Raw genomic sequence first — 57,671 nt, forward strand, 5'->3', positions numbered from 1 at the left:
CGGCCGGTTGTCGTGGTGCCAGCCCCGGAGGACCCGGTAACCGCTATGATCGGGTGACGTTTGGACATGGCGAAAACTTCAGTCGAGGCTGCTCAGCAGTCTGGGTTTCTCGATAACAAAACCCTGAGCATAATCAGCGCCCAGGCCTGTCAGGGTATCCAGCACTGTACGGGTTTCCACCTGAGACGCAATCACCTCACGCTTCATGTAATGCGCCATATCGATCATCGATTTGACCATGGCCCTGTCGGTTTCGCTCTTGTCCAGCTCACGGGTGAAGGCGCTGTCGAGCTTGATCAGGTCCACCGGCAGGCTGCGCAGGAATTGGAATGAGGTTGGCCCGGTGCCGAAGTCTCCCAGGCAGAACCGGCAACCCAGCTCTTTCATTTCCTCAACAAACTCGGAAATACTCTGCAGGTCGTTGATGGCAGAAGCTTCGGTGATTTCGAACCAGAGCCGCTCAATGGGCGCGTCCTTCTGGCTCAGTTTGTCGTAGATGAATTCCATCAGCGACTGATCGTTCAGCGAGTGCCCCGACAGGTTAATGCAGATGCCGCCCATATGGGCCGGGTCCGGCGCCTTGTCTCGCAGCCAGTCCAGCACGTGGCCTACCACCCAGCGGTCTACCGCCTGCATGCGGTCATAGCGCTCCGCCATACGCACGAAATCCTTGCCGGTAATCAGGTTACCGGTGTCGTCATACATACTGATCAGAATTTCATACTGGGGCGACATGATGGTGTCCGCGTGCAGCGGTATCATTTTCTGACATCGCAAAAGCATCCGCTCTTCGTTCAGGTCGCCCAGGCTGGCAACCTTGGCGGCAATCTGGTCCTGTCGCGCCTGGTCGTGTGCATCAAGAGAGTATTCGATGACCTTGCCATGACCGCGTTTTTTCGCGCTTTTCATGGCCTCTTCGGACGCTTTCAGCCAGCGCTCGGCATCTGCCAGCCCAGGCAGCTCGGCGGCCAGGCCGGCACTGGCTGAGAGGTGATAGATGCCGGTATCAAACTTGAATTCGGTTTTCTCGATGGCGTCGACAATACCCCGGGCACCTTCGAGGGCATTCTCCGCCGGTAACATCAGGGCAAACTCGTTACCCGACAGACGGGCCAGGGGCATACCATCACCCACATGACTGCGCAGGATGTCTGCCACCTGCTTCAGGGCCTGGTCACCGGCCTGATAGCCGGCGGTGTCGTTCAGCAGCCGGAACTGTCGCAGGTCCAGCCGCACCAGAGCACGCTCGTCTTCGCGGATAACCAGCTGCTGCTCGAGCATACGCTCGAATTCCCGGCGGCCCAGCAGACCGGTCAGATCATCGTGGGTGGACGCCCAGGAAAGCTGGTCATAGACCTTTTTCACCATTCGATCAATGCTTTCATCCACCAGCGGCCGTTCGTACTGGCTGTCTGGCACAATCACGCCCTTACGCATCTGCTGAGCCAGGGCTTCCAGTTCAAGTTCAACCACTCTCATGCCCTGATGGTTCACAAACACAAACCGGCTAAAGCCACGGGCCACCCAAACCAGGCGGATATACTGGGGATCATCAGGCTTGTCCTGATCCCGCATCCAGTCACCGGTGCGCAACTGCTGGGCGCGGTTTACCCAGCGCTGCAGGCTGCGCTGTTCGCGCTCCGACAGAGTCTTCTCGCTCGTCTCCTTGGACCGCGACAGCGGCATTTCCACCATCTCAACCGGATGGGCCGGGCCACGCACCAGGAACTGCTTGAGTTCGTCACGAATCTGCGACGACGGCATATGGTTGCTGGAGATCGAAGACAGCCCGTCCTGAATCACCCGCAGTAATTCCGGCAGGTTGATATTGCTCTGGGGGTCCTCGGCGAACGTCATCAGCGAATCGATAACCGACAGATAATCCTGCCAGAGTGGGCTTTCTTCCCCCTGCCGTATCCAGGTCAGAGAAAGCAGATCCCGCCAACCGCCGTCCAGCAGGCTCATGACTGCACGGGGTACTGAGCGCCCGCCCAGCTTCTGGTCCAGAACCCGTGTGACTGCCTGCTTGGATTCCGCGACTTTCTGGGCACCTTCGGCTGCGGCGGTTACCCGCTCTACATTGCGGCGGTACACCAGGTTCTGACGGTCGATCAGCATGTCCAGCTCGCCGACAGCGCTGTCGAAAACGCCGGTGTCCTGTTCGAAATCGGCGCTGATGCGCTGAATCAGCTCGTCGATGCGCCGCTGAACCACCGGGTTGATGCGCCCACCTTTGACACCGAGTTGCGCCAGACGATCCATCACGCCGCGCACCGGGCTGTCTCTGTCTTCAAAGAATTCCGGGTCACGCATGACCACCTTCAGCACCGGTACTTCCAGCGCACGCATACGTTCCCGCGCGTATTCGCTCAATTTCGGGCTTTCAACCACGCTGCTGAAAAAACGGTCGACCACATCCACTGTTGCCTGCTGCTCTTCCCCCAGGGCGTGCCTGCCGCTCTCCTTGACCCGCTCGATCACCCTTTCTTTCAGCGTGGTTCCGGCTTCTGCAGGAACGGTTTCCACCTGCATCTGCTGCAGCTGTTTATGAAACTCGCCAGCGGAAAGCTCGCGGGCACCGGGCTCGAAGGCAACCGGCTCCGGGTCGCCCCTGGCGATGCGGCTTGAAGACAAGGTGCCCAGAAGACTTCTCACCGTGGCAAATGCGGTTTGGGCGGCGGACGAATAGCCACGGAATTCAGCAGACGACCGATGCCCCGGAAACCGTTTTCGAAAAGCCGATTCCCTGGGCTGGGCCGCCTGGCCTTCCTGCCCGGCCGCCCGGGCTGACGCCGCCGCCCCTGGGCTGTCGGCCGGCCCGGCGGACGATACGGCTTTGGCCTCCGGTTGTGCTTGAGATTTCGTCTCTGCTTTGGCCTCAGGTTTTAAAGGCGTCTGCTCACTGAGGTATTTGCTCAGATCCAGGTCCGGCAGCACACCGTGACGGATCAGAATATTATTGAGCTCCTGGTACATGGGTTCCAGATTTTTGAGCACGACTCGATCAAACACCCGCAGGCAGATTTTTTCCACGTCGCGGCTTGCTTTCAACTGGCTTAGCCCGGCATGAAAGGCCTCACAGACCAGCGCTGGCCCCAGCGGGTTATGATGTCCGGTAGCGTTGGACACCCCCAGTTTGTCGAGCCGCAGTTTGAGCTGCAGCAGATCCCCGCGGTACTGGGTATCGGCCTTGGTCACCATTACCCGCAGAGTCAGCCAGTCCTCAAACTCGCCCTTGTCAACAACAGAGAGCTCGGCGCCCGGCGCGCCCCGGGGAGCCGGTTTTAGCGGTGATTCCAGGCTTTTTGCCATCTGGTGCCAGATAATCCGCTGGCGAGCTTCAAGCTGACCGGATGCATCCATCAGTTCGTTGGCCTGCTGGTTGTTACCGGCTTTCTGGGCAGCCTCTTTCAGGCTGGAAACCATTTCCACCAGAGCTGTGTCCATTAAGGGCTCAATGAACTGGATAACCGCTTTGGCAGCCTGATGCAGTACAAACTGGATCCGGTCACTGGGGGCTTTCAGTGATACCCGCCCCTGGTCGCGATTGGCACCGACCTGGGCAAGCATGGCGTTGATGGCTTCGGTATTGGGCCGGGTGAAACTGACCCCCATGGCACCGTCGATACGGCGGCGCACGTCCACATGCAACTCATGGAGCTTGCGCCCGTCGGTACTGCGAAAACGGACTCTGAGATCCTTGGCGGATTTGTTCTGAAGCAGTTGATCGAGCTTACGGGAGGTATCGCCAGAATAGCGAACGAACAGTCCTTCCGCGCAGAAGTCTGCAATCTGACAGGGCAGGGTCTGGCCATTGCCCAGATCAAGTTGGGCCGCAAGTTTTATCGGTTTGCGGGTACTCGAACGACGTTCTTTCGGATCCATGAACTACCTGATTATTGGTAACACCGGCGACCCATTTAGGGGTCAGGATTCTAGTCACCGGCCGGCTTCCCTGAACAGGGTTCCATTACTACGTGATCACCGATGACCGCCGACTGTGATAGCGTAATAATGACACCGTTCCCGCTGGTCCAGCCAGCTAAAATAGAACCGCCAGACCTATGAACCAGCTTAGTCAGATCTATCCTTTTACGCTACTTATAGTGACGTGTTTCACAATTTTTTCTGGTTGTTCTTCAATCAGCTACTACCACCAGGCCGCCACCGGCCACCTGTCTCTGATGATGGCGACCGAACCGGTGACAGACTGGCTGGCGGCCCCCGACACCCCCGCACCTCTGAAACAAAAGCTGCAACTTTCGCAGCAGGCGCGCCGGTTCGCCAGAGACCAACTGAAACTCCCGGTCGGCGACGCATTCACCCAGTATACGGAACTTGAGCGGCCGTGGGTTCTTGTCAACCTGGTGGCGGTGCCGGAATTCTCACTGGACCCCAACCAGTGGTGCTATCCGTTCATCGGTTGTCAGGCCTATCGGGGCTACTACGCCATCGAGGATGCCCGGGCCGAGGCCGAAAAATTCGCCAATCAGGGCTACGATATATTCATCGGCGGCGTGACCGCCTATTCCACCCTGGGCTGGTTCGACGACCCGCTTCACACCGGCTTTACACGATTGTCGGACGCCAGAATGGTAGCGCTGATGTTCCATGAACTCGCCCATCAGGTGGTCTATATCCCCGAAGACACCGCCTTCAACGAGAGCTTTGCCACCGCCGTTGAACTCGAAGGCCTGCGACTGTGGCTGGAAAAACAGGGTGACACCACCGGTTTTGAACAGGCACTGCAACGGCTTAACCAGCGCAATCAGACACTGGCTCTGGTCGAACAGATTGCCGAACAACTAAGACAGCTTTACGAGCAGGCTGAACGGCTGACCGACGCTGAAATGCGACAACGCAAAGCAGACCTTTTCAGCCAGCTTCGGGAGGATTATCTGGAGCTTGCTGCAAAGTGGCAAGAGCCGGGGCCCTTCGGCGAGACGCCCGGGGCACTCAACAACGCCAACCTGGCTTTGTTCCGACAGTACAATCAGCATGTTCCGGCCTTCCGGCAGCTGTTCCGGGACTCCGCAAGGCAGTTCGATGACTTCTATCAAGCCGTTGAGACCCTCTCAGCCCTGGGCCCAGAGCAACGGGACCGGCGCCTCAAAGCCCTAAACCAGCGGTTTGACGAAAACCTTTGATTTGCGCTCAACGTTGTAGGACGCAAGCTTGGGCCCCGGCAACTCCTGAACCGAGGATGGCCGGAAACCCCGCTCCCGGAACCAGTGTTCAGTCTGGGTAGTCAGCGCGAACAGACGCTCTATGCCATGGCCACGGGCCAGTTTTTCGATCATCGCCAGGATGTCATCACCGCGCCCGGCACGCCGGTAGGCCTGATCCACCACAAAACAGGACAGCTCACCGGCGCCCTCTTCCGGGTAATGGTGCAGGGCCGCACAACCGACGATGGTGCCGTCCCTTTCTGCCACCACATAGCGGCTGATTTCGGTTTCCAGCATTTCCCGGGAACGGCGTACCAGTATGCCCTGTTCTTCCAGGGGCTGTATCAGGCCCAGGATACCGCCAATGTCTTCGACCCTTGCCTGGCGAATCTGCTCGTAGTTGTCACCGCTGACCAGAGTGCCGGAGCCGTCCCGGGTGAACAGCTCTTCCAGCAGTGCACCGTCCTGCACATAGCTGATGATGTGGGCCCGGCGAACGCCTTTGACACAGGCATCGCAGGCGGCCTTCAAAAGGTCGCCGTCATGGCCTTCCACCTTGCCGGCGGACAGACGCTCGGTCGCCTGCTTGGCGGTCAGCTCACGGATCAGCGAACCGTCGTCTTCCGGCAGGCCCTGATTCTCGGTGAACATGATCAGTTTTTCTGCCTGCAGTGCTACCGCCACCTGGCTGCCCACATCCTCGTAGGACAGATTGAAGGCGTCGCCGGTGGGCGAGTATCCCAGGGGTGGTAGCAGCACTATGTGCCCCAGCTCCAGCAGTTTTTCGATGCCGGCAACGTCGACCCGACGTACCCGGCCGGTATGACCAAAATCGATGCCATCCAGCACACCGACCGGGCGGGCGGTCACGTAATTTCCGCTGCTGACCCTGATGCGCGCGTTGTGCATGGGTGAATTCACCAGCCCCATGGACAGTTGGCTTTCCAGGTGGGCCCGCAGGCCCCCGATGGCTTCAAGCACTGGCAACAGCTGGGATTCGGGCGTTACCCGCAGGCCTCGGTGAAACACCGACTCCGCGCCAATGGCGTCCAGCCGCGTCTGAATCTGCGGGCGGGCGCCGAAGGCCACAACGAGGCGAATGCCCAGGCTGCTCAGCAGGGCAATATCGTGGATGATGTTGATCAGATTGCTGTGGGCAATGGCATCACCGCCGATGGTCAGCACCACCGTGCGTCCCCGGTGGGCGTTGATATAGGGCGATGAATGACGGAAGCCGTGCAACCATTCGTTCGATTTCAAACTCTTCTCCTGCGAGTTTTCGGCCTTTGGAGTATGCCGGGTATTGACCGGACCCTCGTTTTACTTCTGAGCTGCCGTCAGGCGGTTTACAGGCAAAACTCTTGTATCAATCCCTTGAGAATTTTAACCGCCGGATCTAACTGTGACAGCTCCAGAAACTCATCCGGCTGATGCGCCTGGTCAATAGAGCCCGGGCCCATGACCAGGGTTTCCAGGCCGAGCTTCTGTAGCCAGGGGGCTTCGGTGGCGAAAGCCACGGCTTCGGCGGTGTGCCCGGTCAGCTTTTCACAGGCTCGGACCAGCTGGGCGTCGGCCGGGGTTTCAAAGGGCGGCACCCCGTCAAACAGCGGCTCGAATTCCATGGCCAGGCCCCGGCGGTCTGCCACCGGCTTCAGGCTCTGCAGAATGGACTGGCGCAAAGCGTCCATATCCATACCCGGTAATGGCCGCAGATCAAAGTGCAGTTCGCAGCGGGCGCAGATACGGTTGGGGTTGTCACCGCCGTGGATACAGCCCAGATTCATGGTGGGCACCTGCACCCGGAAATTCGGATTGCTGTACTGTTCCTGCCAGCCTTTTCGCAGCGCCAACAGGTGTCCAAGCGCCTCATGCATGCCTTCCATCGCATTGTTGCCCAATGCGGGGTCGGATGAATGCCCGGATTGCCCCTCGAACACAAGGCGCTCCATCATGATGCCTTTGTGCATGCGCACCGGCTTGAGCCCGGTCGGTTCGCCAATAACGGCATAGCGGGCCTTGGGCCGGCCGGCTTCCGCCAGGGCACGGGCGCCGTTCATGGAGCTTTCTTCATCCGCCGTGGCCAAAATGATCAGCGGCTGTTTCAGGTCCTGACCAACGAAAGCTTTTGCTGCTTCGATGGCCAGCGGGAAGAAACCTTTCATGTCGCAGGTGCCAAGACCATACCAGCGGTTATCCCGCTCGGTCAGGCTGAAAGGGTCGCTCTTCCAGCGTTTGTCATCAAAAGGCACGGTATCGGTGTGGCCAGACAGCACCAGGCCGCCGGGCCCGCGGCCGAGGGTGGCAATCATGTTGACCTTGCCGGGCATGCCGGGCACGTCCAGTATTTCCACCTCGAACCCCATGGGCTCAAGCCATTCGGCCAGGGTGCGGACCACCGGTTCATTGCTGTGGTCCCACTCGGGCGAGGCGCTGCTGATGGACGGCTGGGCAATCAGTCGGGTCAGCATGTCCCGGATACCGGGAAGATGTTCTGTGGATCCTGACATTATAAAACGGACCTCCGCCCCTGGACGGAGCCAGGGAAAAACTCAGGGATTCTGGCTGCGGCGCCAGACTTCAAATGTTTCGATCAGGCGGATGGCAATCGGGTAGGCAACCTCACCGCCGCCCACCAGTCGCACAACCTCCATTCGGTCATCATTGATACCCGCCAGACGACCTTCCACCACATTACCATTAGCCAGGGTGACTCTCACTGTCTGGCCGGTCAATTCGGCGGCATTGTCAGTTTCTGCAAGCTGCCAGCCCGCCTGCCCCGGTCCGGCGCCGTCTACAATTGGCTCCATGGCTTCGGTGGGAACGGCCTCCGGCTCAGGATCCGCCGCCGACAGATAAACATCCGGAACCCGTGAACCGTTGTAGGTCACGAAGGGTTCGGCGGCACCCACTGGCACACCCCATAGTGGCTGACCGGGGCTCAGTTCAAGCCCGAGTTCACCGCCTTCGGTCAGCCATTGACGATAAAGCGCAATCAGCTGATCACTGGGGGTGAACCCGCGAGCCGCCAGCGCCATTCTGAACGAGTCCATCACGGTACGGGTCCAGTCCGCCGTTTCCAGGCCGGCCTCCCGTGAACAGTAAGCAGATATCCGCCGCATCAGGCCGCCATCGCGAATGGTGACGGTCATCGGCTGAGTGCTTGAAGTCAAAACCGCTTCCGGATCCAGCGGATTCAGCCGGGCTCCGGGCCAGTCGATTTCAACGCTGCCGGTCTCGATGGTTGTAATCTCAGCGTAAAGCGATTCCGGCTCCTGGCGAATCAGGACTTCCCCTGCGAGCCCCAGCACACCCAGGCGCAACAGGTCACCACTGCCCAGTTGCTGACGGTGATCAGGACCGCATACCGGGGCGAACAGCACCGGAGCCTCGGCTTCATCGGTCGCCGTGACCCAGTTCCTGAACAACGCATCATCCAGCGCCATGGACAGCTTTTCGCCTCGCAGGCGCCACTGGGAAGGCAGAGAGGATGGATCGAGCAACGCATTGACCAGGGCAACCGGTGAGCCGACCTCAAAGCTCAGACGCCCGATCCGCACAGGCTGGGACAGGCGGAAATCCTCATAGTGACCATCGATCAGAGTCAGGGAGCCCTCGAGGCCGGAACGGATACTGCCAGGGTCAATCACCCCGATGTCATCCACCGCCTGGTCAGCCTCAGACAGACGTTGGTCTGCCAGCCACCAGACCCCGCCTTTGAACGCCAGGTAGCCAGCCAGGGCCAGAAAAACCAACAGGGTCAGCAGGCGCTTCATGGTTCAGTCCTTATTCAGCCGGACAGTATCCGGCATCAGTTCCGGGAGATAAGCGTGCCGACACCCTCATCGGTGAAGATTTCCAGCAGGGTGGCATGGGCAACCCGGCCGTCGATAATGTGGGAGGTGCGAACTCCGTGCTCTACCGCGCTCAGGGCACAGCGGATCTTCGGCAGCATGCCGCCATGAATGGTGCCATCTTCAATCAGGGCATTCACCTGTTTGGCGGTCAGCCCGGTGAGCACCTTGTCTTCCTTGCTCTTCAGTCCGGAAACGTTGGTCAACAGGATCAGCTTCTCGGCTTTCATCGCCTCAGCCACCTTGCCAGCCACCAGATCCGCGTTGATGTTGTAGGAGGCGCCATCTGGCCCTACGCCGATGGGCGCGATCACCGGAATCACGTTGCTGCGGGTCAGCATGTCAATGACTTCGACATTCACGCTGGCTACTTCGCCCACATGGCCGATGTCGATAATCTCCGGGCGTTCCACTTCCGGCGAGCGGTCCACCACTTCCAGTTTTCTGGCGCGAATCAGGTTGGCGTCTTTGCCGGTCAGCCCTATCGCGGTGCCACCGTGGGAGTTGATCAGCGAAACTATCTGCTTGTTCACCTGGCCGCCCAGCACCATTTCCACCACGTCCATGGTCTCGCTGTCGGTGACACGCATGCCATTCACGAAACGGGATTTGATGTTCAGCCGCTCCAGCAGTTCACCGATCTGCGGGCCACCACCGTGGACCACAATCGGGTTGATGCCGACCAGCTTCATCAGTACCACGTCCCGGGCAAAGCTGCTTTTCAGCTCGCTGTTTTCCATGGCGTTACCGCCGTATTTGATCACTACCGTCTTGCCGGTAAACCGCTGGATATAAGGCAGGCCCTTGCTGAGTACGGCGGCTACCTGCATTGCTGTTTCACGATCCAAAGCCATTCAAGTTGTCCTGAATAATAAGTTAAACGTGTTCAGAAATCTGCCACCAGGTCTGGTGCTGCCCGGGTCAGTTGCTCCCGAAAGACGGCTTTGATCCGCTCCAGAGCCTCTTCGGTCTCGGCCTCGAAGCGAAGCACCAGAACCGGGGTGGTGTTGGACGCCCGGCAAAGCCCCCAGCCGTCAGAGAATTCCACGCGGATACCGTCAATCGTGCTGACGCTGCCATCCCCGAAGTCGCCTTTCTGCCCCAGCTGTTCGATGATTCCGAATTTGGTCTCATCCGTCACCGCAACGTTCAGCTCCGGAGTGCTGATATCTTCCGGGAACTCCTCAAATACTTCGTTGCTGTCGCGATCTTCAATGCCGAGGATTTCCAGCAGGCGCGCGGCGGCATAAAGGCCGTCATCAAAACCCAGCCAACGTTCACCAAAGAAGATATGACCACTCATTTCACCGGCCAGCAGGGCACCGGTCTCCTTCATCTTGGCCTTCATCAGCGAATGCCCGGTTTTCCACATGATCGGCCGGCCGCCGGCTTCAGTGATGACACCGGCCAGGCGACGGCTGCATTTGACGTCGTAAAGCACGTCTGCACCGGGGTTGCGGGAAACAACGTCACGGGCAAACAGCATCATAAGGCGGTCCGGCCAGATAATCTTGCCGGTGTTGGTGACCACACCCAGACGGTCGCCGTCACCATCGAACGCCAGCCCCAGATCGGCTTTTTCCGACTTCACGGCAGCGATCAGGTCTTTCAGATTTTCCGGTTTACCAGGATCCGGGTGATGGTTGGGGAAGTTGCCGTCCACCTCGCAATACAGCGGCACCACTTCGCAGCCCAGCTCTTCCACCAGCACTGGTGCCAGTTCACCAGCGATGCCATTACCGGCGTCCAGCACCACCTTGAGCGGTGCCGCAACAGCGATATCCCCGACAATACGGTCCAGGTAGGCCCGGCGAACGTCATCCGAGGACTGGCTGCCCTGGCCGCTGACAAAGTCGCCGGTCTGAATTCGCTGGAACAGTCGCTGAATAGCTTCTCCCGACAGGGTTTCGCCGGCCAGCATGATCTTGAGACCGTTGTAATTGGCCGGGTTATGGCTTCCAGTCACCATCACACCGGATCCGGTGCCCAGTTCGTGAGTGGCGAAGTAAAGCACTGGCGTTGGCACTGCCCCGACGTTGATGACATCGCAGCCTGCGGCCATAATGCCGCTGCCGAGCGCGTCCGCCAGCTCAGGACTGGAATGACGGCCGTCATAACCGATACAAAGGCTTTTCACACCGCGCTCGATGGCTTCGCTGCCAACAGAGCGACCAATCACGCGCACAATGTCGGCGGTCAGGGTCTCGCCAACAATGCCGCGGATATCGTAGGCGCGGAAAATGCTGTCCGAGATTTCAACATCCGGCAAGGCCACCTCTTCGACCCTGGGCGAGTCGTCCGGGAAATCGGAACCGCCAAAGCCAAGGACATCGTCATCGCCATCCAGCATGTCGATGTCGAGCATGTCCTTTTCTTCAAACAGCGGCTCATCACCGGGCTCTGACGCGGCCCCGGCCGGAGCCGCCTTCTTTTTCGGCCGGGCTGACTCAGCCTGTTTGGCCACCCGTTTATCAACCATCTGGGCAAGCCTGGACAACACTTCGGCGGTGGACGCAACCGTGTCCCACCTGAATGCTGGTGGTTTGACCCTCTCACCGGCAAATGCCTTGTGGGCCCACTGGATCAGAACTGTTACTTCCTGGCGAATGTTACGCTGGGCTCCGCCAAGCATCACCCAGACCAGTATTGCCGCCAGCAATGCCGGCACAATGACCAGGGCCGCGACGACGATCAGGCTGACCAGCGGCGTTGGCGCCGTTGCTGGAAGGAACCTAAGTTTCCAGTCCGGGTTAAGCAGGTCGCGCTCAACCGCAACTCCTTCGCCACTCATATTGCTGGCATTGCTGGCGATCACCCGTTCTGCCCCGTTCGCTGTCTGGACAATTTCAAACCGCCCGCTCAGCTCGCTGTTCAGGCCGGACAGCAAAGGCTTCAGCCCCGAAGCGTCAAACACCGCCAGTATACTGCCTACCACAGCGTTGCCCGTAGTACGGCGGATGGGCGCTGCCATCTGGAGGTACCAACTGCCATCCCGGGGGAAGGCATCCGGATACAGCGGTCGGCCTGTTTCAGCCCGTCGAGCCAGGTCCAGCCCGGCAAAGCCCAGGGTTGTCTCATCGGACGTGCGGGGGATATTACCGTAGGGGAAAAGGTATACCGCTTCGACATCTGGCAGGGTGGCTGTCAGCGTAGCCATTGCTGCGGGCAGTGACCCTTCACCCTCAAGCGCTTCGCGAACATAGTCCTGAGTGCCTAACCCGGCCACAACGGACTGCAGCAGGGCCAGTTGCTGGTTAACCTGGGCCGCCGCCGTATCAGCAGCGACAGCAGCCTGCATCTGGTGGCGTCGGGACTCGGCCGGCACAAACACCAGAAAATACACCAGCGCCGCGGAAACCACACCGGCCAGGAACACCACCAGGGATTGTTTGAGCGCAACCGAAGTCAGCCTTTTATAGTCAGGGTTAGCTGCCGATTTTCCGGACCTGGCCTTTGTTTTTGCCGGTTTGGCGTCTGCTGTGGAGCCAGCGACTTCGTCATCCGTCTTTTTCTTTTTGCCAAGCTTCATAGTCCATCCTGCTGATACAAGCGTCCGGATTTATTGGTAATCATGAAAATTCTGGCGCGTTCGGGAACCTTCCGATGAGTATAGACCCTTCCCGCTGTTCTGCAGGGTCCAGGCCACTGACTGGAGCCCCTACCAGAGAAAGACCCGGCGACTCAGTGGCTGCCGGTGGAACCGAAACCGCCTTCCCCGCGCTTGCTCTGATCAAAGGCAGACACCACCTCAAACTCCGCCTGCACCACCGGCACCAGAACCAGTTGGGCGATGCGCTCGCCCACTTCCACGGTGAATTCAGTGCTGCCCCGGTTCCAGCAGGACACCATCAGTTCACCCTGATAATCCGAATCGATCAGGCCGACCAGGTTACCAAGCACAATGCCGTGTTTGTGGCCGAGCCCGCTGCGGGGCAGAATCATCGCAGCCAGCGAAGGGTCAGCAATGTGAATCGACAGCCCGGTTTTAATCAGCTCTGTCTGCCCTGGCTTCAGCGTCAGCGGGGCGTCCAGACAGGCCCGCAGGTCCAGGCCCGCAGAGCCCTCAGTGGCGTATTCAGGGAAAGGCACGCTGTGTCCGATCCGGTCATCAAGGATACGGACCTGGAAGGTCTGTCTTGTCATCTGGCTTCCTTGTTCGTCAGTTGGTCAGCAATCAGCGCAATCAGTCGCCGGGACAACCTGGCTTTGGTATCTGGCCCGATATTCTCGCGACCGCCGGCCCAGAACACGGTGACAGCGTTATCCTCACTGTTGAAGCCCAGCCCCGGCACGGACACATCGTTGGCCACGATCATGTCCAGTTTCTTGCGGGACATCTTGTCCAGGGCATAGTGCTCAACGTCGCGGGTTTCGGCCGCGAAGCCCACGGTAAAAGGCGCGTCCTTCCTGGCCGCAATGGTGGCCAGGGTATCGGGATTGCGCACCAGCGCCACATTCATCGCATCACTGGTTTTCTTGATCTTGTCGCCGGCGCAGCTATCCGGGCGATAATCGGCAACCGCCGCAGTTGCGATAAACAGGTCGCACCCCTCGTCAACAGCATGGCCGGATGCCTCCAGCATATCCCTGGCCGTGGTCACAAAACGGCGTTCAACTCCGGCGGGCGCATCCAGCACAACCGGGCCACTGACCAGAACAACCTCTGCCCCTGCTTCCCGGGCGGCCGCTGCCAGGGCATAACCCATCTTGCCGGAACTGTGATTGCTGATATAACGCACCGGGTCGATCGGCTCCCGGGTTGGGCCTGCGGTGATCACCACGCGCTTCCCGGCAAGGGCTTTGCCGGCGCCTTCCGGCTCCGCAAGGATCCGTTCAAACAGGGCTGCAGGCTCCAGCATCCGACCCGGGCCAACGTCGCCACAGGCCTGGGAGCCCTGATCAGGGCCCCAGAGCGTGATCTGCGGGTCTGCTTCCAGGAGGCCGGTATTGCGACGGGTCCGATGGTTGCTCCACATGGCCTGGTTCATCGCAGGCGCCAGTGCGATGGGTGCTTCAGTGGCGCAGCAGAGCGTCGTCAGCAGATCGTCGGCCATGCCGTTAGCGAGCCGCGCCATAAAATCCGCCGACGCCGGCGCCACTACAATCAGGTCTGCCCATTTGGCCAGCTCAATATGGCCCATGCCGGCCTCCGCTTCCGGGTCCAGCAGGGACGTTCGCACCGGCTCACCGCTGAGGGCCTGAAAGGTCAGCGGGGTCATGAAAGCCTCGGCACCGTGGGTCATCACCACCCTCACCTCGCGCCCGGACTTTTTCAGCAGGCGCACGAGCTCCGCGCTCTTGTAGGCTGCGATGCCTCCGGTTACCCCCAGCAGAATTCGATGAGCGGCCATAGCGGCTCCATGTACGTCATATAAATGAAAGGCTTATAAGATAGCACGTCCAGGCGCTTCGGACAGCCTGCGGCACGTGGTAAACTCTCGTGTTAAAGGGTTTCCTAAACCGCACAGGACGTGCAGACCAGACGAAAGGAATCGACCATGCCAAACCCCGATTGGCCAGAGGACGAGCGGCCGCGCGAGCGGCTGCTTTGCCACGGCGCCGGCAGCCTGTCAGACGCAGAACTGCTGGCCATCTTTCTGCGTACAGGCACTGCCGGAATGCCAGTGATGGCACTGGCCAGATACCTGATTGACGAATTTTCCGGATTGCGGGGGCTGATGACTGCTTCCCAGCGACAGTTCTGCGCCGTTAAAGGGCTGGGCAACGCCAAGTACGCCCAGGTGCAGGCCGCCATGGAAATGGCCCGCCGGGTGATGGACGAGCCCCTGCGCCAGGGTGACCCGCTGCGGTCTCCGGAAGACACCCGCCGGTTTCTCAGCAGCCGGCTGGGCACTTACCCGCACGAGGTGTTTTCCGGGCTGTTTCTGGACAACAGGCACCGGGTTATCCGCTATCAGGAACTGTTTCGTGGGACCATCGATGGCGCGGCCGTCTACCCTCGGGAAGTGCTACGCCAGGCGCTGGAGGTCAATGCGGCAGCCGTTATTTTTGCCCACAATCACCCTTCCGGTGTTGCGGAACCCAGTCAGGCCGACGTTTCGCTGACACGCAGGCTCAAGAATGCGCTGGAACTTGTGGATATCAGGGTTCTTGACCATATGGTTGTTGGCCACGGTGAGGTAGTATCCCTGGCTGAACGAGGACTGATGTAAGGTCCGGGCCGCGAAGCCTCGAATACTGGCCAAAATCCCAACAATTTTTTGCGTTAGGCGGGCAGTTCTGGTATAAAAGCGTCCCTTTCTGGCGGCGTCTGGCGAGCAGCGTGCATTTTCGAGCGCAAGTTCTAGCACGAGCAAAACACCAGAAACGCGAACGATCGAATTTAAAACGTATTTTCAGGACCCTAGCTCAGGTCGGAGGCAAGTATGTCCAGAGTCTGTCAGGTTACCGGTAAGCGGCCGGTATCCGGTAACAACGTTTCTCACGCGATGAACCATTCACGTCGTCGTTTCCTGCCCAACCTGCAGAACCATCGTTTCTGGGTTGAGTCTGAGAAGCGTTTCGTAAGGCTGCGCGTATCCACCAAGGGTATGCGTGTAATTGACAAAAAAGGCATTGACGCTGTGCTGGCCGATCTTCGTGCCCGCGGCGAGAAATTCTAAGGAGCCGCATCATGCGCGAAAAAATCAAGCTGGTTTCATCAGCAGGTACTGGTCACTTCTACACGACCAACAAGAACAAGCGTAACACCCCGGAAAAAATCGAGATCAAAAAGTACGATCCGGTTGTCCGTAAGCACGTTGCGTACAAGGAAGCCAAGATCAAGTAAATCTGATCCGGTGACTTTTAAAAAAACCTGGCCGAGCGCCGGGTTTTTTTATGGGCCAGTCACAAGAAAAAGTGTCAGAAAGTGCTGACATAACCTTTGGGCAAGGCAATGTCCATGGCCACCGGAAGATGATCGGACACCGGAAAGCTGACCACTTCCGAGCGGCGGATTTCCAGGCTGGGACTGACCAGAATGTGGTCCAGCGCCCGTTCTGGCCGCCAACTGGGAAAACTGTGGGCGGTGTCTGGCAGCGGTACCAGATTGGCGTGTTTCAATGGCGTGTTGCTGAGCAACTGTTCGGCGTGATTGTTCAGGTCGCCCATAAGCACCACGTGCTGGTAGTCCGCAATCAGATCACGGATAAACCCCAGCTGCTTTTGCTGCGCAGCCTTGCTGAGCGACAGATGAAGCATCACCAGAACCAGCGGGTCATCTTCCGAACCGTAACGGGCCACGATGGCGCCCCGCCCCGGAATCAACCCCGGCAGCTTGTGCTCTTCCACGCCCAGGGGGCGATACCGGCTTAACAGACCGTTGCTGTGCTGGGCAAGCTGCCCAAGATTCCGGTTCAGTTGCTGGTACCAGTAGGGAATTCCTGCCGCCTCGGCCAGATACTGAACCTGATTGATATACCCGCTGCGCAGGCTGCCGCCATCACACTCCTGCAGGGCAACGACATCGTAGTTGCGCAACAGGGCCGCAATGCGGTCGAGGTTTTCAATGCGTTTGCGATGGGGCAGCAGATGCTGCCAACTGCGAGTCAGGTAGTGACGGTAGGACGCAGTGTTGATGCCAACCTGAATATTGAAGGTCAGCAGCCGGATGTGGCGGTGGGGCTCAAAATCCGGCACATGATCGTCACCAGAGCAGCTCCCCCGCACCTGATTGACGGGCTTCAGAATCTGATCCAGCTGCTTCCTGATCCGTCGGTACATATGGGTAGCCACTCTGGCACTGAAGGCGTGTTTATCGCTCCTGCTCAACCAGGTAGTTCACTACATCAAGAACGGCCTCATGGCTGCCCGCCATACTTGCCGTGACCCGGTATTTACCGGCCACCAGCACAGTCGGGGTACCGGTTACGCGGGCACCGCGAATCTTGGATTGAGCCTGCTGCATGCGGGCGTTCACGCCAAAACTGTTGTAGTTCTTGAGGAAGGCCTCACCGTCCACATCGTATTGCGCCACAAAGTCGGCCAGCGCCTCTCCCGAATTGAGCGGGCGACGCTCGCCGGCCAGGGCTTCAAACAGGGCATCGTGAACCTTGTCCAGCTCGCCCATTGCCTCAAGCGCATAAAATGCCCGGGCATGGGGCTCCCAGGACTTGCCAAGCGCCGCCGGTATCTTCACATAGTTGACGTCATCCGGCTTGTTCTCAGCCCAGTTTTCGATCAGCGGCTTGAACTCGTAACAGTGAGGGCAGCCGTACCAGAACACCTCCGCCACCTCGATGCCGGTGTCACTGGCCGTTCTTACCGGCACGTCCAGGGCCACATAGTGGCGCCCCTCTTCATAGGACTGGGCGTTGGCCTGAGCCATAAACACCAGTGTCAGCAACGACAGGGCGAGCGTACGTATCATGCAGGAACTCCAGTTTTTATCAGAATGATTGCAGGGATTATGACTTACCGGTGGCAGAAAGTTCCACCATCCCGTGTTACAGGCTGGTTAGACTCCCGCGCTCGGGCGCCCGGGTAACTGACGGTCGGTCGTGCCCGACGCTGCCATTAGCACTCTTTGTCTACGATATTCCGATGGAGACTGGTTCATGTATTTCTGGAAATTGCGGTTGAAGCTGGAAAGGCTCACATAGCCACATTCATAGGCAATTGACGACACTGACTTTCGGAGGTGAGCGAGCAACTGGCAGGCAAATTCAACTCTCAGTTTGTTCAGGTAATCAACAAAGCCGACGCCGTGGATTCGTTTGAATATCCGGCAGAAATGCGCCGAACTCATATTGGCGATTGCTGCAGCTTTATCAAGGGTTATAAATTCATGGAAATTGTTATTTATGTAATAAATCGCTCTTTCTATGCTTCTGGACTCGAAATTATTATTACAGGCAATAAAATCATCACTATTAAGCGTCTGGCGCTTACCCTCCAGCAGGCAATCAAGGACCGAAAACAGCCCTCCGACAACGGCACAACCCTCCATTTTCTGCAGATCCATCATTGACTCGCCAACTCCGGAGATGACTGAAGGCTCCTTGAATTCGATGCCTAATTTCGCATCTTCCAGAAGCAACTGAAGCTTCCCAAACTCGGTAAGCACTTGAAAAGAATTGACAAGATTGAAATCAGAGAAAAACAGCGAGCAGTGGAACCCCTCCTGCCTTGACCCTTCCGGAGATTCCGTCAGCCAGTAATGCGGGACATTAGGACCTACAAGAAACAGATTTTCATCATCCAGTTCTTTTTCATAATCTCCGATGAAGGCTTTACCCCTAATACGCCTGAAATAGTGAAGCTCAAGTTCGTCATGGCAATGCCACCGCTTATTCACTTTACTTCCGATGCAATCGGAAGCTGCAGTTGAAGCAGCACTTCCGACTGCCATTACTCTTTTACAATTTCCCATGAAATTAAACCATTTTTATATTGTTCGAGTTTTAATCAAGGAAAAATAAATATCAGGTTTCTGTTTTTAAAAATCATAGATAGCAAAATTTCAAAGCGCAATCGCGGCCCTCTCTGGAAATTCTATGATTATCAATTGGATATTGATTTTAATGGGTTTTTGTCGATGATCAGAATGTACTATCACCAATGATCAGCATTATTAATGACTGCAACAAATTCCTAATTTATTTGAATAAATCCCGACAAGCTGCAAAAGTTGAGGCGACAGCAGGTGCAAAAGCAGGACTGAGCCATGAACATTCGATCTCTGGAAACCTTTATCTGGATCGCCAGGCTTGGCAGTTTCCGTGCGGCTGCCAGCCGGGTCTATGCATCCCAGCCTTCGGTCTCCGCGCGAATCGCCGGCCTTGAAGATCAGTTGGGGGTGGAGCTTTTCAACCGGTCGGCCCGTAAGATAACCCTCACAGCCAAGGGTCGGGAGTTTCTGATCTACGCCGAGAAAATGCTGAACCTTCATGGCGAAATGATGCAGGCTGTGGCGAAATCCTCGTCGATCCAGGGCACCATTCGCCTGGGCGTTTCCGAGACCATCGCCCACACCTGGCTGCCGCAGCTGGTTGAGCGGGTCAGCGAGGCCTATCCGGCTATAAACCTGGAACTTGAAATCGATATTTCGATCAACCTGTCGGACAAACTGGTCAACCACGAGATTGATATTGCGTTTCTGATGGGTGGCGTCAACCAGCCCGGGATTATCAACCAGACACTGTGCCGCTACCCGCTGATCTGGGTTGCAAGCCCCAAACTCAATATCGGCGACCAGCCCATGTCCCTGGAAGAACTCTCCAGTTGGCCGATCATCACCTACCCCCGCAAAAGCGAACCCTACATGGTGATCCGTGCCCTGGTTGACCCGATGAATCACTCCACCCGAATTCACTCCAGTTCATCGCTGTCGACCATTATCCGGATGACGGTGGACGGCCTGGGGGTCAGCGCATTACCCGCCGAAATCCTGCAGGCCGAGCTTAGTACCGATGTCCTGCGCCGGTTTGATGTAAACGCCGAACTGCCCGACCTTGCTTTCAGTGCCGCCTTCCGGTCCGGCCCCGGAGGCACGGTGGTGCAGGCCATCGCAGAACTGGCATCTGCCACGGTCGAGGGCCGGGTAAAGGCCGACTGATCCATTTTTTCGATCAGTAGTGATCCTAAGTTTCGAATTGTATTTATCACCTGAGCTGTCTTAAATGAGTTCATGACTCATTTTCAAGGCAGAAACCTGGCAATGTTTGAAACCCTGAACGCCCATTCCGACCCTGAATCCGTGCGCAAAGCAGCCCGGGAGGGGTTCCTGAACGGACCAACGGCCGGTCTGGCCAGCGGCTTTGTGCAGGTCAATCTGGTGATTCTGCCGGAAGCCGATGCCGCCGGCTTTCTCCGGTTCTGCCAGGCCAACCCCAAGCCCTGCCCGCTGCTGGCGGTCAGCGAACCGGGTTCAAGAATCTGCAAGGCGCTGGCCGCTGACCTGGACATTGCCAGGGACGTTCCCGGCTACCGTATTTACCGAAACGGTGTGGTCAGTGAATCGGCGGCTGATGTTGCTGGTGAATGGCGGGATGACCTTGTGACTTTCGCCCTTGGATGCTCATTCACCTTTGAACATGCCCTGATGCAGGCCGGGCTACGGGTCCGCCATATTGAACAGGGCCGCAATGTGCCGATGTATCAGACCTCGGTGCCACTGACCTCAGCCGGAGGTTTCAGCGGCAAGCTGGTCGTTTCCATGCGGCCCTTTGCCGCAGCCGACGCCATACGCGCGATCCAGATCACCACCCGTTATCCCCAGGTGCACGGCGCCCCGGTGCATCTTGGCGATCCATCACTAATTGGCATTTCCGATCTGAACGCACCGGACTACGGTGATTTCGTTTCCGTGGGTGACGATGAAATTCCGGTCTTCTGGGCCTGCGGGGTAACACCGCAACAGGTCCTGGTCGACTCGGGCGTGGAATTCGCCATCACTCACCGACCAGGGCACATGCTGGTTACGGATATTCCGGACAACAGCCTGGCCCTGTTCTGATCCACCCGACGCAACCCAAGAGGAATACCCATGAAAACAAAAATGACGTGTCTTTCCGCCTGCATCATCGGCCTGACGGCCGCCAGCGCACCCGCACTGGCCCAGGACCTGGACAGCACCAGCTTTAACTACGTAGGCAGCTGGAGCAGCCTGTCCCTGTACCAGAATTTCGAAAAGCCGTTCTGGGAGAATCACCTTTCGGAGGCATCCGACGGACGGTTGACCGCCGAAGCCACCACCTTTGACCAGATGGGACTTGGCGGCGGCGAAGTATACCGGCTGATGGCCCGGGACGTTATTGAGATTACCTCAACTGTGGCCGATTACGCCGTCGAGGATGCCCCGGAACTGGAAGGGCTGGACATGCCCATGATCGCGCCTGACGTGGACACCGCCCGCAAAGTCGCAAACGCTTTCCGCCCGGTGCTTGCCGATGCGTTCAGACAGCGCTTCGACGGCGCCCAGCTGCTGGCCATTGCCCCCTACCCCTCGCAGATGGTGTTCTGCAACGCCGAGATTGCTGGCCTCAGTGACCTTAAAGGTATGAAAGTGCGCGCCAGTGGCCGCACAACCGCCGAGTTCCTGCAGGCACTGGGCGCTGAGGGCATTACCCTGAACTTCAGCGAAGTCCCGGGGGCACTGCAACGCGGCGTTATCGACTGCGCGGTTACCGGTTCGCTGTCCGGGTACAGCTCTGGCTGGCATGAAGTGTCCACCCACCTTTACCCGCTGCCCGTTGGTGGCTGGGACCACGTGGTGACCGCGATGAACGGCAAAAAATGGAATTCGCTGTCAGAGCAGACCCAGAACTGGCTAATGACCGAGGTTCGCGAAAACTATGAGACCCCGGTGTGGGAATCCGCTGTCGGTGAGACCAAAGAAGGCATTGCCTGCCTGACCGGCAATGGTGACTGCTCCCGCGGGGAAGCCGGGGACATGGTTCTGGTAAAGGCCACTGAGAATGACTTTACCAACGCGGCCCGCCACCTGGAAGAGACCCTGCTGCCAAACTGGGCCGAGCGAGTTGATCAGAAATGGGTTGACCGCTGGAATGAAACCGTCGGCGAAGTCACCGGACTGAATGCGTCCAAGTAACAGACTTTCAGAAGATAATGGCATTCCTCGGGGCGCTCAAAGCGCCCCGACTGCCAGGAGAACACTATGCTGCTTCATGTAACTTCTTTCCTCGATCGTTTACTCGTGGGCGTGAGAGCCGGCTCACAGTGGTTTGCGCGGGCCGGCGGTGTGCTGATCCTGCTGACGGTCGTGCTGGTGACCATCGAAGTGGCGTCAAGAATGATTGTCGGTCGTTCAGCGGTTCACGCCACGGAGCTGACCGGTTACATCATGGCCATCAGCGCCAGCTGGTCATTTGCCTACACCCTGATGAACAAGGCTCACATCCGCATCGATGCGCTTTATCTGAACTTTCCCATGAAAGTTCGCGGGATGCTCGATCTGGTCGCCCTGCTGTCGCTGGCCATGTTCTCCATTCTGGTAGTCAATGCTGTTTTTGACGTGCTGAGCGACTCATACAGCGGCGGCTCCACCGCCAATACTCCACTCAGTACGCCACTGTGGATACCCCAGTCACTGTGGCTGGTGGGCTTTGTCTGGTTCAGCTTTGCCCTGGGCGTGATGTCCCTGAGGGCCTTTCTCGGGCTGATCAATGGCGAGGCAGACAAGGTTCAGGAACTGGCGGGCACGCCAACCCTGGATGAACAGATTGAAGAAGAAAGCCAGGGAGCACGCTCATGATTCTTACCGCCCTGCTCATCCTGATGGTTTTGCTGTTGCTGAGTGTGCCGGTAGCGGCAACACTGATCGCGCTGGCCTTATTGCTGGCTGAACTCTTTTCTCCTTTCCCGTTGATCAATGCGATGGGAGATGTGCTCTGGTCCGCCTCCGACAAATATCTGCTGATTGCCATTCCCCTGTTCATTCTTCTGGGCGAAATCCTTGTACGCACCGGTATTGCCCGCGGCACCTACCGCTCCCTTGAAAGCTGGATGTCCTGGCTGCCCGGCGGCCTGCTTCACGCCAACATTGGAACGGCAACGCTATTTTCAGCCACCTCGGGATCCAGCGTTGCCACCGCCGCCACCATTGGCACCGTTGCCCTGCCCCAGGGCAAGGAGATGGGCTACGACCCCAAGCTGTTCACCGGCTCGATCGCCGCTGGAGGCACCCTCGGCATCATGATTCCGCCGTCGATCAACCTGATCGTCTATGGTTTTCTGACTGAAACCTCGATCCCGCAGCTGTTTGCTGCCGGGCTGATCCCCGGACTTGTGCTCGCGCTTCTGTTTATCGTGGGCACGGCACTGATCTGCATCTGGAAGCCGGCACTGGGTGGCCCCAGCGTATCGCACAGCTGGAAGGATCGTATTTCCGGCCTCGGGCACCTGGTGCCTGTGCTTACCCTGTTCGGCATCGTGGTCGGTTCCATTTATGCGGGTGTAGCAACACCCACCGAAGCCGCGTCTCTGGGTGTATTGGGGGCCCTGGTGATTGCTGCATTCATGAAAAAGCTGTCGGTAGGCATCATCACCGAAGCACTGGATGGCACCATGAAGACCACCGGCATGATCATGCTGATCATCATCGCCTCCTACTTCCTCAACTTTGTACTGGCATCCTCCGGGGTCACCCGGGAGCTGACGGCTTTCCTGGAAAACGCCGGTCTTGGCCCTTACTCAACCCTGATGCTGGCGATACTGCTATACATCGTTCTGGGATTCTTCATTGAAACCCTGTCGCTGATGGTCATCACCATTCCCATTGTTGCGCCGATTCTTATCGGGCTCGGCTTTGATCAGGTGTGGCTGGGCATCCTCATCATCCTGCTGATCGAAATGGCGCTGATTACGCCACCGGTCGGACTCAACCTCTACGTGGTACAGGGTGTTCGCAAGGGCGGACCCTTCAGTGATGTGATGAAAGGCGCGATGCCTTATGTCGGCATGATGTTCATCATGGCGATCCTGCTGGTGCTGTTCCCGGAGGTGGCCACCTTCCTCCCCGAGCTGCTGAAATAACCCGCCATGCTGACCATTGTGCTCACCAAACTGGTGGCAACGGCGGTGGTGGTCATCGGGGTTTCAGTGGCGGTGAGCAAACTGGGGCCAAGGCTCGGTGGCATCCTCGCCGGGACCCCCATCATCCTTGGCCCCGGTTACTTTTTCCTGCTGCAGGACTGGCCGCCGGAGTTCATAAGGGCGTCGGCGCTGGCAACCCTGCACGCGCTGATTGCCACCCTGATGTTCTGTATCGTGTTCATTCTGACCGCCAAACGCTTGCGACTTTCCGCAAGCCTGGGCCTGGCGACACTGACCTGGGTTCCCTGCGCTTTCGGGTTTTCATTGATACCCGGCGGGATTGTAATCGCCGTTCTGGTTTACGGTCTCGCGCTGCTGGCAGCCGAGGCCATCCGGCACGCCCAGGCTCTGGACCAGCCAAAAGTTGTTGCTGTGTCCGGCTGGTTTGATGTGGTAGTCCGCGGCCTCCTGGCCGGCGTGCTGGTGGCCATTGCCACCACGCTGGCTGCGCGCTCCGGTGCATTGCTTTCCGGCATACTGATCGGTTTTCCCGTGGGCCTGCTTACCATCGGCTGGACTCTCCACGACCGCTACGGTGCCGATGTAGCAAGAGCCACCATCGCCGCTTCCCAGCGAGGAATGCTGAGCCTGGCGGCCTTTGCGGCCGTGACCGCCATTGCGGTAGACCACCTGCCGCCAATGATCACATTTGCCGTCGCCCTGCTGGCCTCATTGATCGTCAGCGGCGCACTGTTCATTATCAGCCAATGGCTGGATCGAGTTGCCCGAAAACAGACATTACGGGCCCAATAAAATGGGAGTCACCATGAAACCTGTAAAGTTGAATGCTGATATCGGCGAAAGCTTCGGCGCCTGGAAGATGGGGCTGGACCATGAAATCATGCCCTACATCGACATGGCCAATATCGCTTGCGGCTTCCATGCATCCGATCCAGACACCATGCGCCAGACGATTCAGTTGGCGGTGCATTACCGGGTGCGCATTGGCGCCCACCCCGCCTACCCTGACCTGGTGGGTTTCGGACGCCGCTCCATGGCCTGCTCCGCCAGCGAGATTGAAAACATGGTGCTATACCAGATTGGCGCCCTGGATGGACTGTGCCGGGCCGAGGGTGCCCGGGTGAGCTACGTCAAACCCCATGGAGCGCTCTATAACGACATGGTAGCCAACCCTGAAATATTTTCCGCCGTGGCCAGGGCGGTCAAGGCTTACAACCCGGACCTGCCACTGATGACTCTGGCGACCCGGGAAACCGCAGGTATTCAGCAACAGGCCAGCGAGCACGGTATTTCCCTCCTGTTTGAGGCATTCGCCGACCGGGCCTACGACCAGGACGGCAAACTGGTCAAGCGCTCCCTGCCCGGTGCCGTGCATCACGACACGGCCCTGATCATCGACCAGGCAACCCGGATCTCTGAAGGTCGGCCACTGACGGCGTCCGACGGCAGCGAATTGTTCCTGCAGGCCGACACCCTGTGCGTTCACGGCGACAACGAGGAATCTATCGCAGCGGTCCGGCGGATACGCGAAGTGCTTGCATCCACAGGACGCACCGTATGAACGTCGGTGTCTTACCAAGGCTCGAACCGGCCGGAATCGACGGTTACATGGTGCGCCTGTTTGACACCATCGACGAAGACAACCTGGCCTGGCTTTCTGCTCTGAGCAGGGACTGTGAAACCGCTTTCGGTCAGGCGCTGGTGGATCTGGTGCCGTCCTACACCACCCTCCTCGTCATCTTTGATCCGCTGCAGATCAGCGCCTGGCAGGCGCGGATCCGGTTATCCGAGTTACTGGCTCGGCTGACGCCCGATCCTGCCCTTGCCGGCGGCAAACTGCACGACGTTGCTACCTGGTACCACCCGGAGGTGGGTCCAGACCTGGCCCGGGTTGCAGAGCTGTCGTCCCTGACCGAGGAGGCAGTTATCAAGGCCCACAGCGAAAGGGAATACCGGGTGTTTGCCCTGGGATTCTCCCCGGGATTCGCGTTCATGGGCCTGCTGGACAGCAGCCTTACCTGTCCACGGCTGGACACGCCTCGCTCCAGGGTGCCCCGGGGCAGTGTGGCCATCGCCGGTCAGCAGACCGCGGTCTATCCAACCGTCACTCCGGGCGGCTGGAATCTGATCGGGCGTACCGCGGCACGTCTGTTTGACCGGGATCGGGACGGCTTCAGCCTGATGAAAGTGGGGGACCGGGTCCGGTTTGTCGCCGTCGACCGCAACACCTTTGAGAGCGAAGGCGGCGACCCGACACCGGTTTCACCCACCACGAAGGAGACTCGTTGATGGCTAATCGCGCAATGGTCGGCTTTCGGGTCATGCGGGCAGGCCCGCTGGCTCTGCTTCAGGATGCTGGCCGGTTTGGCACTCGCCATATCGGGGTGACCCAGGGCGGCCCGGCGGATATGCACGCATGGGCATGGGCCAACCAACTGGCCGGTAATCAATGGGGTACGCCGGTGCTGGAAGTGACCCTTGGCGGCCTGGAACTTGAGGCCGAGCGCGACCTGACCATTGCCGTAACCGGTGCGGATCTGACTGCGCGGCATCAGAACCAGCCACTGCCATTGTGGCGCCGGGTCCGGATTGCTGCAGGCGAGCGGGTGTCGTTTGGCGCCCCGGCTGCTGGTGTTCGCGCCTACCTTGCGGTGTCCGGTGGCTTCAAGGCCGAGCCGGTGCTGGGCAGTGTTGCCTGCGTGGTTCGCGAACAACTGGGTGGATTCGACGGCCATGGCCGGAAACTCGAGGAGGGCGACCAGCTTACCCTCTCCTCAGCGGAAGGCTTTAGCCCTCATGCGGCAGAAGCCGAAGCACCGGTCCCTGAAAAACCGGATTATTCTGCCCCGCTCACTCTGGACCTGCTACCCGGGGCGCAGATTGCAGATTTCACCGGAAAAAGCCTGTTCGATGCTTTTAATGCGAGCTGGCAGGTGGACCAGCGGGCTGACCGCATGGGCGTTCGCCTGAGCGGCCCGGCTCTGCGATGCAATATCACATCCATGGTGTCCGAGGGCATTTCCATGGGGGCCGTACAGGTGCCGCCGGACGGCCAACCTATCGCGTTGCTCAATGACCGCCAGACCATCGGCGGCTACCCGCGCCTTGGCAACCTTACCGCGCTTTCGGCCTCAAGGCTGAGCCAGTGCCAACCCGGACACCAGGTCCGTTTACGCCCGATCGGTTTTGAAGCTGCGCTGCGGGAGCACCGGCAGTTCATGGGCAATTTCTCCTTTCTACCATCCTCAAACAATATTTAAGCAGCAATGATCAATATATGAGACGAATAAATAATTTCAGGGTGTTATTTTAAAAAAGCAAAACCATAAAATTAATATAACAGCTCGCCATATCATGCCTAGGGCATTAACTGCTGTTGTCCTGAAATTAATTAATAGGCTTGAGTATGAAAAACCTTACATTCAAAACAAAAATACTTATCCTCTCCCTGCTTCCACTTCTCACCGTTAGCCTGTTAATCATATATATAGCAAGTTACCAGGCCAATGAACTCGGCAGTAAAAATATCGATAGCTTCTCCAGTACCATATTCGAACTTCGCCGATCAGAAATAAAGCACTATACCGACATCGCCAAAAGTGCCCTGGATTATTATGGTAGCGCCGAATTTGATGACCAGCTTTCCCCGCAGGAGACCGCCAAACAGCTAATGCGGAATGTGAGGTACGGGGAAGACGGCTATTTCTTCGTTTACGACAACTACACAACACTGGTGAATCCGTCCGCCCCTGTCCTGGAGGGCAGAAACCAGAGAACCATGGAGGACCCGAACGGCGTCCGGCTCATTGAAGATCTGTATGAGCAGGCAATGTCCGGCGGAGGTTTTACCAACTACGCGTGGCTGAAACCGTCGCGCGGTCGCGTGGTGGATAAAATCAGCTATGCCGATCAACTCGAAAACTGGGACTGGTGGGTCGGCACCGGGCTTTATGTTGACGACCTGGAGGACTCCATAGCGGCCATTAGGAGCTCGGTGGATGAGAACATCGCAACTACTGTGCAAATAATTTCAAGCCTGGCGTTCGGCGCCGTTGCGCTTGCCGGACTGGTCGGGGCCCGGCTGACTTTGTCCGAAGGCAATCTTGCCGATGCCCGACTGAAAGACCTGTCTCACCGGATAGTGGGGGAGCAGGAGGAAGAGCGCAGAAGGGTCGCTCTTGCGTTGCAGGAAAATATTCTGCGCCCTGTAAACCTTGTCAAGAATCAACTGAAATCCTCCACAGACCATGCCGGAGAGGAATTCCGAACGGCCCTGTCAGCCATCAACAAGACCATTGAAGAGGTTTATCGCATTTCGGGCGAACTGCGCCCTGAGTCACTGGACGAAAAAGGACTGACCGCTGCTATTGAAGAACTCGCGAATCAGGCCTCTTCCGAGAGCGACATCAAATTCTCCTTCATGAAATCTGCGGACTCTGAGCGGCTCGAGCCCGAACTTGAAATAGCCGTCTACCGGATTGCCCAGGAAGCCATAAAGAACGTGATCAATCACTCGAAAGCCGGGAAATCACGGGTAAGACTCCGTCTGGAACGGAGAATGCTGACACTGACGGTCCAGGACAACGGCGTTGGTTTTGATGCCAGAGCATTTGTTCAAAATGGCACCATCATGGGCGCCGGGCTCGTCGATATGCGTGTGCGAGCGGAGTCTCAGGGTGGTCGCCTGACCGTTTTCTCATCCAATGGCACCGGAACCATCGTGAAAGCAGAAATTCCATTTAGCTGAACACAAAAGCCAGAGGCTGGGAGACTGCAACAGTGATTCCTTTCATGTCATGGAAGCGCAAGCTTCAGGTGCTGGTCGTTGTTACATTTCTTGGTCTGCTCCTTCTGACCATTTCCGCCCTGCAGGGCGTGGACGAAGTCACCGACTCCTTCAAGGCCCGAGGTGAAGCCACGGTCTATGAACGAACGTCGCTTGCACTGCTTTTGCAATGGCTAAAGATTGAAAGTGCCAGCGCAGGCCTTCAAGCAAATGAGCTGGAGCAATACCGAGGACAGCTGACAGAACTGATATCGATTTCCACACAACTGGTTCAAATGTCGGGTGAGCTTGAGGGCTCAGCCATAGAGGCATCTGCCGGTAATATTCAGGAACACGCCAAAAATTACAGGTCACTGAGGAATGAGTGGCTGGCTCTGAACCAAAAGCTGGGGCTGAGTAATGATGACGGCCTCAGAGCGCGGTTGGCCGAGATCATCAATGATGACCTGCGTAATATAGGCCTGTCTATCATGGATGATGATATTAATCAGGCCATCGCCGGACTTCAGCAGATGCTGGCCAATCAGGGGAGTGATGCATCCAGTGCTGTATTCGAAGCCATTGACAGCATGCGCGCGCTTGTCGAGAAAATGGGCTGGGAAGACAACAGCATTGGTGAGGCTGTTCTCAACTTCAGTTCAACGATTACTCTCACCAACGAGCTCCTGCAACAGATCAAGGCAATCGAAACCAGGCTGGGCAGAACCGGCGCCAGCCTTGAAGCCGCTATTGAAAACCAGAACCAGAACCTTCATTCAGGCCTGATCGCCGAAACATCCCAGAGGGCCGCAAAAGCTCGTGAAGAGTCCATCTGGCGGGTTGCCGGCACGTCTACTCTGGTCATCACAGTGCTTGTGCTGACACTGATCTGGACATCCCGGACCCTGGTCCGCCGACTGACAGAAATCACCGGGTTATTATCACGGGTTGCAAAGGGCGACCTTAGCCACCGCCTGGAGACCGGCCAAAACCCACATGACGAATTCAATCAACTTGGCAGAGCCGCCAATCACATGATGGACGATGTGTCAGCTGTTATTCGTCAGGTCATTGAGGGAAACCGGGATCTTGACACCCTGCAGGGCGAGCTCCGGAATCTGATGAGCCGGATGACCCTGAACAGCGAACACGTTGAGATGCAGACGGAACAGACCGCATCCGCAGTTCAGGAAATCGCCCAGACCACGACCGACATTTCCAGCCGCACCGCAAACGTCAATCAATCCGCTCACGAGGCTGACGCATCGGCCTTGGCCGGCTCAAGGGTCATCAAAACCAGCGTCGACAACATGCATTCACTGTCACTGAAAATCGGGAAAGCCCACGAACAGGCTTCACTGCTGAGGGAGACTGGCACAAAAGTGAACCGGATTGTCGATGTGATTAACAGTCTTGCTGAACAGACCAATCTGCTGGCTCTGAATGCCGCGATTGAGGCGGCTCGTGCGGGGGAGGCCGGGCGTGGTTTTTCAGTAGTCGCCGAGGAAGTCCGTTCACTTGCCGAGAAAACCGTAGCCGCGACCAGCGGCGTTGCAGAGATCGTGGATTCCCTCAACAGGGAAACCAGGGACATATGCGAGCTTATGGAGCAGGGTCTTGACGAAGCATTGAGAAGCCAGGAAACCGCTGAGCAGGCTGGCGGCGCCATTGACGAAATAACCCGGTCAGTGGGGAAGCTGGCTTCCGAGCTGGATCAAGTCCTGGCATCAGTAAAAGGCATTTCCACGACAACCGAAGACATCGCCCATAAAGTGGAACAGATTCAGGTGTCCGCCATGGAAAGCCGAACCGTTCGGACTCAGCTTGAAAACCATACACTGAACCTGTCCAGCCAGGCCGCCACTTTGACCAACACTTCCAGCCGATTCCAGCTCTAAGCGCCAAGAAGACGGACAACAACCGACCTTTGCCCACCAAATATCAATAAATAGTAAGAGATGATCAAAATATAGTTAGCAGAAAATAATGGCCATCACTATTATTAATCAAAGATAAACAATAAATCCAAAAATAGACTCACTAAAACCAACACAACCGATTTAACGAACAGGCTCAAACCAGGGCGGCATTTTAGAGGAGCGTGGCCTTGCATGGGCCTTTTATACGGCAGTCGCATTTGAAAACCCGAACCATCTCCACATTTTCGTGGCTTGCCGTTTTTTTATTAAAGACTTGCGTCAACCTGACGCATGAAAATATTAAAACTAAATAAATTTATTTTTCTATAAACACCCACGCCATACTCAGGAGGATTTTTACATATATAAAAAATAAGAATCTGAACGCTCAACTCTGACACATCGTCAACACTTTTCGTTTCTGAATAAATTTGGGAGATCAGCACAATGAACAAAAACAGACTGAGAATCGCAATTCAATCCAGCACAGCGCTGGCCGTTTTCGCAATGGCAGGCCAGGCCGTGGCCATTGATCTTGATCCTGCTGACTACGATGCGACCCTTTACGGTTTTGCCCGAGTCGCCGCATCCTACGATCTGGATGAAAACATCTCGTCCGGGGGACAATCGGGCAGTCTCGGCGCCATCAACACCTCTGGCACTGACGGCGCTCAGGGCCACTTCGGTATGGACGCGAACACCAGCCGGCTCGGCGTATCGGTTATGTCCCCTGAAGGCGTAAAAACGGTTGTCGAGTTCGATTTTGATAACAACAACTCGCTGGTGCCGCGTCTTCGTTTGGCCTACGGCGAATACAAAGGTGTCATGATCGGCCAGAACTGGTCCAACTTCCTGAGCTTCCTGGGCAACTCATCGACTCTGGACTTTGACTCACTGCCAGGTACCGGCGGCACGGTAAACCGGGTCCCCCAGATCCGCTACACCACCGGCCCCCTGTCTTTCTCAATTGAAGAGACCTTGGGCAACCTGGTCAACAATGACCTTGGAGGTCCCAGCAGTACCTCCCAGAGCACTCCGGCATTCACCGCAAGACTGCAGGATTCCGCGGGCGGCCTGTCCTACGCGACAGCGGTCATGGCCAAGCAGATCACCGTCGATGACGGAACCACTGACGATTCGGCCATGGGCTATGGCGCCTTCGTTTCGGGCCGCCTTGCGGTAACCGACATGCTGACCCTGAAAGCTGCCATCAACTACACCGACGGCGCGGCCGCCTACATTTACCGCAACGGTAGCAACGGCTTCTTCGGGCTGGACGCCTACACCAAGGACGCGTCGGGCGATCTGGAAACCGTTGAAACCGTTGGCGGAACTCTTGGCGTGGCGATGAATCTCGGCGGTGGCCGTTCGGTCAATCTCGGATATGGCGTGGCGCAACAGGATCTGGACGATGCCGCAGATGCCGGCGCTGGTGTCGGGGGCGACAGCGAGATGAATTCGATGCTGGCAGCCAACTATCAGTGGTCACCCGTGGCGAACGTGAAAATGGGCGTTGAGGTGGCGCATCTGGAGCGCGAGAACCAGGACGGCTCCGACGGCGAAGCCAACCGTGTGATGTTCCTGGCACAATACAACTTCTAAGCGTTCTGGCAACGTCGCCAAAAAAAACCCGCCCCGTGGCTGACTCCTATCGAATGCCGGACTGTTCAGGCAAACGAATGAAAGTCACCCACGGGGCGGGTTTTTAGTTACGGCCGGTTGAGGCCTATCAGTTCAGGCCAGACACGTAACTGGCAACTGCCTTTATTTCCTGATCGGTCAGCTTGGCCGCAACATCCATCATGATGGACGCATTCTGGCCGGCATCACGCTCGCCATCGCGGTATTCCGTTAGCTGCTTGGCCACATACTCGGCGTTCTGACCACTGAGACGGGGATAACCTGCCGCTTCGATACCCGACCCGTTCGGACTGTGGCAGCCCGCACAAGCGGGAACGCCTGACGCCATGTTGCCACCGCGATACAGCGCCCTGCCCTGATCAACCAGCTCCGGATCAGCTTGACCAATTGGCATCGACTGTTCATTAAAGTAGGCAGCAAGATCCTGCAGATCCTGGTCAGAGCTGTTGTCCAGCAGACCCGTCATGGATGCTATCATCCGATCCTGACTCTTGATCAACCTCAGTTGCTGGTGCAGATACTTCTCACCCAACCCGGACAGTTTGGGGTAATTCGCTGCAATGGGCTCGGCACCGCCAGCCCCGTGACAGCCCGCACACACCTGTGCGTTCGCTTCGCCTGCTTCAGGATCTCCTGCCCCGTGCGCCATCGCCGTGAGGCCAACACCGAGAACAACTCCTGCGATCAGTTTCTTCATGCTCGCTCCGCTTCTCTCATCCAAAAGTATTCTTCGTTATGCAGCCGGCAGGCACGGGTCGATTGACACAAACCGGGGCTGATGGCGGCCACCCAAGGCGTTCCGCCAGGAATTGGTGTAGCATTATACATTAATCCCTGACAACTGAAATCCAATAGGAAGCCCGATCTCCGTGACGTCTGACGCGACTGCCAAAAGCCTTTCATTCAATAGCGCCCGTTTCCTGATCAGCGCCTCCCGGCTGGAGGAATGTCCCCCTGATCACGGGGCGGAAGTGGCCTTCGCCGGCCGCTCGAATGCCGGTAAATCCAGCGCCATCAATACCATTACCACCAACGGCAAACTGGCGCGGACCAGTAAGACGCCGGGCCGCACCCGGCTGATCAACTTTTTCTCTCTGAACCGGGAAAACTGTCGCCTGGTCGATCTGCCCGGCTATGGCTATGCAAAGGTTTCCCGGGACATGAAGGACGACTGGCAGAAACACCTGGGCCACTACCTCAACGATCGTCGCTGCCTGCGTGGCCTTGTGCTGGTGATGGACATACGCCACCCCCTGACCGATTTTGACCAAATGATGGTGGAATGGTGCGAGCATAACAACCTGCCGCTGATGATTCTTTGCACAAGAGCCGACAAACTGAAATTCGGCCAGGCCAAAACCGCCATGATGGGCATTGCCAGGAAACTGGAAGATGTTCAGTGCCTGCAGCACCTGGTGATGTTTTCCGCGACGGCCAAAACCGGTCTGGACGAGACGAAAGACGCGCTCACCGCCTGGCTGGAAGAGGAACAGGCAATCCAATAGGAAATCCACAGGAAGAACCGACAAAAAGACGGCCTGCCAAATCGACAGGCCGCGAAACGTCAGGGTTTGCGACGTACTAAAACCTGAGTTACCTCAGTAAGCACTCTCGATAAGTGCCCTCAGGAAGGCGACAATAATGTCCGAATTACCGCCGCCCTATTTCTGCGACAGCACCCTGCCATCAAAGTTCCCCAGGGCGGCAGGCAGCTCCGGGCGGTATTTCTCACGCAGCTGCATGACCTGCTCACGGTATTCAGCGGTCAGGTAAGGAATTTCCAGAGTCAACACCTGGTAGATGCCCTGCTTGAGGTGGGTCAGGTTCAGGCTTCCATGGCCCTCGCTGGCATGAGCGGTTTTCAGATACGCCATCCAGTTGGTAATCACCAGCCAGACATTCAGCGACATGGCAAATCGCAGCTCTTCAGGCTGCGGCTCAATAATGCCTGCGTCGGCAAGCTTCTCGAAAATCCGGCTGATGGCCGCCAGACAACGTTCCGTGAACTCCCGATAGTCGGTACGCAGGCGCAGATCACTGTCCAGCAGGTACTCCAGATCCCGGTGGAAGAAACGGTAACTCCAGAGCCCGTCAAACACTGACTCGAGATAGAAGGTCAGGTCTTCGAGCGTAATCGGACGGTTCTCGGGAATATCCAGGTAGAAGTCCACCAGCTTTTCATATTCCAGAAAAATTTCGTAGATGATGTCTGACTTGTTGCGGAAGTGGTAATACAGATTGCCGGGCGAGATTGCCAGATGCGCCGCAATATGATTTGTGGTTACGTTCCGCTCCCCGCGCTCGTTAAAAAGCTCCAGGCTGGATAGCAGGATCTTGTCTCTGGTCTTCATAGGCTCAACGTTTACATCTGGTGCTGTGGGAGTTGGCTTGACTCACTAGAGTATATACTCTAATAATACCCGACAGTGCAAACCGCTCCCCAAGGAGAGAACAGTTATGGTTGCCACCGTTGTGCAGCTGACCGAGAGCAAGAAACAGATCCAGCAGAACCATCGCATTTTCGACGATCAGAAGAAGGCATTCCGCAACAATCCCATGCCGTCTCTGACCGAGCGACAGGAAAACCTGAAGCGCCTGAAGCGTGTGCTGCTTGCCAATCAGGACCGCCTGCTGGAGGCGATGGACCGAGATTTCAGTTGCCGCTCCCGCGACGAATCCCTGATTGCCGAAGTCATGCCATCGGTGCAGGGAATCAATTACACCCTGAAAAACCTGAATGGCTGGATGAAACCCTCCAAGCGCCACGTATCCATGCTGTTCCAGCCCGCCAGCAATCAGGTGCACTACCAGCCCAAGGGCGTGGTGGGCGTTATTGTGCCCTGGAACTATCCGCTGTACCTGGCGGTGGGCCCTCTGGTTGCGTCGCTGTCGGCGGGCAACCGCACCATGATCAAGATGTCGGAATTCACTCCCCACACCTCGGCCCTGTTCCGTGAACTGATTGAATCCACGTTTCCAGAAGACCTGGTCAGCGTGGTCAACGGTGAGGCAGACGTGGCGGCCGATTTCTCGGCTCTGCCCTTCGATCACCTGCTGTTCACCGGTTCAACCTCTGTGGGCAAGCTGGTGATGAAAGCAGCAGCTGAAAACCTGACACCGGTCACCCTGGAACTGGGCGGCAAATCCCCAGCCATTGTGGCATCCGATGTACCTATGGAAGACGCGGCCCAGCGTATCGGCTTTGGCAAGGCTCTGAACGCCGGCCAGACCTGCGTGGCGCCGGATTACGTGCTCTGCCCCGCGGACCGGGTGGATGCATTTGTGGACGAATTCCGCAAGCAGTTCACCGCCATGTATCCGACCCTGCGGGACAACGATGATTACACCGCCATCATCAACGAACGTCAGTACGATCGCCTGCAGAGCTATCTGGAAGACGCCCGCAGCAAGGGTGCCAATCTGATCGAGATCAACCCGGCCCAGGAAAACCTGAAAGACGGCACCCGCAAAATGCCCATTACCCTGGCGCTCAACACCACGCCGGACATGAAGCTGATGCAGGACGAGATCTTCGGCCCGATCCTGCCAATCATCACCTATGGCAACCTGGACGAGGCCATTCATTACATCAATGACCGCCCTCGACCGCTGGCGCTCTATTACTTCGGTTATGAGAAATCGCAGCAGGATTACGTCACCACTAACACCCACTCTGGCGGCATGTGCATCAACGACGCGCTGATGCACGTTGCCCAGGACGACCTGCCGTTCGGCGGCGTGGGTGATTCGGGCATGGGCCACTATCATGGCAAGGAAGGCTTCCTGACCTTCTCGCACCAGCGGGCGATCTTCAGCAAGCAACGCTTCAACAGCGGCAAGTTCGTGTATGCGCCCCACGGAACGACCGCCCACAAGTTGATCTACAAGATGTTCATCCGATAACAGGCCGCAGGCAGCCCGGCCCGCCATTTTGGTGCGCGGGCAAGGCTGCTATGCTGTCGGTATCCGCTAGCGGATACCCGATTCATGATCGCCTGTCTATCACCACGGATCACCACGGAGCTTGCCAGTGGCAAAAGTCATCTACCCCGGCACCTTTGACCCTATTACCAACGGCCACACTGATCTGATCGAGCGCGCTGGCCGGCTATTCGATGAAGTGGTTGTCGCTATTGCCTATAACCCCAAGAAATCACCGCTACTGACACTCGATGAACGCTGTGAGCTGGTTGCCGCTGCCACGGCTCACCTGCCCAACGTCACGGTGACCGGCTTCAGTAACCTGCTGGCCGAGTTTGTAAAACAGCAGGGGGCATCGGTGATTCTGAGGGGGCTGAGAGCCGTCTCGGACTTCGAATACGAGTTCCAGCTTGCGGACATGAACCGGCGGCTGGCCCCCGAAGTGGAAAGTGTCTTTCTCACCCCTGCCAACCACCTGTCCTACATTTCTTCAACGCTGATACGGGAGATTGCCTCCCTGGGCGGGGACGTGTCGGAATTTGTCGATCCGGTAGTGGAAAAAGCATTAAAGCGAAAGTTCGCAGCCGGTCAGGTCTGAGGGTCCCGGATTCCGGAAACCCCGAAAAACTCAGAACAGCGGCGGCAAGGGCATCACGTTGCCGTTGATGTCCAGCGCCATATCTTCCAGTACGCCACTCAGAATCAGCCTGTCACCGTCCTGCACCACCATGCCCTGCTTGATCAGCGGCGACACCTGCATCGCCAGGGTCGGGTTCTGGTCTACCAGGGCCACCGGCATACTCAGGTCAAAGTTACCGGTCAAGCCCTGCATCACCATCATTGCCTGAGATTTCTCGTCATCAGACAGCTCCGGATGGCTGATCACCAGCTCGCCCTGTATCGGCCCCTGCGGTGTGCTCAGGTCAATCCTGGGGAATCCGAAACTGAAGCCCTCGGCTGCCAGTCCCATCACGGCTCCGCTGATCCGCTGGAAAGACTCCATCTGTTGCTGCATCGCCGCCTGCGGGTCAGCGCCTCCGGCGGATGTCGCCGCCGCCTGCTGCATTTCACCGATAGCGGCGGAGATTTCATCAAGGCTGGCGACATCAAGACCGTCAAAACGGACCTGGATTTCGTGGGGGCCAAACGCCTTGCCGCTGGCCTCAAGCATGTCCAGTCGAATGCTGGAATCACCGTTCATGCGTTTGCCGTCGTCAGTCACGTCGCTTTCACTGGTCATTGTCAGACCATCAAGCCTGACCGCAGGTTGATCCGGCACATCAATCTGCAGGCTTGCCAGGGTCATGTTGGCATCGCCAATCCAGACGTCCCCGGTGAGGAATTCCATCCGTTGGTCCATCTGGAAATCCGACACCGAGATCCGGGCGTCCGGTCCGGTCAGCGTCATGCCCGGCCAGCTCAGCTCCACGTCCAGCTCGGAGCCCGCGGAACCGATATCAGCACGGCCCTCGGCACGGGAAATTGCAAAAGTCTCGCCGCTTTCCTCGTCGGTCACGGCCACCTCGGGCACGATCATTTCCAGGGTCGCCGTGCCCCAGACCCGGGTTTCCAGGGTCAGGCGTGGCTGTTCATCCGGGAAGAACTTCTTGGCGCTTTCGCTCAGTTCCTCAGCGGTGGAAAAGTCCATCAGGCTGCCAGTAATGCCGTGGCTGACGTCCGCCTGGTAGTCAAAGGTGTGTTCTCCAGCGCTGTCCGGGCCTATAAAAGTAACCGAGCCTAGAACGCTTGAATTCATATAGCCCCGGTCGTATTCCCGGGTTTCCAGCCGCAGAAGCGCCTGGGAACTGTTGAATTCCGACTGCACGCCCTGCCATTGCTGTTCGGTGTAATAGCCGACACCCAAGGGCGCTGCGGCTGCCGCTCCCAGCACTACAACGCCGATAACTATCCATTGTGTTTTCAATTTCTATTCCTCTTAAACGCCTTGCTGTCCGTTATTGTGATGTTCCTGTCAGGCGCTCAAGCAGAACCAGTTGAGACGCCAGACGTTCTTCGCCTTCGGCGGGCTGATTCTGAACGTAACTGCCGTCTGACTGCAAGATCCAGGACTGGCAATTGTCCGCCAGGTAGGTATCCAGGTCCTCGCGCAGGCGCGCCGACAGCGCCGGATCCTCGATCGGGAAGGCGGTTTCCACCCGGTTCAGCAGGTTTCGTTCCATGCCGTCAGCACTGGAACAATACACGTCCGGGCGACCGTCATTGCCAAAGTAGTAAACCCGGGTATGTTCGAGAAAACGACCAATGATTGAACGGACCCGGATGTTATCGGACAACCCGGGTACTTCCGGGCGCAGGCAGCAGACCCCGCGAATGATCAGATCAATCTTGACCCCGGCTCTTGACGCCCGGTAAAGCGCCTTGATCAGTTCCCGCTCGGTCAGGGCGTTGAACTTGAAAATAATCCGGCCTTTGGCACCAAGTTCCGCTTCACGATCCACCAGGGCAAGCAGGCGGGTGTGGAGGGTAAAGGGCGAGTGGAACAGCTTCTTGATCTTCAGCGCCTTGCCCATGCCGGTCAGCTGCTGGAACAGCTTGTTGACATCGTCACTGATGGATTCGTCGCAGGTCATGAAGCTGTAGTCGGTGTACAGCCGGGCGTTGCCCGCATGATAGTTACCCGTGCCCAGGTGCACGTAGCGGCGCAGACGCCCTTCTTCCCGGCGCACAATCAGAATCATCTTAGCGTGGCATTTATACCCCACCACACCATAGACCACGATCACTCCGGCTTCCTGCAGGCGGCTGGCCAGTTCCAGGTTTTCCGCTTCGCTGAACCTCGCCCGCAATTCGATAATGGCGGTGACTTCCTTGCCGCGACGGGCGGCGTCCATCAAGGCCTCGACAATCTCCGAATCGGCACCGGTGCGATACAGGGTCTGGCGGATAGCCAGCACCTGGGCATCCTTGGCGGCCTGGCGCAACAGGTCCACCACCGGGCTGAAATTCTCGTAGGGGTGCAGTAACAGAAGCGGGCGCTTGCGAATCGCGTCGAACATCGAGTCCTTGCTGCGGATCACCCGGGGAATCGACGGCGAAAAGTTGGAATAGGTCAGGTCCGGACGATCGACCAGGCCGCCGACCGCCATCAGTCGGGTCAGGTTTACCGGCCCGTGTACCTTGTAGAGGTCCCGATCGGTGAGGCCGAATTCCCGCAGCAGGAAGTGCACCAGCTCTTCCGGGCAGTTGTCCGCCACCTCCAGCCTCACCCCGTCACCGAACCGGCGGCTGAGCAGCTCGCCACGCAGGGCAGAGGCCAGGTCTTCCAGGTCTTCTTCCAGCTCAAGGTCGGCGTTTCGGGTCAGGCGGAACTGATAGCAGCCCTTGACCTCCATGCCCGGGAACAGCTCCTCGGCATGGGCATGAATCATCGACGACAGAAACACCAGGTTTTCGCCACCGCTGCAGACTTCATCAGGCAGACGCACCAGGCGCGGCAGTGAGCGTGGCGCTGGCACTATGGCCATGCCGGTTTCCCGGCCAAAAGCGTCCTTGCCGTCCAGCTCAACAATGAAGTTAAGGCTTTTGTTGACCAGTCGCGGGAACGGGTGGGACGGGTCCAGCCCGATGGGGCTGACCACGGGCAGGATCTCGTCCTCAAAATAATGGCGAACCCAGTCTGCCTGTTCGGCGGTCCACTCCCGACGGCGGACAAAGTGAATATTCTCCCGCTCCATTTCCGGAATCAGCACGTTGTTCAGGATTTCGTACTGCTCATGGATGTATTCATGGGCCACCCGGCTGATCTCGCCAAGTACTTCCTCGGGCATCATGCCGTCAGACCCCAGGGTCTCGCGGCCATACTTGATCTGCTGGCGCAGGCCGGCCACCCGGATTTCAAAGAACTCATCCATGTTGCTGCTGAATATGCAGCAGAACATCAGCCGGTTAAGCAACGGGTGGGTGGTATCCAGCGCCTGCTTCAGCACCCGGTAATTGAACTGGAGCTGGCTCAGTTCGCGGTTGAAATAGTTTTCTGCCGCCGCGACATTGACGTCGTTATCAGGTTCCGGCAGTTCAACCGGAGCGGGCACACTCGGCGACCCTGTATGAGGCTCTACGGCGTTTTCCTGGTTCGCTGATTCCGTTGTCATTAACTGTTACTTCCTTTTTTAGCCCGGGTTTCCGGAAGAGGTTGCACGCAGCAGGCGCGCGGCCCTGACGGCAAAATAGGTCAGGATGGCATCGGCTCCGGCGCGACGCATGGCGGTCAGGCTTTCCATCATCACCGCATCGCCATCAAGCCAGCCGTTTTCCGCGGCGGCCATGTGCATGGCATATTCGCCGCTGACCTGGTAGACAAACGTGGGCACCTGCAGTTCCTGCTTTACCCGGCGCACTATGTCCAGGTACGGCATGCCCGGTTTGATCATCACCATGTCAGCACCTTCGGCGATATCCATTGCAACTTCATGAATGGCCTCATCGCTGTTGGCCGGATCCATCTGGTAGGTGGCCTTGTTACCTTTCCCCAGGTTACCGGCTGAACCCACGGCATCCCGGAAAGGCCCGTAATAACTGGACGCGTACTTGGCAGAATAGGCGAGAATCCGGGTATTCACATGGCCGGCATTTTCCAGCGCCTGCCGGATTGCGCCAACCCGGCCGTCCATCATGTCGGACGGTGCCACAACATCGGCGCCGGCCGCGGCGTGGGACAGGGCCTGGCGAACCAGGGCCTCGATGGTGCCATCGTTCAGCACATAGCCCTGCTCATCTATAATGCCGTCCTGGCCGTGGGTGGTGAACGGGTCCAGGGCCACATCGGTGATAACACCCAGTTCCGGAAAGCCCCGCTTCAGTGCCCTGACGGCCCGCTGGGCCAGCCCCTCCGGATCCCAGGCGCCAGAGCCGGACAGGTCCTTGCGCTCTGCAGGTACCACCGGAAACAGTGCGATGGCGGGAATGCCCAGCGACACCAGCTCTCCGGCCTGCTCCAGCAACAGGTCAATGCTCAGGCGTTCCACACCGGGCATGGACGCCACGGCTTCACGCTGGCCTTCGCCTTCAAGCACAAACACCGGGAAAATCAGGTTATCAACGCTCAGCCGATTTTCCCGGGTCATTCTGCGCGAAAAATCATCGGCCCGGTTTCGACGCAATCGGGTGCCTGGGTACTGACGGTTCACCGGTGAACTCACTCAACTTCTCCTCTGCGCTGGTGGTATCTCACCATCATACACGCCGAAGGCCCTCAGGGCAGGCCCGGCAGGCGCCGGCGCGCTACTGGATCGAATCCAGAGCTTCGGCCCGATACCTTTCCGGGCCTTCAAAAAATTGCTCACGCAGGTGTTTGATGGCAGCTTCCCGCTCCGGCCCGGCAAGCCCCAGCCGGTCCAGCTCGGCGCGCTTCTGCTGATAGGCCTGCCAGCGCTGATCCCATTCCCGCTGATCGGCCTCAACCCGGGCCAGCCTTTCTGCGGCCTCGGGGCCGAAGTTTGCCTCACGCCAGACCTGCAATGCACCGGGATCATTACTGAACTGCTGCTGCGCCTGCTGATAGTCGGAAAACCTGCGGGTCTGCTGTCGTGCTTCGCGAATTGGCTCGGGCAGCGCCTGTTCAGCCTGTTGCAATTGCTGCTGGCGAGCCTCATCGCCCAGGGATTCGTCAGCGTGTATCCGCATCCGCGCGAGCTGGAAGTCGTCAACGGCTTCCTCCACTGAAAAAAATGCATCGGCGGTTTCGCCGCCCAGCCATTGACGACGCAAAGACCGGATAGCAGACATCTGTTGCGCCATGGCTTCGGGATCCAGGCCTGCTGTGATTCCGGGCGCCGCCTCCAGCTCACCCAGTTCCAGCTTGTAATCCAGATAGTTGCCCAGAACCGCCATGGCTTCCGAGCGCGCCGGTTCCTGCAGTCGGTCCAGACTTCTGCGAATCCGTTCAACAAGCTGCGCCAGGGACTCCTCGCCCAGGGCCGCGAGGTAGTGCTCGAACAGCTGGCGCAGTTCCGGAGTCGGTATCAGCGAGCCACTGGCGTCCGTCTGGTCCCAGCCGGACGGCAGATCTGTGCCCTCCAGTGAGGCGGGCAGTGAAGCCGGAAGCTGTCCAGGAATATCGTCGCTGGCTGCGTCAAGCAGGCGTGAAGGATAGTCGCGAGCCGCCGTCCCAGTCGTGGTGCCAGAAGGGGCTGAGTCCTGCTGAGGCTCCAGCGGCGACAACGGCCGTTCGTTATCGCCGGGAAGCAGGAGAATCAGCCAGAGAGCAAGGGCAACGGCCAGACCGACCAGAACGACCGTTGCCAGTGTCAGGGTGCGGTTCATGGATACCTGCAGGATTGATATTCAGACGACTGGAGCCTCAGCATAGAACAGATCATTCCATTGCGCTGAGACCCGCGTCAGAACATCAGGCACCCGAACTGGCCCTTTTTCAGGGCGACTTCAGAGCGAGCGGTTGTTAAAGCCCAGTTCAACCTTTCTTGGCGCATCGCTTCTGAATGCTGTATCCACTTCCTCGATTCTGCCGCCCTGGCTCAGGAATGCCTCGATGTCCTGCTGCAGTTGGGCACGGATACGGGCACGGCCGGCAACAGAATGGGTATCTTCGGTATCAATGGACCAGTTTCCGGATTGCTCCAGATTGCCTTCGTCGAATTCACTCATGGGTCTCTCCCACAACGAAAACGGTGATCGGAGCGTTGTCCGCCCCACTCGACGGGAAGCCAGTTCTGGGCCCGTCTTGGCGTCTTTATAATGCGGTTTTGATGACCGCGCTATTTCTGTTTAAAGCCTTTTTTGTAATTTTTTGTAATTATTTTCATGGCTCTGTTTTTAAAGGATAAACTGAACATCGGAAACTGACATATTCGTTGACTGAAGAAATGAACAGTGGTTCACTACTTATAAGGACGCCGAATGGCCTATCGTGAAACTGAAAAGATGCGTAATCGTAAGGCTGAGGCCCGTAAGCGCATCATTGAGTGCACGCAGCAGCGCGTCGCTGAAGGCGGTTTCCGCAATGCCCCGATAACCGGCGTTGCCGAGTGCGCAGGCGTGGCCACAGGCACAATTTACCGGCACTTTGATTCCAAGGAAGATCTGTTCGCCGAGATTTTCCGGATCGCCACCCAGCGGGAGGTCGACAAGGTCGCCGAGGCGCTGCAGGGCGAAGGCAACGCGGTTGTCAGGCTCGAGCGGGCCCTTCGTCAGTTTGCCGTCAGGTCTCTGCGGGGCCCGACCATGGCCTGGTCGCTGATTGCCGAACCGGTGGACCCGAAAGTGGAAGAAGAGCGGCTGAGGTTCCGGCGCGCTTACGCAGAATTATTTGAACGTGCCATCGAAGAAGGCATCGCGGAAGGGAGTCTGCCGCAACAACAGGCCAACCAGAGCAGCACCTGCCTGGTGGGAGCCATCGCCGAAAGCCTGGTAGGCCCCCTATCACCATCTGTGGTCGATGCGGACTCTCTGGCCGGCAATAACGACAGTCATCCGCTGGTCGACTCCATCATCTGTTTTTGTATGCAGGGGCTGACTGGCAACCGGAGGTAAACATGACCGCCCCGCAGCCAGCGCCAGGCAATAAACTGACCCACCCGGGCGATGCAGCGGATCCGGCCAGCACCCACGAGGTGTTCAACCAGCCGCCGGCGCTGCAGAACTACAACCTGTTTGAGCAGGACATCGCCCTGAAAGAATCGGTCACCCGGGAAGGCGCCGCAGGTGCCGTGGCAGACCTAAAACGCTTTGGCGCCTGGACAGGTGCCGCCAGCTCGATCGAACTGGGGTTCCAGGCCAACGCCAACAAGCCTGCGTTCGACACCCACGACCGCTTTGGCCACCGTATTGATCAGGTCAACTTCCATCCCGCCTACCATCAGCTGATGGCAAAAGCCATGGAAGAGGGCCTGCACAGCAGCCCCTGGACCCACCCCGGCCAGGGCAGTCATGCGGCGCGAGCCGCCAAATACTACCTGCATTCCCAGGTTGAGGCGGCCCACTGCTGCCCCATCACCATGACCTTTGCCGCCATACCCTCAATTCGCAAACAGCCGGAACTGGCGGCGCTCTGGGAACAGAAAATCCTGGCCAACGCCTACGATCCCGCCAACCGCCCGGACAGCGAGAAGCAGTCGGTTACCATCGGCATGGCGATGACCGAGAAACAGGGTGGCAGCGATGTACGGGCCAACTCCACACGCGCCAGTGCCATTGGCGCGGAGGGCCCGGGCCAGGCCTACGAACTGGTCGGCCACAAATGGTTCGTGTCGGCTCCCATGTGTGATGCCTTTCTGATTCTGGCTCAGACCCGCAGTGGCCTGTCCTGCTTCCTGATGCCACGCTGGCGCCCGGATGGCAGCAAGAACCCCTGGCAGATCCAGCGGCTCAAGAACAAGATGGGCAATGTCGCCAACGCCTCCAGCGAAGTGGAAATACGGGGCGCTCTGGCCTGGATGGTGGGCGAAGAAGGCCGCGGCGTGCCCACCATCATCGAAATGGTCGCCATGACCCGGTTCGACTGCATGATTGGCAGTTCCGCCGGCATGCGCCAGGCCGTTGCCCAGGCAACTCATCATTGTCGCCATCGAAGCGCCTTTGGCCAGCGCCTGAACCAGCAGCCACTGATGCAGAACGTGCTGGCTGATCTGGCCCTGGAGAGCGAAGCTGCCCTGACGTTCACCATGCGAATCGCCCGTGCGCTGGACAACCAGCATCTCGAGCACGAGCGCCTGCTGGCCAGGCTGGCCACGCCGGTGGGCAAATACTGGATCTGTAAACGCACCCCCAACCACGCCTACGAAGCGATGGAATGCCTGGGCGGCAATGGCGTTATGGAGGACTGCATCATGCCACGGCTGTTGCGGGAATCGCCGGTGAATGCGATCTGGGAAGGCAGTGGCAATGTCCAGTGCCTGGATACTCTGCGGGCATTGCACAGAGAGCCCGACACCCTGGACGCCTTCTTCAGCGAAGCCGCCCTTGCCCGTGGCGGCGATCATCGCTTTGACCGGTTTCTGGCCCAGTTACAGAACGACTTTGCCGACATCAGCGACTTTGAATACCGGGCCCGCAACCTGGTCGACCGGTTGGCGCTGCTGATGCAGGCCTCATTGCTGCTGCGCCACTCTGACCCCGCCATGGCTGACGCCTTCTGCGCCTCCCGGCTGGAATACACCGGCGGGCTCAACTACGGCAACCTGCCCTCAGGGCTGGACACCACACGCATTATCGGCAGAGCCACTCCTGTAGTAGACTGAGCGCAAAGCACCGCCAAACACAGTGAATGTTTCATGTCTGATGCATTGCGAAAGCTGCTCGACAGCAGCGACAGTCACCCGGTAATCACCCCGCATGTCGGGGTGCTCACCCTTCACTTTCAGCTTTACGGCTGTGATGACCTGAAAGCAAAGCGCAAGGTATTTACCGCTCTGAAAGCGGTATGGGGCAAAGAACCCGATCTGGCCGTTGCTGAAACCGCAGACCAGGACGCCCTGGACTGCGCGACCTGGACCATCGCCGCACTGGGTGAATCCTCACGGCAGATCTCCGAGCGTCTGGACCAGGTCGAGAAAGCCATTGAAGAACGCATAGACGCCGCCATCCTGGACGTACATCGCGAAATCCTCTGAGCCAGAGCCTGCTGTAGCGTATGGCTGCACAGGGCCGTATACTACGAGCCCTCAGGGAACGCAGCGCCCAGGCCCGCCGGGCAACAACCGAAGTTTCCACAGGGCACCCGGGAAGGGCCTGTGGTCGACCACTGAAAGCGTGTGGCAGCTATGACTGGAAAGAAAAAGTCGGCCCAGGCCTCGATTGAAGCCATGCACCGGGTGTTTACGGTGCCTGAGGCCCCTGAATCAACCCTGAGCCGCATTGATCAGAATATTTCCCGCAACCTCGCCGGCTTCCTCCAGGAACATATTGTCGCGGTTGAGCGGGACCTGTCTGAAGTCGAAAAAGACTTCTCCGACTACGCCATTCCCGAGAAGCCCATTTTCGTGTCGGAGCAGGCACAGTTCCTTCTGGAAAAACTGGTTGCCAACTCGGTTCACACGGCTTCCCCCAGCTTTATCGGTCACATGACGTCAGCGCTGCCCTATTTTATGCTGCCGCTGTCCAAAATCATGATTGCCCTGAACCAGAACCTGGTGAAAACCGAGACCTCCAAGGCCTTCACGCCCATGGAACGCCAGGTACTGGGCATGATTCACCGGCTGGTCTACGAGCAGGACGGCGCCTTTTACCGTAAGTGGATGCACGACCCCCGCCATGCCCTGGGCGCCATGTGCTCCGGCGGCACGGTGGCCAACCTGACCGCGCTCTGGGTGGCCCGTAACAATGCGTTTCCGGCGGAAGGCAGTTTTCGCGGCATTCACCAGGAAGGCCTGTTCCGCGCCCTGCGTTACTACGGCTGTGAAGGCGCGGCCATTCTGGTATCCCGGCGCGGACACTATTCCCTGCGCAAAGCCGCGGATGTACTGGGGCTGGGGCGTGAATTCCTGGTGCCGGTGGATACCGATGACGATAACAAGATCCAGACCGACGCCCTGCGCGAAAAGTGCATCGAGCTCCATCGCCAGAAAATCCGGGTTATTGCCATCTGCGGCATTGCCGGCACCACCGAAACCGGCAACGTTGATCCTCTGGACGCCATGGCGGACATTGCCCGGGAGTTCGGCGCCCATTTCCATGTGGACGCTGCCTGGGGCGGGCCGACGCTGTTTTCGCGGACCCATCGCCATCTGATGCGGGGTATTGAAAAAGCGGACTCGGTCACCTTCGATGCCCACAAACAGCTTTACGTACCCATGGGCGCCGGGCTGGTGGTCTTCCGCGATCCGTCACTGGCCAGTGCCGTGGAGCATCACGCCCAGTACATCATCCGTAAAGGGTCCCGCGACCTCGGCAGCACCACTCTGGAAGGCTCACGCCCCGGCATGTCCATGCTGATCCAGTCAGGACTGAAAATACTGGCGCGGGAAGGCTATGAAATTCTGATTGATCAGGGGATCGACAAGGCCCGCACCTTTGCGGAGATGATCGATAACGAGCAGGATTTTGAGCTGGTTACCCAGCCGGAACTGAATATTCTGACCTACCGTTTCTGCCCGAAAAACGTGCAGGACGCCCTGGCAAGGGCGACGGCGGACCAGTCCGAGAAAATAAATACCTGCCTGAATCGCATCACCAAGTTCATTCAGAAAACCCAGCGGGAACGGGGCAAGGCATTTGTGTCACGGACAAGGCTGGAGCCGGCCCGGCACGATCATTTTCCGTGCATCGTGTTCCGGGTGGTGCTGGCCAACCCGCTAACCACCCGCGAGATTCTGGCGGACATTCTGGCTGAGCAGAGAGAGCTGGCCACCGAGCCAGAGATCCAGGACGAGATCAGCATTCTGCACCAGATGGCAGCCAGCCCTCAGTAGAGGGCCTCTTCGTCGTCCAGCACTTCATCCAGAATATCCAGAAACATGCGGTCTGCGTCGCTCCAGCTCTCCGGAATGCGGATATTGGTGTTAGCGCTGATTTCCCGGGCGATCAGTTCGTTGGCATTGGGCTGATCCCGGTATTTACGGGCAATCTCAACGGATTTAACGGCGATGGTCGGGTCACTCAGGACTTTCTTGATAAATACCCTGAGCTCGTCAATAACCCTGGCCTGACGGCTTTCTGAAGCTGAACTCATTCATTCATCCCCGGACAGACAAACATTTCGGAGCACAGAGCTCCGCTGCGATAGCGTCTAGTATGGGCCAAAACGCCAGGGCGGCGCCAGACCCGTACCGATCAGATCAGCAGCCCGCGAATGGTAAAGAACAGAATGGCTGCCAGGATTGCCGACACTGGAACCGTAATAATCCACGCGGCGACAATCCGTGTCAGGTGGGACCGCTTGACCATTTCTTCCCGGTAGATCTTTTTCAGCCGCTTGCGTTCCTTTTTGGACAACGGCATCTGCTTCTTTTTCTTGCTGGCCTGCAGCAGCCGCTCCATTTCTTCCACTGACGCATTGCGGAAATCCTCCAGGAATGGCCGCAGCTTTTCCTGCTCCTTCTCGTCGTGACTTTCCATGATGCTGTGCAACTGGGTGGCGTAATTGCGCTTGAGGTATTCCCGCAGGAAGCCAACACCAAACACTCCGCCCACCGCGATATGCGTGGAGCTGACCGGCAACCCGAGCTGCGATGCAATGATCACGGTCAGCGCCGCTGACAGCGCAATACAGAAGGCGCGGGTCTTGTCCAGCTCGGTAATCTCGCTGCCCACCGTTTTGATCAGGCGCGGCCCGAACAGCATCAGGCCCACCGCCAGGCCCAGAGCCCCCACCAGCATCACCCAGAGGGGAATGGCCGCCGAGGTCACAACAGCACCGGCAGACAGCGCATCATTGATGGCCGCCAGCGGGCCTATGGCATTGGCCACGTCGTTGGCACCATGGGCGAAACTCAGCAGGGCAGCGGCGAAAATCATCGGCCAGGTGAACAGCTCGTTCACCCCGGCGGCGCTGTTTTCCATGGTGGCCGCCCGGCGACTGACCAGGACCCTCATGGCCACAAAAATAACAGCCGCCAGGGCCAGACCTACCAGTGTGGCCTCCATGAAGTCCACTTTTACGATTTTCTTGACGCCTTTAACCATCAGGTAGGTGCCAAAAGCCCAGGCCATGATGGCCACCAGCCAGGGCACGAAGGTCCGCGCCGACGCGACCAGGTCCTTTCGGTAAAGTACGGTCCGCTTCAGGGCATAGAGGAACAATGCTGCAAGGACGCCGCCCATGACCGGCGAGATGACCCAGCTGGCGACAATCTTGCCCATAACGGCCCAATCGGCAATGCCCCAGCCACCGGCAGCAATACCGGCACCCAGAACACCCCCAACAATGGAGTGAGTGGTGGAGACCGGAGCACCCATCCAGGTTGCCAGGTTCAGCCACAAAGCACCGGCAAGCAGCGCAGCGGTCATCAGCCAGACAAAGGTACTGGCATCGTCCAGCCGCTCTGCCGAGATAATCCCACCCTTGATGGTGGACACCACATCACCACCGGCAATAAGGGCACCAGCCGCTTCAAAAACGGCGGCGATCACCACCGCACCACCGAGGGTAAGCGCACCCGAACCCACGGCAGGGCCCACGTTGTTCGCGACATCGTTGGCACCGATGTTAATAGCCATATATCCGCCGATGACGGCGGCAGCCATCAACAGCATACTGTTCGGCATGCCTGCACTGATCTGACCGACAACCAGAAACACCCCCAGCAGGAACAGAAAACTGAATCCGATCCGGTAGCGCTCGGTGGATGGGCTGGTCAGGAGGGTGTCGAGGAATCCTGTATTGTTGGCCATAGCAGGTCGGTCTCACAGCTGGGAGGGGGTTGGGTCGTTATCGCCCGGATACGCGTGCGAACTATAAAATTTTTGACATAAAAATGAAACATAACGGTCATAAAGCACGACTTTGACCGAAGTCACTGTTAAAGGTACCGGAGTGCGCTAACTTGGGTCCCTATCAACCTGAGCTAAAAGAACCCATAAAAACCATGGCCAGTCTCCAGCAACCCAGCCACCAGATCGCCGATGAAAGCGAAGAGGCCCGTGTATCGCGCCTGCTTACGGGGCTTTCAGTCATGGCCGTGCTTTTTCTGCTGGGCATTGGCGGCAAGGCATGGTTTGCCGAGCACCACACCCATGCCTGGGTACTCTGGGCCTTCGGGGCGTTTGTGGTCGCCAACATGCTGGTCTACGCCCAGACAGGTAACCGGGCCCGACAGAAAGGCGGGCTCATTTCCATTGTCGGGCTGCTGTTCGGCTACCTGATCATTACCGGGGGTGAAAGCAACACCGGGCCGCTGTGGTTCTATGTTTTCCCGCCCCTGCTGTTTTACCTCACGGACCTGAAAACCGGCACCGCAGTGCTGTTATTCTGCGTTCTGATAGCCGTTGTGGTGTTCCAGTTTCCGCAGCTGCCATTCGTTACGGCAGAATACAGCACGGATTTCAAGATCCGTTTTTTCGCCACCCTGGCCTTTGAATCCATCTTCTGCTTTGTTCTGGAGGCCTCGCGCCTGAACGCCCGAAAAGAACTGATGGACATGGCCCTGGCCCACAAGTTTGCCGCCAGTACCGATGAACTGACCGGCCTGTCGAACCGACGGGATATGCATCACCGGCTGAATGAAGAGCTGTCCCGCTACCAGCGCTCCGGGCATCACTTCTCGGTTGCGCTAATTGACCTGGACCTGTTCAAACAGATTAACGACCGACACGGCCACGATGCCGGCGACCAGGTGTTGCGAGACTTTGCGGCCCTGATGCAATCGGTCATCCGCCAGACTGACGTGGCCGCCCGCTGGGGCGGTGAGGAATTCCTGATTCTTCTGCCAGACACCTCACTGCTGCAGGCCCTGACACTGGCCGAACGCCTGCGCCAACGAGTCTCCCGGCACGAATTCAGTTTTGCCGGACAGGCCATGCCCGTTACTATTAGCGCCGGAGTCTGCTCGATTGCCAAAACCGGCTCGATTAACGAGCTGTTGAAGCAGGCCGATCTTCATCTATACAGCGCCAAAGAGAGCGGCCGCGACCGGATCGCCCCAAGAGTCAGAACCCAGGAATCCGGTACGGCCCTGGCCGACAACTAACCAAGACAGGATGCAGTATGGCTTCAATCCGAATTCTGGTTGGCAGCGTCTATGGGGGCGCTCTGATCACCGCCCGGGAACTGAAAAAAGCACTGGAGCCGGAAGGCCATACCCTGGTCGTCAACGAGCAGCCCGAGCTGACGGACATCACCGATAACAACGACCCTGTGCTGATCTGTACCTCCACCACCGGACAGGGCGAAGTGCCGCCAAATCTGCTGCCGTTTTACCTGGACCTGCGGGAAACCCTGCCCCAGCAGCCGGGACGGCCTTTTGGCGTTATCGTGCTGGGAGACAGCTCCTACGGCGATACCTTTTGTAGCGCGGGGGACCTGATGGAAGAGGCGTTTCTGGGAACCGGCGCCCGCAAAATCGGGAACACCCTGAAAATCGATGCGCTGGAGTCCATTGAGCCAGAAAAAGAGGCTCTGGACTGGTCACGGGAGTGGCTGGCACTACTCTAACGCCAGATACCGGGAGCGCCATAATTGCGAAAGCATGTCAATTCGACCTTGAGCGACCCGACGCTTGAGGTCATAATTGTCGAAAACTCACTATAAAAATGGTTGAACGTGCGCCAAATTGCTCAGTATTTCGCCCTGGCGGGCGTATTGATCATGATGGCTTTCAACATCCAGGCAAGCCCCGACACACAGGGCTACGCAATCCCGGAGGCGGAATATCTCCGGGTGGCACCTTCGCAGCAGATGGATCTCACAGAAGCACAGGCTTCTGATCGTTGGCAGACACTGGAAGAAGAGAGCCCCAACTTCGGATACATTTCCGATACGGTGTGGCTCCGTTTCTCCGTTCCGGACCTGACCGGTGACCGGGAACTGCTTGAAATCCGCTACCCTCAGCTTGATGACATTACCTTTTACCTGCTGGAAAACGGGCAGCTCAAACAGCGGATAGTCACCGGCGACCGCTACCCGTTTGAACAGCGCCCCGTGGCGCACCGGCATTTCCTGTTCCCGTTCGACACCAGCCCCGGCAATACCTATGAGATTGTTCTGCAGGTGAAAACCCAGGGCGCCATGCAGATCCCCATGCGCCTTTGGACCCCCGGCGATTTCTTCGAAAAGGTCTCCATTGAGGACCAGCTTCACTCCGTCTATTACGGCATTCTGCTGTCGGTCATTTTCTTCAACCTGTTTGTTTTCCTGGCCCTGCGCGAGCGCATGTACCTGCTTTATGTGCTATCCACCGCAGGCTATTTGCTGCTGATCAGCACCCTTAACGGCACCGCCTTCCACCTGCTCTGGCCGGCCTTTCCGGGCCTGCAGAACCAGGCAATGATGATCACCGTGCCCACGGTCGTCATTTTCACACTGCTGTTTTCCCGGGAATTCCTTAACCTTCGGCAGACCGGGCCCACCATGGATCTGATGGTCAGGGCGACCATCGCCCTGAACATCGGTGCTTTCGTGATTTCCTTTATCACCAGTTACAGCCTGGCCAGCCAGGTGACAGTGGCGCTGGCCATTCCAAGCTGCCTGCTGCTGACGGTCATTGGCCCGGTGCAGTGGTTCCGGGGCAACCCCCAGGCCGGCTACTACACCCTGGCCTGGGGTCTTCTGACATTGGGCAGTGCGGTCGCGGCGGCCAATAAATATGGCCTGTTGCCAAACAACTTCCTGACCGCCTACAGCATCGAGATCGGCTCGGCCCTGGAGGCGATCCTGCTGACCATCGCGCTGGCAGCCCGGCTATATCAGGAGCGCGAAGACAAGGTGGAAGCCCGGGAGGCGGAAATCTCAGCCATGGCGGCCCGACGTAATGCCGAACTGCGGCTGATCGACCAGGCGTTGCACCACCCACTGACCGGGCTGCCAAACCGCACCAGCCTGGAAATGGCCATTAACGAGCTGATCAACCGCAATCAGCGCACCCGTTACTCCATTGCGGTGATTCACCTCACCAACCTGCAGGCGATCACCAAAACCCTTGGGCATCACAACACCGACCGGCTGATAGAGCTGGCCGCGCAACGGTTCAACGCAACCTTGGGGGAACTGCCAGGCATCTGCGCAGTGGAAATATCGGGCAAACAAACTTTCTATCTGGCGTCACTGGAAACCGATACCTTCGGCTTCGTTGTCGCCACCGACGAAGTCATTCAGACCCCCAACGCCATGATGCGTGCACTGGAAGCCATCCGTGAACCCCTGGACTACCTTGGCATGCAACTGCCCCTGGATCCGCGCACCGGTACCGCCATCTACCCGGATCATGCCGACGACGCCACTACCCTGATCCGCCGGGCATACATCGCCCAGGGTTCGGAAGACGCCAGGGATCGGGGCCTGGCTTTCTACCAGCCTGCCCGGGATTCCTACAGCGCCGACCGGTTGACCCTGGTATCGGAACTGCGGGCCGCGTTGCAGAACGACGAACTGCAGCTTTACCTACAACCCAAGCTGTCACTGACATCACACACAATCGTCGGGGTAGAGGCGCTGATTCGCTGGCCGGGCCGCAGCTCGCCCATCCGCCCGGACGAGATCGTTGCCATCGCAGAGCAGACTGGCCTGATCAAACCGCTGACCCGCTGGGTGCTGGAAAAGGCACTGCAGCTTCGCGCACAGCTTCATGAACAGGGCTTGCCGCTGGATATCTCGGTTAACATTTCCCCCAACAACCTGCGGGAGCCGGATTTCCCGATCTTTGTGCAACGGTTGATGAACAGCTATCACTCCGTGCGGGGCGCCATCACCCTGGAAGTCACCGAAACCTCGATGATGCAGGACCCGGTCAATTCCCTGCGGGCGCTGAACTCGCTGCACAGCACCGGTATTCCGCTGTCGATTGACGATTTCGGTTCCGGGTATTCGTCGCTGTCCTACATCAAGCAGTTGCCCGCCAGCGAGATCAAGATCGACCAGTCGCTGATTACCGAACTGCTGTCCCAGACAGACGACCGGGTCATTGTCCGCACCACCATCGAGATGTGCCACAGCCTGGGCTATGTGGTGGTCGCCGAGGGCGTGGAAGACACCAGGACACTGGAACTACTGAAGGAGATGGGTTGCGACATGATTCAGGGCTTTATCCTGACCCCACCCCTGCCCATTGATGAACTGGTCGCCTGGATCGAAGCCTTCGACTCGGAAGGCTCCGCCAGAAAACTGGGCTAGGGCATCAACTGCGCTGACGGATCAGCGCTTCCTGGGCCGTGGAGGCCACAAGACGACCGTCCTGATCGTAGAAGCTGCCACGATTGAACCCTCGCCCGCCCGAAGCACTCGGGCTGTCCTTGTCATAAAGCAGCCACTGGTCCATGCGAAACGGGCGGTGGAACCAGATCGCATGGTCCAGGCTGGCCACCTGCAGGCCTTTGCTCAGAAACGTCACGCCATGGGGGTTGAGCGACGTTCCCAGAAACGCAAAGTCTGAAGAATAGGCCAGCAGGCAACAGTGCAGCATGGGGTCATCGGGCAGTTCACCCTGGGCCCGGAACCAGCTTTTGCGGTATGGCGGGCGGGCCTCGGGCTGCAATGGATTCACCGGGTCAATGGGCCGGATCTCGATGGGCCGGTCCCGGGTCAGGGTTGCCCGCCGGTGTTCCGGCACATGAGGGGCCAGGAGTTTTCCGTAATCCTGTTCCGATTTAAGCCCGTCTGGCCCTGGGGCCTCCGGTTTTTCAAACTGGTGATCAAACCCCTCCTCGGCCACCTGGAACGACATTGAACTGGTCAGAATTTCCTTGCCTTCCTGCCGGGCAATAACCCGACGAACGGAAAAGGTACCGCCATCCCGGACCCGCTGAACCTCATAGTCAATAGGCAACTGGTGGTTGCCGGGACGCAGAAAGTAGGCGTGCATGGAATGAGGCATGCGGCCCTCGATGGTACGGCCGGCGGCCATCAGCGCCTGGCCCAGCACCTGGCCACCGAATACATTGGGAAAGCCAAGGTCCTCACTCTGGCCCTGGAAATGATCATCCCCAACGGGGGATAGGTCCAGCAATTCCACTAACTTGCGGGTTACGTCAAGCATGCCTTCTCCTGTCCGGCCTAGCCGTGTATCGGCGGCACTTCCTTTGAAAGGGCCTGTTTTTCCACGGCGTAGCTGCCAGTTACGGCAAAACCGAGAATCTGCCCGTCGCCGGACTTGAATAACGCACGCACGTTCTGGCCATCGGCTTCAATTTCCCAGTCGCCTTCCGCGTCTGCCGAGGGGGGGCAGACGGCAGTGGGGCACGAGGGTGTTTTCACAATGACCGGCATGGTGCCGTAGGCTACCTCGGTGCGATCACCGGCCAGGGTTTTGGCCAGGGCACGGGCGCAGGCCATCAGCGGCATCACATAGGGCAGAACCATGCCGTCCACTTCAGCGCAGTCGCCCAGGGAATAGATATCGGCCGCCGAGGTTTCCAGCGCCCGGTTGACCAGGATTCCGCGACCGGTGTCCAGCCCGGCGTCTGCAGCCAGTTCCTTTCTTGGCCGCAGCCCCACGGCCGACAGCACCAGATCCGCGTCCAGGGTTTCGCCGTTGGCCAGGGTCAGCCTGACGCCGTTATCGGCGGTTGCGATATGGTCCACCACCGTGCCCAGATGGAATCTCGCCCCCAGGTCGGTCAGACCACTCAACACGGCATCGGCCGCCGCTTCCGGCAACAGACCGGGCATAACACGGTCATCCGGCGCAATCACATCCACCTCATGGCCACCATTGCGCAGGTCGTTGGCAAACTCACAGCCGATCAGGCCCGCGCCCATAATGGCAACCCGGCGGGCGCCATCGCCACTGCCATCGAGGGCCTTGCGGAACGCCCGGTAATCCATCAGGTCGTTGATGGAGAAAACATGCTCCTTGCCATCTCCGGGAATCGACAGACGAACCACATCCGCGCCCCAGGCAAGTACCAGTTTGCTGTAGGTCAGGCGTTCATCCCCCAGAAGCAGCTGGTGGGCGTCCGGATCGATACCGGTGACGGTGGCAAAGGTTTTCAGGGTGACATCCAGCTGCTCTTCCATCTGTTCCGGCGGGGCCTGAATCAGTTCCTCGGCGTCCTTTCCCTTGGTAAAACCGGTAGACAGCATAGGCTTGGAATAGCTCGCGCCGTCATCGGCGGTTACCATTACGATGGGCGTCTGCTTGTCCTGCTTGCGCAATTCCCTGGCCAGGGTGTAGCCGGACAGCCCGGTTCCCACAATAACAATGGGCGCTTGTGTGCTCATTGGATGATCCTTAGCCGATTTCGATCATTTCAAAGTCTTCCTTGCCAACGCCACAGTCCGGGCATTCCCAGTCTTCAGGCACGTCTTCCCAGGCGGTGCCCGGTGCAATGCCGTCATCCGGCCAGCCTTCGGCTTCGTCATAGATAAACCCGCATACTACGCACTGCCACTTCTTCATAATCATCTCCGCGTTTTTTAAACTGTAGGCTGCTCATCATACCCATCGCCGCGAGCCAGACCAATCATCCAGGCACAGGCTGATAACTATCGTGACCAAGGTTGATGGCTATCAAGACTGACCGGGCGCCCTGCCCCTCCCTTCAGCGCTTCTCCTTAGGTATACTCTGCCGTTTGCAGGCAGGAACAATTGTAATGACCGACACCGTCGACGAACTGAACCAGGTAATGGCTGAAGCCGACTGCCTGGTTGACGAAAACCGCGTTCATTCCGCCATCCGCACCATGGCCGCCGACATCACCGAACGGTTGCGGGAGACTAACCCACTTCTGCTTTGTGTAATGAACGGAGGTCTGATCCTCACGGGCCAACTATTGCCCATGCTCAAATTCCCGGTGCAGGCAGAATACCTCCACGCAACCCGTTACCGGCAGGAAACCACGGGCGGCATTCTGGAATGGAAACTTCGCCCGGAAGTGGACATGAACGGCCGGACGATTATTATCGTCGACGACATTCTCGACGAAGGTACGACTCTTTGCGCTATTGCGGATTACTGCAAGGCCCATGGTGCCGCAGAAGTGCTCACAGCGGTGCTGGTGGACAAGCAGCACGACCGTAAGGCGAGGCCGGGGCTAAAAGCCGATTTCACTGGTCTGACCGTGGAAGACCGCTTCCTGTTCGGATTCGGTATGGACTACAAGGGTTACTGGAGAAACGCACCGGGAATTTATGCCGTCAAAGGACTCTGACGCCATCACCAGGCTTCAAATACCCGACACCCACTGGTACCAGTCTTTTGCCGCCGCCGGTCTTAACGACCCGGTCATCCATGGCGAACTGGGGCACTGGCTGAAGCTGGAGGGCTCCCTGACCCGGGCCCTGCAACTGAGGTGTGAGCGCAGTTTTCGTGTAGAAGTGATGCGCGAAGGCTATGCCCGCCCCAGCCGGGAAGAATCAAGGACCCTGGGCCTGTCTCCCAGAAACCATGCCTGGATTCGCGAAGTCTGCCTGCTCGGGGACGACCAGCCCTGGGTTCTGGCGCGAACCATCATCCCCATGGCAACGCTGACTGGCAAAGGGCGACGCCTGCGGCATCTTGGCAGGCAGCCACTGGGCGCCTATCTTTTCAGCAATACCGAGTGGCACAGAGGCCTGTTCGAAACTGGCCTGTGCCAGCGGCAAACGCCCGAACAGCCTCGCGCTGCCCGTCGCTCCCGGTTCTACAGCGGTGACCGGACCCTGCTGGTCGGAGAATATTTTCTGCCCCACGGACACTTTTATGCTGAATAACGGACCTGATATCAAGGCACGCCTCAATGACTATGCCCTGCTTTTGAGGCTGAACCGCCCTATCGGCAGCCTGCTGCTGCTGTGGCCAACCTACTGGGCACTCTGGCTGGCCGCCGACGGCGTGCCACAGATTGGCAACCTGCTTGTGTTTACGCTGGGCGTGTTCCTGATGCGCGCTGCCGGCTGCGCCATCAATGATTTTGCCGACCGCAAGGTTGACCGGCACGTAAAACGCACCAAAGACCGCCCCCTGACCTCGGGCCGCATCCAGCCCTGGGAAGCGGTCGCCCTGTTTGCCGGCATCTGTCTGGTGGCATTTCTGATGGTGGTGTTGTTCACCAACACGCTGACGCTCTATCTGTCCTTCGGTGGCGTGGTGCTCGCGTTCATATACCCCTTCATGAAGCGCTACACGCACCTGCCGCAATTATTCCTGGGGGCCGCGTTTTCCTGGGCCATTCCCATGGCCTGGGCGGCCGAAGCCGGTGACATTTCCCGCCTGGCCTGGCTGCTGTTTACCGCCAACGTGTTGTGGACTGTCGCCTACGATACCTTTTACGCCATGGTAGACCGGGACGACGATCTGAAAATCGGCGTCAAATCGACCGCCATACTGTTCGGAGACGGTGACCGGG

General features: G+C 58.2%; 53 protein-coding genes (2 of these 53 running past the window's edge). 29 read left to right on the top strand and 24 right to left on the bottom strand.

Going from position 1 to position 57,671, the window contains the following annotated elements; all coding sequences use genetic code 11:
- Positions 1-68 carry the 5' end (the start) of a phosphoribulokinase gene (locus E5Q11_RS13345; protein ID WP_135803946.1) on the bottom strand. Its footprint begins 799 nt before the window's first position, so 68 of the gene's 867 nt are visible here — the first part of the coding sequence; the start codon lies at positions 66-68; its stop codon lies beyond the left edge, outside the window.
- A 10-nt stretch (positions 69-78) separates the two neighbouring features.
- A complete protein-coding gene (locus tag E5Q11_RS13350; RefSeq protein WP_135803947.1) occupies positions 79-3,885 on the bottom strand; it encodes a DUF1631 family protein in 3,807 nt (1,268 codons plus the stop codon).
- 179 nt (positions 3,886-4,064) lie between these two features.
- Here E5Q11_RS13350 and E5Q11_RS13355 point away from each other — a divergent pair, with 179 nt between their 5' ends.
- Positions 4,065-5,147 (top strand): aminopeptidase, encoded by a 1,083-nt coding sequence (locus tag E5Q11_RS13355; RefSeq protein WP_135803948.1) that lies wholly within the window; start codon positions 4,065-4,067, stop codon positions 5,145-5,147.
- Here E5Q11_RS13355 and argA read toward each other — a convergent pair.
- The 7 genes from argA to coaBC form a co-directional block, all read right to left on the bottom strand.
- Positions 5,118-6,428: an amino-acid N-acetyltransferase gene (argA, locus tag E5Q11_RS13360; protein WP_135803949.1), complete on the bottom strand. Its 1,311-nt coding sequence runs from the start codon at positions 6,426-6,428 to the stop codon at positions 5,118-5,120. The two genes, E5Q11_RS13355 and argA, sit on opposite strands and share 30 nt — an antisense overlap.
- A gap of 86 nt (positions 6,429-6,514) precedes the next feature.
- Complete coding sequence (argE, locus tag E5Q11_RS13365; protein ID WP_135803950.1) at positions 6,515-7,675, bottom strand: acetylornithine deacetylase; 1,161 nt, start codon at positions 7,673-7,675, stop codon at positions 6,515-6,517.
- Between the two features lie 42 nt (positions 7,676-7,717).
- Positions 7,718-8,941 carry an acetylornithine deacetylase gene (locus tag E5Q11_RS13370; protein WP_135803951.1) on the bottom strand — a complete coding sequence of 408 codons (1,224 nt, stop codon included), beginning with the start codon at positions 8,939-8,941 and terminating at the stop codon, positions 7,718-7,720.
- A gap of 35 nt (positions 8,942-8,976) precedes the next feature.
- The gene (gene argB, locus E5Q11_RS13375; RefSeq protein WP_135803952.1) at positions 8,977-9,873 is read right to left on the bottom strand and encodes an acetylglutamate kinase; all 897 of its coding nucleotides are present in this window, start codon (positions 9,871-9,873) and stop codon (positions 8,977-8,979) included.
- 32 nt (positions 9,874-9,905) lie between these two features.
- Positions 9,906-12,548, bottom strand: a complete 2,643-nt coding sequence (locus E5Q11_RS18125) for a phosphomannomutase/phosphoglucomutase (protein WP_135803953.1) — start codon at positions 12,546-12,548, stop codon at positions 9,906-9,908.
- Between the two features lie 152 nt (positions 12,549-12,700).
- Positions 12,701-13,162, bottom strand: coding sequence for a dUTP diphosphatase (dut, locus tag E5Q11_RS13385; RefSeq protein ID WP_135803954.1), 462 nt, complete (start codon positions 13,160-13,162; stop codon positions 12,701-12,703).
- Positions 13,159-14,370 (bottom strand): bifunctional phosphopantothenoylcysteine decarboxylase/phosphopantothenate--cysteine ligase CoaBC, encoded by a 1,212-nt coding sequence (coaBC, locus tag E5Q11_RS13390; RefSeq protein WP_135803955.1) that lies wholly within the window; start codon positions 14,368-14,370, stop codon positions 13,159-13,161. The genes dut and coaBC overlap by 4 nt, the downstream gene beginning before the upstream one ends.
- Before the next feature lie 147 nt (positions 14,371-14,517).
- Between coaBC and radC the strand changes: the two genes are divergently transcribed.
- The 3 genes from radC (at position 14,518) to rpmG (ending at position 15,809) form a co-directional block, all read left to right on the top strand.
- Complete coding sequence (radC, locus tag E5Q11_RS13395) at positions 14,518-15,192, top strand: RadC family protein (RefSeq protein ID WP_135803956.1); 675 nt, start codon at positions 14,518-14,520, stop codon at positions 15,190-15,192.
- Between the two features lie 213 nt (positions 15,193-15,405).
- Positions 15,406-15,642, top strand: a complete 237-nt coding sequence (gene rpmB, locus E5Q11_RS13400; protein WP_135803957.1) for a 50S ribosomal protein L28 — start codon at positions 15,406-15,408, stop codon at positions 15,640-15,642.
- Between the two features lie 11 nt (positions 15,643-15,653).
- The gene (rpmG, locus tag E5Q11_RS13405) at positions 15,654-15,809 is read left to right on the top strand and encodes a 50S ribosomal protein L33 (RefSeq protein ID WP_007153739.1); all 156 of its coding nucleotides are present in this window, start codon (positions 15,654-15,656) and stop codon (positions 15,807-15,809) included.
- Between the two features lie 74 nt (positions 15,810-15,883).
- Here rpmG and E5Q11_RS13410 read toward each other — a convergent pair whose 3' ends face one another.
- The 3 genes from E5Q11_RS13410 to E5Q11_RS13420 form a co-directional block, all read right to left on the bottom strand.
- A complete protein-coding gene (locus E5Q11_RS13410; RefSeq protein WP_135803958.1) occupies positions 15,884-16,744 on the bottom strand; it encodes an endonuclease/exonuclease/phosphatase family protein in 861 nt (286 codons plus the stop codon).
- 31 nt (positions 16,745-16,775) lie between these two features.
- The gene (locus E5Q11_RS13415; RefSeq protein WP_135803959.1) at positions 16,776-17,390 is read right to left on the bottom strand and encodes a thiol:disulfide interchange protein DsbA/DsbL; all 615 of its coding nucleotides are present in this window, start codon (positions 17,388-17,390) and stop codon (positions 16,776-16,778) included.
- An 87-nt stretch (positions 17,391-17,477) separates the two neighbouring features.
- On the bottom strand, positions 17,478-18,371 hold the full coding sequence (locus E5Q11_RS13420; RefSeq protein ID WP_168215663.1) for an AraC family transcriptional regulator: 894 nt from the start codon (positions 18,369-18,371) through the stop codon (positions 17,478-17,480).
- A 315-nt stretch (positions 18,372-18,686) separates the two neighbouring features.
- Between E5Q11_RS13420 and E5Q11_RS13425 the strand changes: the two genes are divergently transcribed.
- From E5Q11_RS13425 to E5Q11_RS13480, 12 genes are all read left to right on the top strand, one after another.
- Entirely contained in the window at positions 18,687-19,577 is an 891-nt protein-coding gene (locus E5Q11_RS13425; protein WP_135803961.1) for a LysR family transcriptional regulator, read from the top strand.
- Positions 19,578-19,679: 102 nt separating this feature from the next.
- Positions 19,680-20,477, top strand: coding sequence for a putative hydro-lyase (locus tag E5Q11_RS13430; protein WP_135803962.1), 798 nt, complete (start codon positions 19,680-19,682; stop codon positions 20,475-20,477).
- A gap of 30 nt (positions 20,478-20,507) precedes the next feature.
- Positions 20,508-21,572 (top strand): TRAP transporter substrate-binding protein, encoded by a 1,065-nt coding sequence (locus tag E5Q11_RS13435; RefSeq protein WP_135803963.1) that lies wholly within the window; start codon positions 20,508-20,510, stop codon positions 21,570-21,572.
- 66 nt (positions 21,573-21,638) lie between these two features.
- Positions 21,639-22,235: a TRAP transporter small permease subunit gene (locus E5Q11_RS13440; RefSeq protein ID WP_135803964.1), complete on the top strand. Its 597-nt coding sequence runs from the start codon at positions 21,639-21,641 to the stop codon at positions 22,233-22,235.
- A complete protein-coding gene (locus E5Q11_RS13445; RefSeq protein ID WP_135803965.1) occupies positions 22,232-23,515 on the top strand; it encodes a TRAP transporter large permease in 1,284 nt (427 codons plus the stop codon). The genes E5Q11_RS13440 and E5Q11_RS13445 overlap by 4 nt, the downstream gene beginning before the upstream one ends.
- Before the next feature lie 6 nt (positions 23,516-23,521).
- Positions 23,522-24,328 carry a hypothetical protein gene (locus E5Q11_RS13450; RefSeq protein ID WP_135803966.1) on the top strand — a complete coding sequence of 269 codons (807 nt, stop codon included), beginning with the start codon at positions 23,522-23,524 and terminating at the stop codon, positions 24,326-24,328.
- Between the two features lie 13 nt (positions 24,329-24,341).
- Positions 24,342-25,097: a 5-oxoprolinase subunit PxpA gene (locus E5Q11_RS13455; RefSeq protein WP_135803967.1), complete on the top strand. Its 756-nt coding sequence runs from the start codon at positions 24,342-24,344 to the stop codon at positions 25,095-25,097.
- Entirely contained in the window at positions 25,094-25,825 is a 732-nt protein-coding gene (pxpB, locus tag E5Q11_RS13460; protein ID WP_135803968.1) for a 5-oxoprolinase subunit PxpB, read from the top strand. The genes E5Q11_RS13455 and pxpB overlap by 4 nt, the downstream gene beginning before the upstream one ends.
- Positions 25,825-26,796 (top strand): 5-oxoprolinase subunit C family protein, encoded by a 972-nt coding sequence (locus tag E5Q11_RS13465; protein ID WP_135803969.1) that lies wholly within the window; start codon positions 25,825-25,827, stop codon positions 26,794-26,796. The genes pxpB and E5Q11_RS13465 overlap by 1 nt, the downstream gene beginning before the upstream one ends.
- Positions 26,797-26,942: 146 nt before the next feature.
- Entirely contained in the window at positions 26,943-28,283 is a 1,341-nt protein-coding gene (locus E5Q11_RS13470) for a cache domain-containing protein (protein WP_135803970.1), read from the top strand.
- A gap of 44 nt (positions 28,284-28,327) precedes the next feature.
- On the top strand, positions 28,328-30,199 hold the full coding sequence (locus E5Q11_RS13475) for a methyl-accepting chemotaxis protein (RefSeq protein WP_135803971.1): 1,872 nt from the start codon (positions 28,328-28,330) through the stop codon (positions 30,197-30,199).
- Positions 30,200-30,667: 468 nt separating this feature from the next.
- Positions 30,668-31,822 carry a DcaP family trimeric outer membrane transporter gene (locus E5Q11_RS13480; RefSeq protein WP_135803972.1) on the top strand — a complete coding sequence of 385 codons (1,155 nt, stop codon included), beginning with the start codon at positions 30,668-30,670 and terminating at the stop codon, positions 31,820-31,822.
- Between the two features lie 127 nt (positions 31,823-31,949).
- Here E5Q11_RS13480 and E5Q11_RS13485 read toward each other — a convergent pair whose 3' ends face one another.
- Positions 31,950-32,558: a c-type cytochrome gene (locus E5Q11_RS13485; RefSeq protein ID WP_135803973.1), complete on the bottom strand. Its 609-nt coding sequence runs from the start codon at positions 32,556-32,558 to the stop codon at positions 31,950-31,952.
- 172 nt (positions 32,559-32,730) lie between these two features.
- On the opposite strand from E5Q11_RS13485, the gene yihA reads away from it, so the two are divergent.
- Positions 32,731-33,366: a ribosome biogenesis GTP-binding protein YihA/YsxC gene (yihA, locus tag E5Q11_RS13490; protein ID WP_135803974.1), complete on the top strand. Its 636-nt coding sequence runs from the start codon at positions 32,731-32,733 to the stop codon at positions 33,364-33,366.
- Between the two features lie 156 nt (positions 33,367-33,522).
- Here the strand turns inward: yihA and E5Q11_RS13495 are convergent, their stop codons facing one another.
- Positions 33,523-34,212 (bottom strand): TetR/AcrR family transcriptional regulator, encoded by a 690-nt coding sequence (locus E5Q11_RS13495; RefSeq protein ID WP_135803975.1) that lies wholly within the window; start codon positions 34,210-34,212, stop codon positions 33,523-33,525.
- 106 nt (positions 34,213-34,318) lie between these two features.
- On the opposite strand from E5Q11_RS13495, the gene E5Q11_RS13500 reads away from it, so the two are divergent.
- A complete protein-coding gene (locus E5Q11_RS13500) occupies positions 34,319-35,764 on the top strand; it encodes a coniferyl aldehyde dehydrogenase (protein ID WP_135803976.1) in 1,446 nt (481 codons plus the stop codon).
- A 127-nt stretch (positions 35,765-35,891) separates the two neighbouring features.
- On the top strand, positions 35,892-36,380 hold the full coding sequence (coaD, locus tag E5Q11_RS13505; protein ID WP_135803977.1) for a pantetheine-phosphate adenylyltransferase: 489 nt from the start codon (positions 35,892-35,894) through the stop codon (positions 36,378-36,380).
- 30 nt (positions 36,381-36,410) lie between these two features.
- Here coaD and E5Q11_RS13510 read toward each other — a convergent pair whose 3' ends face one another.
- The 5 genes from E5Q11_RS13510 to E5Q11_RS13530 form a co-directional block, all read right to left on the bottom strand.
- Positions 36,411-37,706: a DUF945 family protein gene (locus tag E5Q11_RS13510; protein WP_225314905.1), complete on the bottom strand. Its 1,296-nt coding sequence runs from the start codon at positions 37,704-37,706 to the stop codon at positions 36,411-36,413.
- Between the two features lie 31 nt (positions 37,707-37,737).
- The gene (gene ppk1, locus E5Q11_RS13515; RefSeq protein ID WP_135803978.1) at positions 37,738-39,894 is read right to left on the bottom strand and encodes a polyphosphate kinase 1; all 2,157 of its coding nucleotides are present in this window, start codon (positions 39,892-39,894) and stop codon (positions 37,738-37,740) included.
- An 18-nt stretch (positions 39,895-39,912) separates the two neighbouring features.
- On the bottom strand, positions 39,913-40,941 hold the full coding sequence (gene hemB / locus E5Q11_RS13520) for a porphobilinogen synthase (protein ID WP_135803979.1): 1,029 nt from the start codon (positions 40,939-40,941) through the stop codon (positions 39,913-39,915).
- Positions 40,942-41,023: 82 nt separating this feature from the next.
- A complete protein-coding gene (locus E5Q11_RS13525; protein ID WP_135803980.1) occupies positions 41,024-42,064 on the bottom strand; it encodes a lipase secretion chaperone in 1,041 nt (346 codons plus the stop codon).
- 120 nt (positions 42,065-42,184) lie between these two features.
- Entirely contained in the window at positions 42,185-42,406 is a 222-nt protein-coding gene (locus tag E5Q11_RS13530) for a hypothetical protein (protein WP_135803981.1), read from the bottom strand.
- A gap of 252 nt (positions 42,407-42,658) precedes the next feature.
- On the opposite strand from E5Q11_RS13530, the gene E5Q11_RS13535 reads away from it, so the two are divergent.
- The 4 genes from E5Q11_RS13535 (at position 42,659) to panP (ending at position 47,166) form a co-directional block, all read left to right on the top strand.
- Positions 42,659-43,291 (top strand): TetR/AcrR family transcriptional regulator, encoded by a 633-nt coding sequence (locus tag E5Q11_RS13535; protein WP_135803982.1) that lies wholly within the window; start codon positions 42,659-42,661, stop codon positions 43,289-43,291.
- Between the two features lie 2 nt (positions 43,292-43,293).
- Entirely contained in the window at positions 43,294-44,997 is a 1,704-nt protein-coding gene (locus E5Q11_RS13540; protein ID WP_135803983.1) for an isovaleryl-CoA dehydrogenase, read from the top strand.
- Positions 44,998-45,030: 33 nt separating this feature from the next.
- A complete protein-coding gene (locus E5Q11_RS13545; protein WP_135803984.1) occupies positions 45,031-45,369 on the top strand; it encodes a DUF503 domain-containing protein in 339 nt (112 codons plus the stop codon).
- A gap of 150 nt (positions 45,370-45,519) precedes the next feature.
- On the top strand, positions 45,520-47,166 hold the full coding sequence (gene panP / locus E5Q11_RS13550) for a pyridoxal-dependent aspartate 1-decarboxylase PanP (RefSeq protein ID WP_135803985.1): 1,647 nt from the start codon (positions 45,520-45,522) through the stop codon (positions 47,164-47,166).
- On the opposite strand, the gene E5Q11_RS13555 is transcribed toward panP, so the two are convergent.
- Entirely contained in the window at positions 47,160-47,426 is a 267-nt protein-coding gene (locus E5Q11_RS13555) for a hypothetical protein (protein WP_135803986.1), read from the bottom strand. The two genes, panP and E5Q11_RS13555, sit on opposite strands and share 7 nt — an antisense overlap.
- Positions 47,427-47,527: 101 nt before the next feature.
- Complete coding sequence (locus tag E5Q11_RS13560) at positions 47,528-49,087, bottom strand: inorganic phosphate transporter (protein ID WP_135803987.1); 1,560 nt, start codon at positions 49,085-49,087, stop codon at positions 47,528-47,530.
- 194 nt (positions 49,088-49,281) lie between these two features.
- Between E5Q11_RS13560 and E5Q11_RS13565 the strand changes: the two genes are divergently transcribed.
- The 3 genes from E5Q11_RS13565 (at position 49,282) to E5Q11_RS13575 (ending at position 53,519) form a co-directional block, all read left to right on the top strand.
- Entirely contained in the window at positions 49,282-50,382 is a 1,101-nt protein-coding gene (locus tag E5Q11_RS13565; RefSeq protein WP_135803988.1) for a GGDEF domain-containing protein, read from the top strand.
- A 17-nt stretch (positions 50,383-50,399) separates the two neighbouring features.
- Positions 50,400-50,846 (top strand): flavodoxin domain-containing protein, encoded by a 447-nt coding sequence (locus tag E5Q11_RS13570; RefSeq protein WP_135803989.1) that lies wholly within the window; start codon positions 50,400-50,402, stop codon positions 50,844-50,846.
- A 108-nt stretch (positions 50,847-50,954) separates the two neighbouring features.
- Positions 50,955-53,519 carry an EAL domain-containing protein gene (locus E5Q11_RS13575; RefSeq protein WP_318527256.1) on the top strand — a complete coding sequence of 855 codons (2,565 nt, stop codon included), beginning with the start codon at positions 50,955-50,957 and terminating at the stop codon, positions 53,517-53,519.
- Between the two features lie 4 nt (positions 53,520-53,523).
- Here E5Q11_RS13575 and E5Q11_RS13580 read toward each other — a convergent pair whose 3' ends face one another.
- The 3 genes from E5Q11_RS13580 to E5Q11_RS13590 are packed head-to-tail and all read right to left on the bottom strand — an operon-like array spanning position 53,524 to position 55,743.
- Positions 53,524-54,381 (bottom strand): acyl-CoA thioesterase, encoded by an 858-nt coding sequence (locus E5Q11_RS13580; protein WP_135803990.1) that lies wholly within the window; start codon positions 54,379-54,381, stop codon positions 53,524-53,526.
- A gap of 17 nt (positions 54,382-54,398) precedes the next feature.
- Positions 54,399-55,565, bottom strand: coding sequence for an NAD(P)/FAD-dependent oxidoreductase (locus E5Q11_RS13585; protein ID WP_135803991.1), 1,167 nt, complete (start codon positions 55,563-55,565; stop codon positions 54,399-54,401).
- Positions 55,566-55,575: 10 nt separating this feature from the next.
- Positions 55,576-55,743 (bottom strand): rubredoxin, encoded by a 168-nt coding sequence (locus E5Q11_RS13590; RefSeq protein ID WP_135803992.1) that lies wholly within the window; start codon positions 55,741-55,743, stop codon positions 55,576-55,578.
- A 194-nt stretch (positions 55,744-55,937) separates the two neighbouring features.
- Between E5Q11_RS13590 and E5Q11_RS13595 the strand changes: the two genes are divergently transcribed.
- The 3 genes in view from E5Q11_RS13595 to ubiA are tightly spaced (each overlapping or abutting the next) and all read left to right on the top strand, a layout consistent with a single transcriptional unit that may run on beyond the window.
- On the top strand, positions 55,938-56,495 hold the full coding sequence (locus E5Q11_RS13595) for a hypoxanthine-guanine phosphoribosyltransferase (RefSeq protein WP_135803993.1): 558 nt from the start codon (positions 55,938-55,940) through the stop codon (positions 56,493-56,495).
- Positions 56,476-57,036: a chorismate--pyruvate lyase family protein gene (locus E5Q11_RS13600; protein ID WP_135803994.1), complete on the top strand. Its 561-nt coding sequence runs from the start codon at positions 56,476-56,478 to the stop codon at positions 57,034-57,036. Before E5Q11_RS13595 ends, E5Q11_RS13600 begins: the two co-directional genes overlap by 20 nt.
- A protein-coding gene (ubiA, locus tag E5Q11_RS13605; RefSeq protein WP_135803995.1) for a 4-hydroxybenzoate octaprenyltransferase crosses the window boundary here: on the top strand, positions 57,026-57,671 show its 5' portion. The gene runs 236 nt beyond the window's last position; 646 of the gene's 882 nt are visible here — the first part of the coding sequence; its start codon is at positions 57,026-57,028; its stop codon lies off the right edge, out of view. The genes E5Q11_RS13600 and ubiA overlap by 11 nt, the downstream gene beginning before the upstream one ends.

It is taken from the genome of Marinobacter confluentis (genome assembly GCF_004785685.1).
Lineage (GTDB): Bacteria > Pseudomonadota > Gammaproteobacteria > Pseudomonadales > Oleiphilaceae > Marinobacter > Marinobacter confluentis.

Excerpts from the sequence above, each read along its gene's own strand:
- argB (WP_135803952.1), bottom strand. The coding sequence starts at position 9,873 with ATGGCTTTGGATCGTGAAACAGCAATGCAGGTAGCCGCCGTACTCAGC.
- E5Q11_RS13410 (WP_135803958.1), bottom strand. The coding sequence starts at position 16,744 with ATGTACCGACGGATCAGGAAGCAGCTGGATCAGATTCTGAAGCCCGTC.
- pxpB (WP_135803968.1), top strand. The coding sequence starts at position 25,094 with ATGAACGTCGGTGTCTTACCAAGGCTCGAACCGGCCGGAATCGACGGT.
- E5Q11_RS13435 (WP_135803963.1), top strand. The coding sequence starts at position 20,508 with ATGAAAACAAAAATGACGTGTCTTTCCGCCTGCATCATCGGCCTGACG.
- rpmB (WP_135803957.1), top strand. The coding sequence starts at position 15,406 with ATGTCCAGAGTCTGTCAGGTTACCGGTAAGCGGCCGGTATCCGGTAAC.
- ppk1 (WP_135803978.1), bottom strand. The coding sequence starts at position 39,894 with ATGACAACGGAATCAGCGAACCAGGAAAACGCCGTAGAGCCTCATACA.
- panP (WP_135803985.1), top strand. The coding sequence starts at position 45,520 with ATGACTGGAAAGAAAAAGTCGGCCCAGGCCTCGATTGAAGCCATGCAC.
- E5Q11_RS13545 (WP_135803984.1), top strand. The coding sequence starts at position 45,031 with ATGTCTGATGCATTGCGAAAGCTGCTCGACAGCAGCGACAGTCACCCG.
- E5Q11_RS13415 (WP_135803959.1), bottom strand. The coding sequence starts at position 17,390 with ATGATACGTACGCTCGCCCTGTCGTTGCTGACACTGGTGTTTATGGCT.
- E5Q11_RS13580 (WP_135803990.1), bottom strand. The coding sequence starts at position 54,381 with ATGCTTGACGTAACCCGCAAGTTAGTGGAATTGCTGGACCTATCCCCC.
- E5Q11_RS13555 (WP_135803986.1), bottom strand. The coding sequence starts at position 47,426 with ATGAGTTCAGCTTCAGAAAGCCGTCAGGCCAGGGTTATTGACGAGCTC.
- E5Q11_RS13445 (WP_135803965.1), top strand. The coding sequence starts at position 22,232 with ATGATTCTTACCGCCCTGCTCATCCTGATGGTTTTGCTGTTGCTGAGT.
- E5Q11_RS13455 (WP_135803967.1), top strand. The coding sequence starts at position 24,342 with ATGAAACCTGTAAAGTTGAATGCTGATATCGGCGAAAGCTTCGGCGCC.
- E5Q11_RS13355 (WP_135803948.1), top strand. The coding sequence starts at position 4,065 with ATGAACCAGCTTAGTCAGATCTATCCTTTTACGCTACTTATAGTGACG.
- E5Q11_RS18125 (WP_135803953.1), bottom strand. The coding sequence starts at position 12,548 with ATGAAGCTTGGCAAAAAGAAAAAGACGGATGACGAAGTCGCTGGCTCC.
- E5Q11_RS13585 (WP_135803991.1), bottom strand. The coding sequence starts at position 55,565 with ATGAGCACACAAGCGCCCATTGTTATTGTGGGAACCGGGCTGTCCGGC.
- E5Q11_RS13430 (WP_135803962.1), top strand. The coding sequence starts at position 19,680 with ATGTTTGAAACCCTGAACGCCCATTCCGACCCTGAATCCGTGCGCAAA.
- E5Q11_RS13595 (WP_135803993.1), top strand. The coding sequence starts at position 55,938 with ATGACCGACACCGTCGACGAACTGAACCAGGTAATGGCTGAAGCCGAC.
- E5Q11_RS13525 (WP_135803980.1), bottom strand. The coding sequence starts at position 42,064 with ATGAACCGCACCCTGACACTGGCAACGGTCGTTCTGGTCGGTCTGGCC.
- E5Q11_RS13440 (WP_135803964.1), top strand. The coding sequence starts at position 21,639 with ATGCTGCTTCATGTAACTTCTTTCCTCGATCGTTTACTCGTGGGCGTG.
- E5Q11_RS13450 (WP_135803966.1), top strand. The coding sequence starts at position 23,522 with ATGCTGACCATTGTGCTCACCAAACTGGTGGCAACGGCGGTGGTGGTC.
- E5Q11_RS13495 (WP_135803975.1), bottom strand. The coding sequence starts at position 34,212 with ATGAAGACCAGAGACAAGATCCTGCTATCCAGCCTGGAGCTTTTTAAC.
- E5Q11_RS13540 (WP_135803983.1), top strand. The coding sequence starts at position 43,294 with ATGACCGCCCCGCAGCCAGCGCCAGGCAATAAACTGACCCACCCGGGC.
- rpmG (WP_007153739.1), top strand. The coding sequence starts at position 15,654 with ATGCGCGAAAAAATCAAGCTGGTTTCATCAGCAGGTACTGGTCACTTC.
- E5Q11_RS13485 (WP_135803973.1), bottom strand. The coding sequence starts at position 32,558 with ATGAAGAAACTGATCGCAGGAGTTGTTCTCGGTGTTGGCCTCACGGCG.
- dut (WP_135803954.1), bottom strand. The coding sequence starts at position 13,162 with ATGACAAGACAGACCTTCCAGGTCCGTATCCTTGATGACCGGATCGGA.
- E5Q11_RS13600 (WP_135803994.1), top strand. The coding sequence starts at position 56,476 with ATGCCGTCAAAGGACTCTGACGCCATCACCAGGCTTCAAATACCCGAC.
- E5Q11_RS13570 (WP_135803989.1), top strand. The coding sequence starts at position 50,400 with ATGGCTTCAATCCGAATTCTGGTTGGCAGCGTCTATGGGGGCGCTCTG.
- E5Q11_RS13350 (WP_135803947.1), bottom strand. The coding sequence starts at position 3,885 with ATGGATCCGAAAGAACGTCGTTCGAGTACCCGCAAACCGATAAAACTT.
- E5Q11_RS13470 (WP_135803970.1), top strand. The coding sequence starts at position 26,943 with ATGAAAAACCTTACATTCAAAACAAAAATACTTATCCTCTCCCTGCTT.
- E5Q11_RS13590 (WP_135803992.1), bottom strand. The coding sequence starts at position 55,743 with ATGAAGAAGTGGCAGTGCGTAGTATGCGGGTTTATCTATGACGAAGCC.
- E5Q11_RS13480 (WP_135803972.1), top strand. The coding sequence starts at position 30,668 with ATGAACAAAAACAGACTGAGAATCGCAATTCAATCCAGCACAGCGCTG.
- E5Q11_RS13560 (WP_135803987.1), bottom strand. The coding sequence starts at position 49,087 with ATGGCCAACAATACAGGATTCCTCGACACCCTCCTGACCAGCCCATCC.
- coaBC (WP_135803955.1), bottom strand. The coding sequence starts at position 14,370 with ATGGCCGCTCATCGAATTCTGCTGGGGGTAACCGGAGGCATCGCAGCC.
- argE (WP_135803950.1), bottom strand. The coding sequence starts at position 7,675 with ATGTCAGGATCCACAGAACATCTTCCCGGTATCCGGGACATGCTGACC.
- E5Q11_RS13475 (WP_135803971.1), top strand. The coding sequence starts at position 28,328 with ATGTCATGGAAGCGCAAGCTTCAGGTGCTGGTCGTTGTTACATTTCTT.
- E5Q11_RS13425 (WP_135803961.1), top strand. The coding sequence starts at position 18,687 with ATGAACATTCGATCTCTGGAAACCTTTATCTGGATCGCCAGGCTTGGC.
- E5Q11_RS13530 (WP_135803981.1), bottom strand. The coding sequence starts at position 42,406 with ATGAGTGAATTCGACGAAGGCAATCTGGAGCAATCCGGAAACTGGTCC.
- E5Q11_RS13565 (WP_135803988.1), top strand. The coding sequence starts at position 49,282 with ATGGCCAGTCTCCAGCAACCCAGCCACCAGATCGCCGATGAAAGCGAA.
- E5Q11_RS13500 (WP_135803976.1), top strand. The coding sequence starts at position 34,319 with ATGGTTGCCACCGTTGTGCAGCTGACCGAGAGCAAGAAACAGATCCAG.
- E5Q11_RS13420 (WP_168215663.1), bottom strand. The coding sequence starts at position 18,371 with ATGGCAGTCGGAAGTGCTGCTTCAACTGCAGCTTCCGATTGCATCGGA.
- E5Q11_RS13370 (WP_135803951.1), bottom strand. The coding sequence starts at position 8,941 with ATGAAGCGCCTGCTGACCCTGTTGGTTTTTCTGGCCCTGGCTGGCTAC.
- E5Q11_RS13465 (WP_135803969.1), top strand. The coding sequence starts at position 25,825 with ATGGCTAATCGCGCAATGGTCGGCTTTCGGGTCATGCGGGCAGGCCCG.
- E5Q11_RS13535 (WP_135803982.1), top strand. The coding sequence starts at position 42,659 with ATGGCCTATCGTGAAACTGAAAAGATGCGTAATCGTAAGGCTGAGGCC.
- radC (WP_135803956.1), top strand. The coding sequence starts at position 14,518 with ATGCCAAACCCCGATTGGCCAGAGGACGAGCGGCCGCGCGAGCGGCTG.